The sequence below is a fragment of the Streptococcus suis genome, assembly GCF_002960425.1.
Classification (GTDB): domain Bacteria; phylum Bacillota; class Bacilli; order Lactobacillales; family Streptococcaceae; genus Streptococcus; species Streptococcus suis_S.
In genome coordinates this window covers 1-52,377 of record NZ_POIZ01000020.1, presented here as the reverse complement: position 1 = coordinate 52,377, position 52,377 = coordinate 1, and the positions used below count along the sequence as shown (strand labels likewise).

Below are 52,377 nucleotides of genomic sequence, written 5' to 3'. Positions count from 1 at the left end.
ACAGAGAATACCTGGCGAGCATAGGCGAACAGGGTCATTTTGAGCAACATGGCTGGATGAAAGGCTGGACGACCAGTATGGGAAGTTTCTTCTAATAGAACGGATAAAGGAATAGTATCCACAAACTGACTAATCAGACGAGCCTCATGCGTTGCAGGTAAATCCCAAGCAAGATTTAATTCCAAACTTAACTGATTTGTGTTATACTGTTTATACATTTTCATGCCTTTCTAGTTGTTTTGTCGTTATTATAATTATAAAGCATGAAATGGAAAACGAGCAAATCCTAATTGGAATTGCTCGTTTTTTTATATGTGAGCGGCTAGTTTTTGCCCAGCCTCTTTTTTTGTTATTCCGCTGCTAAACGATAGATGGCTTCAGCGTAGATGTCCATTGTCTTGTACAAATCTTCCAATGGCATGCGTTCATTTTCCTGGTGCTCTGTCTGCTCTGTATCGGGGAAACAAGCTCCAAAGGCCACACAGTTTGGCATGGTACGAGCAAAGGTCGCTCCACCTGATGAAATTGGTTGACTAACCATATCACCAGTCTTATCCTGATAAACCGACATCAGTGTCGATACCAACTGGCTATCCAGTGGAACATACAGTGCTGCCAAGTAGTCATATTCTTCATAGGTCAGACCACATTCCTGAGCCTTGGCTTGTAAGGTTTCCACTAATTTTTCCTTGTCAGCTGTGACTGGTATGCGAATGTCCAAACGAATTTCTGATCTCTTGGCATTGATGGTTAGGCCCGCAATATTGAAACTCAAGGTACCTGACGGCTCATCGGTTACATCACCAAACAGCTTGAAGCCTGTGGCATCTTCTCCGATAGCATTGACAATGAAATCAAGGGCAGGGTGATTTTCAAAATGTTCCAAAGCCTTGGCCAAACGAACAATGGCATTAACACCTTCCGCAGCATCTTTTGCATGACGAGAAATACCGAGGACAGTCACTTGATCATCCTTTGCTTCGTAGTCAAAACCGAGCTGGTCTAACTCCGCAATAATCCCGGCCAACAAATGCCCTGAATAACTAGCCTTGGCAGGAACCACATTATAGGCGGTACCAGCTTCGATATTCAAACAAGGATGACCCGGTCCATGTAATTTTGCCTGGAGCAAGCCTTTTTCCGCATAGGTCAAAGGGAAGGAGGAATCTGGTGCAAAGCCCATAGTTGCTACTTCTTCTAGTTGATTGTAGCGATTCATACACCGCCAAAGCGTTTCTTCATCTGTACCAAAAATAAAGCGAATGCGTTTGGTAAAGGAAACACCTGCATCCATTAAAGCCTTAACAGCAAAGAGGGCTGCCATAGATGGTCCCTTATCATCCTGAACACCTCGACCAATCAGGAAGCCATCTTTAACGACTGCTTCAAAAGGCGGCGTCTTCCATTGCTTGAGATCACCAGCAGGTACGACATCCAAATGGCAGAGAACAGCCAGCAAGTCTTGCCCCTGACCAATTTCTGCATAACCGTAATAGCCTGCAGGGTCTAAATAGGTTTTAAACCCCATTTTCTCCGTCATGGCTAAAGTATGTTCCAGAACATCCTGAATAGCTTGACCAAACGGTGTCTCAGCTTGATGTTCGTGCAGGACAGACGGAAAAGCCACCAAATCTTTAATAGCCTGGACACACTCTTCCTGATGAGTAGTTTGAATAAAACTTGTTTCCATTGTTACTCCTTTCAACAGATTAAACTATTGTTCTTACTAATTCCATTCTATCACAAAAGGAAAAACTGAGCCAGATTTCATCTGCTTCAAAGATAGAAACTGACCCAGATTTTCGATTAGAAGAATGTCGCAATGACAAGGATAGCGATTGAGGCAAGGACGATAGCTGCAATCAATTTACCAACAAACTTGTACCAAGTACCGATTTCCACACGACCAAGAGCCAAGGCACCCATTACGATACCTGATGTAGGAGCAACCAAGTTCAATACACCAGAAGCTGCTTGGAAGGCTGTGATAATCAAATGAGCTGGTACATTGACAAATTCGCCTAGAGGTGCCATGATACCCATTGATGCGCCTGCAAGACCAGATGTGGATGGAATCAAGAAGGACATCGGTAAGTAGAAGAGATAGGTCAAAATAATGAAGACCTGTGAAGATAGACCTTGTAAACCAACTTCGCCCCAATGTAGAATGGTCGCCGTAATCATACCATCATTCATAATCACTTGAATACCACGCGCCACTGCACAGATAAGGGCAACGCTGAGCAAGTCCGCAGCACCATTCATAAAGGCCTTGACAAGACGCGCTTCATCCATGCCATAGACCACACCGACCAAGACACCTGCTACTGCAAAAAGCATAGCTCCTTCAGGGAAGTACCACCAGCCAAATGGATAGGTTGAGCTACCAATGACTTGACCGATACCTGGCAAGCCAAGCAACCAAGTATTGAAATCAGCAAAGACAGAGACACCCAAGTCTTCCCAAGGAATAAAGCTACAAATCATGACAACAAAGGTCAAGACAAATACCCAAAGAACACGTTTTTGAGCAGGGGTTAAGACAGCATTTACTTCTTCTTTTGAAGTATTGACATTGAAGTGGGCCATATCTGCTTCACGTTGTTTGTAAACGAGAGATTTAGTTGGGTCCTTTTGCACTTTTTCAGCATAGTTGGCAACGAACCAAACGCCCAAGCCCAAAATGACGATAAAGAAGATAATCCGCCAAATCATACCATCTGCCAAAGACACACCTGCCGCATCAGAAGCAACACCTGTCGCAAATGGGTTTACAGTAGAAGCCAAACAGCCGATTTGAGAACCAAGTAAGATAATAGCCACACCAGTGATACTGTCAAAACCAACCGCCATCATAACTGGAACTAGCAGTGGGAAGAAGGCCATGGTTTCCTCACCCATACCATAGGTGGAGCCACCCAAGGCAAACAAAGGCATGAGAATGTAAATCAACATTTTTTCACGGCCTTTGAAACGTTTCACGATAGAGGCAATCCCCACATCAAGCGCACCCGTTTCATTGACCACGCCCAAGAAGGAACCAACCATCAGGATGAAGAAGGCAACGTCGATAGCCTTGCTGGTATCACCGTGACCCAACATAGCCCGAACAGGTGCCATCAAAATATCCCAAATCCCTTGTGGATTTTGTGCTACTGCCTGATAGGTGCCTGTGATAAATTTCCCAGCTTCGTCTTTCTCATACTGACCAGCTGGAATAATCCATGTCATAACTGCCATAAAGGCAATAATGAGCATCAAAATAGAATACGACGAAGGCATTTTAAAGCCTTTTTTCACTTTTTCGCTCATCGCAAAAACCTCCTATAATATTTTTAAAGTAATCTTGTATCCGAAATGACCGTATCAAATATCCACCTATCTTCAAGAGATGTCTATCTCCTTCAGTCTATTATCTGAAATCATTGCTTATAGATAGATACTTGATAGGAAATGGATGAGAGGGGAGGGAGCTTAGAAGCCCAGACCTTCATGTTTCGATTAAAGGGAACCCTTGTAGGACTATCAATACTTCCACTCCCCTAACTCCATCAATAAATAACCCGTCTAGTTTAAAAACTATATTTTCATGCAGAGTACATCAACAAATAGAAGCCTCAAAGATACATACAGCTACTTAGCCTTTGACAATGATAGTACCGCTATCGGATTCAATCAAAGCGCCTAAGTTTTCTAATGAGGTAATGACTGCTTTTGATTGCGGCTTATTGTTTACAAAAGCAATAGCTGCTTCAACTTTCGGTAGCATGGAACCAGGTGCGAATTGATTTTGTTTGATGTATTCTTCCAATTCAGCTACGGTAACAGTTTCTAATTTTTCTTGGTCTGGTTCATTGTAGTTAACAAAGACATAGTCTACGCCTGTCAAGACGATAAACAAGTCTGCATCAACCAATTCTGCCAAACATTGAGAAGCAAAGTCCTTATCGATAACAGCTTCCACACCTGTCAATGTGCCATCTGCTTCTTGGACAACTGGGATACCACCTCCACCAGCAGCTACGACCACTTCACCTGCATTGAGAAGGGTACGAATGGTACCAATTTCTTTGATTCCTACAGGTTTTGGCGAAGCAACGACTTTGCGCCAGCCACGTCCGGCATCTTCTTTGAAGGTTGCGCCAGTCTTTTCAGCTTCTGCTTTGGCTTCTTCTTCTGTGTAGAATGGTCCGATCGGTTTGGTCAAATTCTCAAAGGCCGGGTCATTTTTATCAACAATAACCTGGGTAACGACGGAAGCTACATCTTTTTCAATGCCTTCCTTGATCAATTCATTTTCCAAGGCATTTTGCAACCAAAAACCAATGGAGCCCTCTGTCATAGCTACCAAGCTATCCAGTGGAAAAGCTGGGTTCTTTTCTGAATCAGCTGCCAGGTTTTGGAGCAAGAGGTTTCCGACTTGAGGACCATTACCATGCGTGATGATCAAGTCGTCACCATTTTTGATTAGTTTAACAAGGTGCTTGGCAGTTTGTACCAAGGCTTCCTTTTGGGCTTTAGCCGATGGGTCGGAAGATAAAATAGCATTGCCACCCAAGGCTACTACAATTTTACGATTGGTCATATCTTATGTTTTCGCCTCTCTTTCACATCATAGAAATCGCTTTCATTTTTATATCTAAGAAAAGGGGCTGGGTTACAGCCCCAGGAGGTGCGATGACTAGAGAATATACTCAATGAAAATCAAAATCAGACTTGCTCCAAAGGTTCGAGGAACCTTTGGAGGTTAGAAATGGAGCGAGCGAAGTTCGTTTCTACATATGAAGATAGAACTCCGTTCCTTTTATACTTCAAGGGAACAGGCTGAAAACCTCCACTGGAGTTTTTCAGTCATCAAATCGAGGCAACAACGTATGAGTTTGATTTTCGAAGAGTATTACACACGTGGAACAAATGGATCCCCTAAAGTCGCTGCCATAACCGCTTTAATAGTGTGCATACGGTTTTCAGCTTGATCGAAGTGACGAGCATACTTGCTGCGGAAGACTTCGTCTGTTACTTCCATTTCTTCTACGCCGAATTTTTCAGCAACATCTTTACCATAAACCGTGTTGGTATCATGGAAGGCTGGCAAGCAGTGCAAGAAGATAAGATTGTCATTGTCTGCTTTTTTCACCAATTCCATATTGACTTGGTATGGTTTCAAGAGGGCAACGCGTTCTGCAAATTTTGCTTCTTCACCCATGGATACCCAAACGTCTGTATAGAGAACATCTGCGCCTTTGACTGCTTCATCAGCATTGTCAGTAATAAGCACACGCGCTCCAGATTCTTTAGCAAATCCTTCTGCCAATGCTACAACTGTTTCATCAGGGAAGAGTTCTTTTGGTGAGAAGATATGAACATTGACACCAAGGATGGCACCTGTTACCAACAGTGAATTGGCAACGTTGTTACGACCATCACCGCAGTATACCAAGGTCAAACCTTCCAATTTGCCAAAGTTTTCTTTGACGGTCAAGTAGTCAGCCAACATTTGAGTAGGGTGCCATGCATCTGTCAAGCCATTCCATACTGGCACACCAGAGAATTCTGCCAATTCTTCCACCATTTTTTGACTAAAACCACGGAATTCAATACCATCGAACATACGTCCCAAAACCTTAGCCGTATCTTCAGTCGATTCTTTCTTACCAAGCTGGATGTCATTTGCACCAAGATATTCTGGATGGGCACCAAGGTCAATAGAGGCTACTGTGAAGGCAGCACGAGTACGAGTGGATGTTTTTTCAAACAAGAGGGCAATGTTTTTACCTTCCAAGTAGCGATGAGGAATGTTGCGTTTTTTCAAATCTTTCAAATGAGCTGAAAAATCAATCAACCATTCTAACTCTGCACGAGTAAAATCTTTTTCTGCAAGGAAGTGTCTGCCTTTAAAAATGTTTGTCATTGTTTTTCTCCTATGTTTCTTTTTAACTCATTCCTCTTCTTAGAGGTCTTCCCGTTCAAATGGCATAGACATACAACGTGGTCCACCACGACCGCGTACCAATTCGCTTCCGCTGACCTTAATCAAACGAAGACCCTTGGATTCCAAAATGGCATTGGTGATCGTATTGCGTTTGTAAACAACAACCACACCTGGTGCAATGGTCAGAGTATTGGAACCATCATTCCACTGCTCACGACCTGCTGCGACAATGTTGTCCCCACCGCAACGAATCAACTCTACTTTTTCAAGACCAAGGTTCGCTGCCAACAACTCTGCCAAGTCTCCATGTTCTTCTTCGATGTGAAGTGTTTCATCTTCATAAGTCACAGAGAAGACACGAAGATCTCCTTCAATTTCTGGGTGAATAGTGAATTTATCATAGTCAACCATGGTAAAGACAGTATCCAAGTGCATGAACTTACGGTTATTAGCAAATTCGAAGGCTAATACTTTCTTGAAGCCAACATTTTGTTTGAAGATGTTTACTAAGAGTTTCTCAATAGAAGCTGCATCGGTCCGTTGTGAAATACCAACTGCCAAAACATCTTTAGATAGAACGAGCTCGTCACCACCTTCAATACGGGTTGTTTCCTCACGGTTATAAACCAAAGGAACCTTACCTGCATAGTCTGGGTGATAGGTGAAGATATACTTACCATACAAGGTTTCGCGGTTACGGGTTTCCGCATACATATGGTTGAGAGATACCGCGTTACCGATGGTCGCAAATGGATCCCGTGTGAAGTAAAGGTTTGGCATTGGATCAATCGCAAATGGGTAAGAAGATTCAACCAAATCTGTCAACCCTTTTTCTTCAGCAGGGACTTCTGGTAATTCTGCTTTTTGAATACCAGCCATGGTTTTTTCTACCAAGTCCTTGTTATCCTCAATAGCCAACAAGAGTTTGCGAATGGCTTTTTTGGTAGCACGACCACGAATATTGGCTTCGTCAAGATACTCATCAATAAATTGTTCACGAATTTCAGGCGTTATCAATGATTCCGCAGCTAATTGTTCCAGATAGAGAACTTCTACCCCTTCATCACGAAGGGCTTGCGCAAAGGCATCGTGCTCTTTTTGAGCATCTTCTAGGAAAGGAATATCATCAAACAAGAGACGTTCGAGGTAGTCTGGCATCAGGTTTTCGATTTCCTTACCTGGCCTGTGCAACATAACTTTTTTCAGCTTACCAATTTCTGAAAAGACATGGATTGGATGATGTGACATGATTTATCCTCCTATTATATTTATGACTTGATTGGAAATAGTGCAGACCGTACGCTTTCCACATGTATCGTCATTTAGTTTTTCTTTTATTACGTCGTTAACTCGCTTTGCCGTACTTCAGTACAGCCTACAGCTCGTTGCCTAGTACTAAAAGTAAACTAAAAGACTATATTTCCTTGACATCTACAGTCTATCAAAGAAGACAAATAAAAACTTGAAAACGTTCACATTTTTTTGAGAAATTCATCACATTTTTCTCCTTATTTTTGGGTAAATATCGATATTACCCACCACAATATGCATATTTCTATTTGTCTATATCATTATGTGAATTTTTATTTTTTGTAAAAATTAAAAGAAAAAACGAAAACTTCAATAAGTTTCCGTCAAATTCGCTAAAAAATACTCAATATCTAAATAAGTCAAGTTTTTTCGTCGATAGGCAATCCTCTTTTCCTGCTTTAACTCTTTCAAGACATGACTGACCGTTTCCCTCGTCGTCGCAGCAAGTCGAGCAATTTCCTGAATATGAATATCAAATGGCAAGCTAGTCAGCTGATCCCGTTGGCACATATCCCAGTAGAGTAGGGCTAGAGCCTGAACAACCCGTTCCGAAGCCTTAGAGCGCATACTATTACGCAGGCGCAGTTCTTGAAAACCCAGGATTTTAGATAGTTTTTGGCAAATATACACCAATTGTCGAGGGTTGATTTTCGACATGGATTCAAACAAGCCCATGGGCACTATCAAACATTCCAAATCAGTGATGGCAATCGCAGTATAGTGGTAGGGCTTATCTTGGAACATATCAGCCAAAGGAAAAGCACCGCCCTGTCGAATATAGTCTAAGTAAGAAAAACTATCTGTTTCATCATACTGCTCAATCCGAGCATATCCCTTCTGTAAGACAAATAAATAATCCCTCGGATCTTGGGCATAAAAAAATATCTGTCCTTTGGGAACCTTTCGAAAACGGATATGCTTGGCTAGCTGGTCAAAGCTATCTCGTGTCAGGTTTTCAAAGGTCGGATGGCTCCTAAGATAGCTATACTGCTCACGGCTGATCATTTTCAAGCTCCCCCTATCCAAACATTCTATCACAATTATAACATATATTAACTTGATGTACCAATGATTGTAGGCAAGCTTAAAAAGAAAAAACAGCCCAAAAGGAACTTTTTCTATGAAAATTAACCTATTATCAATTATTGTCCGCACTAGACGTTGAGCGTTCAGGCTTCTATTCGCTATTAATCAACTTTACAGTGTTTGACAATGAATGTATCCATTTCCAAGCATTTTATCAACTTCTTATGTTATACTATTTTCATGGAGGATTTCATATGAAAAGAATTGTATTCGTAATACTCGCTCTTTTCTCATTTATTATAAGTGGCTTAACTGTTAAGGCAAATCAAGATCCTATTGACTACAGTAGCTTACATTTGATTAGGTTCAATGGAACTAAACAAATTGTTCTCGGAGAATTTGATCCTTTAGGCAGAGCAACCTCGGCTCATATTCAACTTCAGGATAAGGACGAACCTAAAAAACAGAGAGAACCGCGAATAAAATTTACTCCTGTGGGATGGCATAACTATAAAATGACCTTTGGAAATCAAGGTAAGAAATCCTGGCTTTTCAACAGAGGACATTTAATTGGCTACCAATTTAGTGGACTTACCGATGAAGGCAAAAATCTGGTACCTTTGACCGCTTGGACCAATAGCGGAAATTACAAGGGAACGGATGATAGCAATATTGAAGGTATGCTTTACTATGAAAACCGTCTGGATAGTTGGCTGGCAAATCATCCTCATTATTGGTTAGATTATAAAGTAACTCCGATTTATACTGGAGATGAATTGATACCTAGACAAATCTCGCTTCAGTATGTTGGTTTGGATGAAACAGGAAATCTGATAAACATAACCTTAGGAAGTCCGAAAGAATCAATCGACGGGTATGGCATTACAACTGTCATCTTAGATAATTACTCTAAAAATGCAACAATAGATTATTTGAAAGGTACTGCAGCTCCCTCTCTAGTTCCAACTGAAGAAAGTAGTCAACCTAGTCCCTCTAGCACAACTGCTGAATCACAAGCAAGTGAGAGCCCGCAAACTACTCAACCTGCTACTGAACTTGCACCAATCGTTTATGTCGCTAGGAATGGGAATGCGGATGTTTATTGGTACTCAAAGGAAAATATGCCAGCAAACACTAATTTCTCTAGAGTTATTGAGATGTCAGAAGAGCAAGCACTCAATCTTGGAAAGCGACACACAAGTAAAGAATAAGTTTTAGATGACAAAATATATTTCCATTTTTAAAACAAAAAACTAGGAGTAGGCAAGTGACCTATTCCTAGTTTTTGTTAGATATGTTTTTCTTATATATTAGATAATAGACCTATTTTACCCAAGATTCCACTTCAAATATGGAATAGTGATAATGACTGCCATAGTGTTTCGATTCCCAATTTGAAAATGATAGAAATGCTAGAAACTATAAATCATCCGCAATCTTATTGATTTTCCTTAGACGGTGATTGACGCCACTCTTGGTAATGGGCACCGTCAAACTATCTGCTAACTGCTGAATGGAATAATCTGGATGCTGAATACGGAGTTGGGCAATCTCTTGCAGGTCACCCGATAACTGATCCAAGCCAATGGTATCCATAATTTTGATGATATTGTTGATGGTCTTCATGCTGGCATTGACCGTCTTAGCAATGTTTGCCGTTTCAGCGTTATTGGCACGGTTGAGGTCATTTCGAGCCTCGCGCAAGAGCTTGATATCTTCAAATTCTGTCTTGGCCTCTTCTGCTCCAATCACCAACAGAAAGTCCATAATATCTTCTGCCCGTTGCAGATAGGTGATGGTTCCCTTGCTTCGCTCAATAACTTTGGCATCCAAGAGAAATTTCTGCAACAAATTAGCTAAGTCCTGGGCATGGTCGCTGTAAACCGAGGCAATTTCTAACTGATACCGTCCCTTTTCAGGGTCCTTGACAGAACCTGCTGCCAAGAATGCCCCTCGCAGATAGGCCTGGCTCCAAGAATCATTTTCAAGGACCAGGGGAGAAATCCCTGTTTCCAAGCCAAAAAAACTATCCGCCAGATGCAAATCATGTAAGATGTCGTTGACCCCATCTTCAATGACAACCGCATAGACACGGTTCTTCTTGAGATTGGGCTTTTGATGGTGACGAATTTCTGCTTTTACCTGATAAAAATGCAGGAACAATTCGTAGATATGTCTAGCAATCTTGGCATTCTCTGTCGAGATGGAAAGTGTCAGACCAGTTGAAGCCAACCCCAGACTGCCAGACAATTTGATTATGGCTGCCAGTTCACTCTTATTTTGACTGGACTGGATCAAGAGTTCTTCTTTGACTTTTATGGTAAAACTCATGACCGCACCTGCAAAATCTTGAGCAACTCTTCTACCACCAAATCACCATCATGAAAGGCTCCGCCGTTTTCCAAACGAAGGAAATTGGAAGAAATCACGCGCTTGGTCTGCTCTTGCAAGCCAGCAAAGTCATGCTTGACCTGCACCAAGTATTCGTCAAACTTGTGGGTATTCATGTAGTCGTGTGGTACAGGCTCACTATTGACCAAAACAGTGTCAATAAACTTCTCACCCAGATGCCCATTCAAGACGGTCACATGGTCGGCATCTGAGAAGAACTCGGTTTCACCACGCTGGGTCATGATATTGCAGACATAGGTGACCTCCGCCTTGGTTTCTTTCAGAGCCTTACCAAGGTCCGAAATCATAAGATTGGGCAAGATGGATGTAAAAAGGGAACCTGGTCCTAAGACCACCATATCACTCTCCATAATAGCCTCAACCACCTGACGACTGGCCTTGGGCTCATCATCATTGTAAGAATTGGTCACATAGACATGACCAATCATGCCCTTGTGCTTGGCGATTTTGCTTTCACCAGAAACCTCGGTACCGTCGGTAAAAACGGCATGAAGGGTCAGGGCCTGTTCACTAGAAGGGTAAATCCGACCTGTCGTATGGAAAAAGCGGGTCAAGAGCCGCATAGCATTGTAGGTCGAACCCTGCATCTCGGAAATCCCAGCGATGATGAGATTGCCCAAAGGATGCCCAGCCAGTGGTCCATCCGAATCCGCAAAACGGTACTGGAAAATCTGTTCATACAACTTGGGCATATCTGACATAGCCAAGAGAACATTGCGCAAATCCCCCGGTGGCGTTACCTGCAGGGCCTGACGGATCTCACCCGAAGAACCTCCGTCATCTGCTACGGTCACGATGGCCGTAATGTCCACATCCTTGTCCCGCAGGCTCTTTAGGATAACCGGAATTCCCGTTCCCCCACCAATCACTGTAATCTTTGGCTTTCTCATGAGCGGTTAACCGTCTCCTTCCGTCTGTCCTTATCACGATGGCTACGGTTGACAATCCAGTTTTTCTCCAAATCATCTGCCAAGCGTTTGGCAAAAGCAACGCTTCTATGTTGACCGCCCGTACAACCAACAGCTATAGTCAGGACAGATTTTCCTTCCTTCTGATAGCCGGGCAGAATGGGTTCAATCAAGCCGATAAGATGGCTGTAAAATTCTTCCGATTCCTGGTGGTCCATGACATAGTCAAAAACAGGAGCATCCAGACCAGTCAAATTCCGCAATTCTTTTTGATAATATGGGTTAGGCAAGAAGCGCACATCAAAAACCAAGTCCGCATCCAAGGGCAAACCGTATTTGAAACCAAAAGACATGACTTCCACACGGAAGGATGGTTGGTTGTCTTGACTAGCAAACTGCTCTGAAATGGCCATCCGCAGATTACGAGGCGTCAGCTCTGTCGTATCGATGACATTCTGGCTCATATTTTTCAGGGGAGCCAAGAGTTCACGTTCTAGCTGAATGCCGTCTAAGACCCGACCATCTGCTGCAAGAGGATGAGACCGACGGGTTTCCTTGTAGCGTGCTACCAGTTCATTGTCCGTCGCATCTAAAAACAAGACCTTGAAATCCAAATCTTCTGCCGCCTCAATCTCATCTAAGACTTCTCGAATTTCTGAAAAGAAAGACCGGCTCCGCATATCTACCACCAAGGCAATCTTATTATTGTCTTGGCTGTGGCGAATCAATTCTAAAAATTTTGGCAGAAGGGTCGGCGGCATATTGTCAATGGTAAAATAGCCCAAATCCTCAAAAGACTGGATGGCTACTGTTTTACCTGCACCCGACATCCCTGTCACAATCACTAAATGGAGTTTGTCTGACATGACATTCCCTCCTTTACTTTCTACTCTACTACTGCAATCACTTCAATTTCAACCTTGACATCACGAGGCAAACGCGCCACTTCCACCGCTGATCGAGCTGGAAAATCTGCTGAAAAGGCTGTTTGATAGACTTCATTAAAAGCCACGAAGTCATTCATATCCTTGAGGAAGCAAGTCGTTTTAACCACATGGTCAAAGTCTGTGCCAGCCGCTTCTAAAATCGCTGCGATATTTTTCAAGACCTGCTCAGTCTGTTCTTGAATGGTTTCCCCAACCACTTGGCCCGTTTCAGGTGACAAGGGAACCTGACCAGAAGCGAAGAGGAAATTTCCTACAACCTTACCTTGTACGTATGGACCGATAGCTGCCGGCGCTTTATCTGTATGAATGGTTTTCATCTGTCAATCTCCTTTATTCTTTCTAAGTCTATTATAGCATACTAAAGTGCTAAAAGGAGCCCAGCATAGCTCTCTTGTAAGGCAAAATCTCCCCGACTGTTCCGACAAGCACCTTTCATAAGAAAACAGACCACATTTGTAGTCTGTTTGGCTATTTCTAATCTAGTTTTCTAGAGCTTCACTTTTTATAGATTTCTTTACGATGCCCGATTTCAAGAGCTAGGATGACCATTTTGTTATCAATAATATCGCAAATCACACGGTAATTCCCCACTCTATACCGCCACAGCCCCTTATAGTCTCCAACCAGATCCTTGCCAAACTGTCTTGGATTTTCCAAACCGTCCAAACGTTTTTTCAAATCCTTAGCAAGCATCAGCCCCACATGCCTGTCCATTTTTTTCAACTGCTTCAAGGCATCATCGCTGAAAACAAGTTTATAGGCCATCTTCTAACTCCGCAAGAACATCATCAATCGAGTGTGTAACAGGATTTTCTTGGAATTTCTTCAAGGCCTTGATACCAATTTCATAGTCCAACTGGTCTTCTATCTGTTCAGCAAGTGCAGTTTTGAATAGCTCAGACAGGCTTTTTCCAGTATGAATGGCATAGCTTCTGAAAATTTCCTCTTCTGTTTCATTTAATCGCAAGGATACAATTCCCATCATTCCACCTACTTTCTTCTTGTAATACATTGTAAAACAATTTGTTCATAATGTCAATGGACACTCAAAAAACAGACCACATTTGTAGTCTGTTTGTATATCTATTGATTTGCTTACGGATGCAAGCGGTGCAACATACGTGGGAACGGAATGGCTTCACGGATGTGTTTTGTACCGGCAACGAAGGTTACCATACGCTCGATACCGATACCGAAACCACCGTGTGGCACAGAGCCGTACTTGCGGAGGTCAAGGTAGAATTCGTATTCTGACTTGTCCATGCCGAGCTCGTCCATCTTGGCTACCAAGGCATCGTAATTGTCCTCACGCATAGAACCACCGATGATTTCACCGTAGCCTTCTGGCGCCAAAAGGTCCGCACAGAGCACGCGCTCTGGATTGCCAGGAACTGGTTTCATGTAGAAGGCCTTGAAGCTTGCTGGATAGTTGACAACGAAAGTCGGTACACCAAAGTAGTTTGAAATCCAGGTTTCATGCGGTGAGCCAAAGTCATCTCCATGCTCGATGTGCTCGTAGTCTGTATCTTCATCAGCTTCATGTTCTTGCAGAAGGGTAATGGCATCATCATAAGCCACACGTTTGAATGGTTCTGCAATGTAGCGTTTGAGAGCATCCACATCACGCTCCAGAGTTTCCAAGGCTTGTGGAGCACGGTCGATAACACCTTGGATCAAGGCTTTGACATAAGCTTCTTGCAAATCAAGTGACTCTTCATGGCTGAGGAATGAATACTCGGCATCCATCATCCAGAACTCAGTCAAGTGACGACGAGTTTTTGATTTTTCCGCACGGAAAACAGGACCGAAGTCGAAAACACGACCAAGTGCCATAGCACCAGCTTCAAGATAAAGCTGACCTGATTGACTGAGATATGCTGGTTGACCAAAGTAATCTGTTTCGAACAATTCTGTTGAATCTTCTGCCGCATTTCCAGACAAGATTGGGCTATCAAACTTGATAAAGCCATTCTTTTCAAAGAATTCGTAAGTCGCATAGATGATGGCGTTACGGATTTGCTGGATAGCGACCTGCTTACGCGAACGCAACCAGAGATGACGGTTGTCCATAAGGAAGTCCGTACCGTGTTCTTTCGGTGTGATTGGGTAATCTTGTGACTCACCAATGACTTCAAGGTCTGTCACATCCAACTCATAACCAAACTTAGAACGCTCGTCTTCCTTGACAATCCCTGTCACATAGACAGACGTTTCTTGGCTGAGGCGTTTTGCTACATCGAACTTCTCCGCACCTGCTTCTTCGCCGAATTTTTCAATGAAGTTTGGCTTGAAAGCAACAGCTTGGAAGAAGGCTGTTCCGTCACGCAACTGCAAGAAAGCCAACTTGCCCTTACCTGATTTGTTAGCAACCCAGGCACCAATGGTCACTTCTTGACCGACATAATCTTTTACTTGGTTGATAGTAATCAATTTTCTAGACATTATTTTTCCTCTTTTTATTTTTTCATAAATGTGTGTAGTCGAGCCACTGCTTCTTTAAGCGTGTCCATATCAGTCGCATAGCTGAGGCGGATATTCTCAGGAGCTCCAAAACCTGCACCTGTCACCAAGGCCACTCCCACTTCTTCTAAAATGGCTGTGGTAAATTCAGTCACATCTGTGTAACCCTTGATTTCCATAGCCTTTTTGACATTCGGGAAGAGATAGAAGGCACCTTCTGGCTTGATCACTTCAAAACCTGGGACTTCTGCCAGCAAAGGATAAATGGTATTGAGCCGCTCTTCAAAGGCCTGACGCATGGTTTCTACCGTATCTTGCGGACCTGTAAAGGCTTCAATGGCCGCATACTGAGCAGCAGTTGTTAAGTTCGATGTCGTCTGTCCGACAATCTTGCTCATGGCCGCAATGATCTCAGGATTACCAACGGCAAATCCAACCCGCCAACCTGTCATAGCATAGGCCTTAGCCACACCGTTGACCACAATAGTCTGCTGACGAATGCTTTCTGAAATGCTTGAAATCGGTGTGAAGCTATTTCCATTATAGACCAAACGACCGTAAATATCGTCTGCCAAGATGAGAATATCGTGCTCCACAGCCCAATTTCCAATAGCTTCCAATTCCTCACGACTGTAAATCATGCCAGTCGGATTGGACGGACTATTGAGCAAGAGGACCTTGGTCTTGTCTGTCCGAGCTGCTTCCAGCTGGTCAACTGTTACCTTGAAATTGTGTTCTTCTGTCGCAGTGACAAAGACTGGCACGCCTTCGTTCATCTTGATTTGGTCAGCATAGGATACCCAGTAAGGTGTCGGAATAATCACTTCATCACCAGGATTGATGACTGCCGCAAAGAAGGCATAAAGAACAAACTTAGCACCTGTCGCAAGAACGACTTGATTGCGTTCGATGGAGTAGCCGTAGAAATTCTCAAAGTAGGTATTGACTGCGTCTTTCAACTCTGGAAGACCAGAAGCTACCGTGTAAAAACTCGCCTTACCATTTTCGATAGACTGAATAGCAGCTTCTTGAATATTTTTCGGTGTGACGAAGTCTGGCTCACCCAAGGTCAGCTCTAAAATATCGCGTCCTTCTGCTTTCAAAGCCTTGGCCCGTGCACCTGCTGCTAGCGTGACACTTTCTTCCATTTCTAAGACACGTTTTGATAGCTTGCTCATAAGCCCTCCTTCTTGACAAAACTTCCTGTTTCAAACTCTACTAGATAATAAGCTGTCCCAGATTTGACTTCCCAAATTGGTTTGCCATCCCTAAATCCTAGAATAGTTCGCTCTGCTTGGTCTGCACCATTTTCCTTGGCAATCGCTTGCGCTTCTTCTTGTGAAATCCCCTGAGCCAAAGGATAGACATAGACTGTGCTAGAAGTCTCTGGAACCAGCACTGCAATCTCCTCGCCCTGACTATTGGCACCGAGTACACTAAAATAAGTTTCGGTTCCATTGTAAATAGAGAAGTTGCTTACCGTTTGCAGATCTGCATATTCTGCAGCCACTGCGACTGCTTGACTGCGCGCACTATTGAAAGGGGCCCTAGCAATATCCCAAATAGTAAAAATTGAAAAAGTTACAACACTGAGGAGGATAAAAGAGCCTAGCACCAACTGACCAGCCTTCGATGCCATCCACTCCAACAGTTGAATTATCTTTTTTTCCATAGTAGTCCTATTATACTACAAGTTACAGGAGATTTCCATTTTTTCAGCGATAGAATAAGAATTTTACAGACCCCAACTTCCCATTTCACTTGCTTATCCGACGAATTATTGCTAAAATATTCTCATGAAAACTGTTGAACAATCTTTAAATGAAAATAAACATGCACTACATAGCCTAGTTGTTTTTAGGCGTGCTGCCAATACCATCTCAAAATCAGAATTAGAAACCATCAAAAAATACGGACTGACCGTCTGTCAATTCGGAGTCATGGAAGCCCTCTACAACAAGGGAAACCTCCGCATCCAAGACTTGATTGATAAACTCCTCAGCACATCTGGAAATATGACAGTCGTCATCAAAAATATGATACGAGATGGCTATGTCTATAAAACCAGTGACACAAGCGACCGTCGTGCCTCCCTGATTGCTCTGACAGAAAAAGGACGCCAGACCATCGAAGCCATCCTACCAGAACACTATGATCATGTCGGTCAGATTTTCTCTGTGTTAAGCCCAGAAGAACAAGACATACTTGCTACAATTTTAAAGAAATTTAAACAATAAAGACAAATCCCAAAGCCTACACTTTGGGATTTTAATCTGCTTTGTGTGATGAACAATTGATGCATCACTTAAAAATCGACGATATCAGGCTGTACACTTTACTATATAAGAAATCAGCCAGTGCATACTACCCTGCCAGCTATCCCACTACTTCACTTCATTTCTCACACACTGCAAGGCAGCTCCGATAACCTGGTGCATATCGTAATAGCGATAGTGACCGAGACGACCACCGAAGATAACATTTTCTTCTTGTTCTGCAAGACGTTTGTAGGCAGTATAGAGTTTGTTGTTGCGGTCATTGTTGACTGGATAGTATGGCTCATCTCCACGTTTCCAAGTCTTCGAATACTCGCGTGTAATAATGGTTTTTTCTTGTGTACCAAATTCGAAATGCTTGTGTTCGATGATACGAGTATAAGGTGTTTCGCTATCAGTGTAGTTAACAACCGCATTACCTTGGTAGTTTTCCATATCCAAGACTTCCGTTTCAAAACGGAGACTACGGTACTCTAATTCACCCAGTTCATAATCAAAGAACTCATCAATCATACCTGTAAAGACAACTTTTGGATAGCTTGCCAAGTATTCTTCCTTATTGGCAAAGAAGTCAACGTTTGTCTCCACATCGATATTTTCATGAGCCAACATCTTTTCAACAATCTGTGTGTAACCACCGATTGGAATACCTTGATAGGTATCGTTGAAATAGTTGTTGTCATAAGTCAAACGCACTGGCAGGCGACGAATGATAAAGGCTGGAAGTTCCGTACATGGTTTTTCCCATTGCTTCTCAGTATATGACTTGATCAATTTTTCATAGATGTCTGTACCTACAAGGGAAATAGCTTGCTCTTCCAAGTTCTCAGGTGTTTTTCCACCTAACACAGCACGCTGCTCTGCAATTTTAGCTTCTGCTTCTGCGGGAGTGACCACACCCCAGAGCTTGTTAAAGGTATTCATGTTGAATGGAAGATTGTAAATCTCACCCTTGTAGTTGGCAACTGGTGTGTTGGTGTAGCGGTTGAATTCCGCAAATTGATTGACATAGTCCCAGATTTCCTTTTCAGAAGTATGGAAAATGTGTGCACCATACTCATGAACCTGGATGCCTTCTACTTCTTTGGTGTAGATATTACCTGCGATGTGGTCGCGTTTTTCAATCACCTTGACCTTTTTGCCTTTTTTAGCTGCTTCATGGGCAAAAACTGCACCAAACAAACCAGCACCTACAACTAGATAGTCGTAATGTTTCATATATTTTGTATTTTTCTCCTAAACCTGTTGATTTTGTGACAGTTGATCGATTTGTACAGAAGATAGACCGGTCAACTTTTCAATCATTTCATACGAAAAACCTTCACGCAACATTTGATAGGCGACATCTATACGACCTTTCTCCAAACCTTCTTCTAAACCTTCTTCTAAACCTTCGGCTCTACCCTCTTCCTTACCTCGCCGTCTACCACGTATGTAGGAGCTTTCCAATTCGCCAAAGTGGTTGGAAGCATTACGTAACCATTGATCTACCATTTCGATTTCCTCTTAAACCTGATGATTTTGTGACAGTTGATTGATTTGATCTGAAGATAGACCGGTCAATTTTTCAATCAGTTCATACGAAAAACCTTCACGCAACATTTGATAGGCGACCTCTATACGACCTTTCTCCAAACCCTTCTCCAGGCCTTCTTCTAAACCTTCTGCTCTGCCTTCCTCCTTACCTCGCCGTATACCACGTATGTAGGAGCTTTCCAATTCGCCAAAGTGGTTGGAAGCATTGCGTAACCATTGATTTACCATTTCAATTTCCTCCTCTGTCCATGTGTTTCTATCCAGCAGGTGTTCTGCTTTTTCAATAACATCTGATGTAGATTGACTAAATGCTCGGTTGGCGAAAAATTCTATCCATTGGCGCTGATTTTTCTCTAGCTGACCTTTGCGGAATTTTTTCAGTTCAATAATGACCATTTCAAATGGTTTTCTCAATTCTTCATGTTCGCCAAATGGCAATTCCAAGACTTGACCCCCATCTTTTTCAGTCAGTACAAAACTGTGAATCGGCTGGTCATCATCAAAATACTTACTGGCCACTAAGGCAATCGAATATATCGGAGAAATTTTATCATACATATCATGCGTCTGCGTGACCTTGTCACGAACATTGGGCAAGTCCTTAACCAAATGTTGGCAGGAATAGGTCCATAAGCGCTTGATAAAACTATTTTGATAGGCAACCTGTATCTCAATGATGACTTGTGTTCCATCATCCATACGAGCCAAAATATCCACCGTAGTACTAAAGTGACTAGTCCTTTCTTTTTTCACATCCGCAATGGTTCCATTCAAAATCTGAACAGACTTGGGGCGAAACCCTAGAAAAGTATTGATGAAATCAATGGTGATTTCATGGTCATTGAAAATCTTTTTTGCAATAATGTCAGCCATAGGACTGACTGCCTGACGGCGTTTTGTCATCTACTCTCCTCCGAATAAAGTAATCGAGAAATACTCCCTATCTATTTATTCGGAAAAGTTTCTAGTTATATTATAGCATGATAGCCAAAACTTTTCCATTTTTATAGTACACAAGTAGACGACAAATCGAGAATAAAGAACCTTTTGAGCACATTAAACATAAAGAAAGAGAGGACTTCTTGGTCCTCTCTGGATATACCTGCACACGTATTCCCTTGTAAAATGATAGTAGTCTTTTCCTTATCTCATATCCAATAACATTTCAAGGGTTCAGTATTTGGAAAAATCTTCATAGAAGATAAGTTCTTGACGAATATCAATGTCCTTCAAACTAAAAGCTTAAAATTTTATGTAAACGGTCAATCGCGTTTATCAAAAGAAAGCAAAGTACAAAAATATTATATAAATTTTGCTCAGTCGGCAGCATAGTTTTGAAGATAAATGCTAAAAACAAATATGCAATCGCGAATGTTTCAATAAAAGTATTTTTAATATTATTCGCTCTATTTTCTACGGATTTATCAATTTTTAAACAAAATTTTAGTAGAAAATAGATAAATCCCGAAATTAGTACAAGTTGTTGATGTTTCGGAACCAATTGTATATTCAAACAATTTATTAGTGCAATTAAAAATAAGAAAATAACCACATGACATACAAATGCCAATAGCATCACTACAACTTTTTCAGCACAAAGTCTACATTTTCTTACAAACTCTTTGCTTTTTTACGATTTCAAAAAATCTTTGATGCGTTTCATTACGACTTCTCCTTAAATCTAAAAAATTTTTACAAACTCATTATGCCACAATCAAAAACAAATTTGATGTTTTTTTCAACAAAATGCACGAATTGTAAAAATTTTTTATTACTGTATACTTGAGGAGGGAGGAGTTGGATAGGTCACTTGTTATTGGACAGTTGCTTTTTTATAAAAAAATCGGATTCTAAAAACAAAATTTTCTTGATGTGTTTGTCGTGCAATAACGCGTATATTGAAATATGTTTCAATGATAAAAAAATTTATTTATTAATAATCAAATCCACTCGGCTGTCTCTATTAGACATAGGTACAAGTGTACTTTGAGGGAATGAACCTACTGCCACAAAATTTATTAAATCTTCGGAAATACTTATTTGTAAAATATCTCTGACTTTCTTCTCACTCGTAATTGTCAAATCACAGTGCAATGGACAATTTGCTATATTAGATGACTCTAGTGAATAAAGTAAGCTTGCCGAAAAAATTCCACCATCTATAAAATTTTGATTACGTTCATGATCCCATCGATACAAAGCCTTATCTGATGTAATCAATAGTAAAAATTGAATATTACTAGCATTACCATTTAACCCCCCTTGAATACTCAGCAATTTTTTTATTAATTCTTGTTCCTCTACCAGATATACCTTACAAGGTTGCCGATTACAAGCCGATGGAGCTCGATTAGCTAATTCAATTGCAGCTATCACATCTTCTTTCATAATAACAATATTTCCAAAATCACGTATACTGTGACGAGTTTCTAATAGTTTTTTGAAATTTTTTTGCGAAGATTCCTGATATTCGTACAAAAAAGTTCCAGAATCAACAATTTTGGGCAAAGGATATGTTGAAACTTTGGCTTCAATTTCTGGTATTGAATAATTTTCCTCTCTATGTCGTTCAACGTATTTATTTAAAACGCTCACAGCAGTCAAATATCTATTATCATTTAACGGAAATCCCTTCTTAATATATTCGTCCAATGCATTAAATAAATCTGACATTGCGCTTTGTCCAAATCCTTTACGCATATCATCAACATGAGTTAGCCCTTTCTCTAAGTTATGATAATCTAGAGTAATACGCCCTCTCAAGTTATTGAAAGAATTTTTTTCATCAAAATGTATAGAGTATTTTAAATAATTTTTTTTATCATCATTGTATCTTTTTGAAATTAAATAATAATTTTTCAATTTCCTGTAAAAAATATAAGCAGACTGTGGCATTATTTTTTTTATTTTATTTTTCATTTTTTCTCCTGTTGGGGTAAAATCCTAATCTAAGTAAAGATAACCTTAATTTATCTCTAAGAGTTAAATATCTATTTTTGGGGATATATTTAAAGACTTTATTGTAATTACTACTTATTGACTTATATAGATTCGAATGCCTTGGAACTCCATCTGTGATTGCTTTGATGTATAGATTAGAATAATTAATAATCTTCATATATTGAAATGATTCGAATATATCGTTAAACTTCCATCTTACAATTCTTTCAATCTCATGTATCCTAGGATAAATTATCAAATTTCTCTCATCAATTTTGCTTGACGTTACACTTTCCTCTCTTGATACATAATAGTACTCTGTTGTCCCCGTATGAGAAACTGTCATAGATTTAAAGAAAATTTCTGGAAGTACTGCAATATCTTCAAAAGATCCATCTGTAGGAAATGATATTCCTTCCCATAATGTCCTGTGGAATAATTTGCTATATACGCTATAACCAATATCTTTTTGCAAAAAAACACTCTTTAATGCCTCACTTGCTGAAAAAACAGTTGGACTTTGAGGTGTTAAAATTTTACAAGTCTTACCACTAAATTCATCATATCTATAAATTCCGCAACACGAAAGCTTAGTAGTATTTGTTTGAATAGCCTTCAGCAAATTTTCATACATTGTAGGTTCCACAAAATCATCACTATCAACAAATCCAATAAATTCTCCTTTAGCTAGAAAAAGTCCAACATTACGAGATATTGAAGCCCCTCCATTTTCATTCTGTTCCACTATCTTAACTCTATTATCTCTATGGGCATTATTTTTTAAAATCTCTAGACTCCTATCTGTCGAGCAATCGTCAACGAAAATAAATTCAATATTTGAATAAGTCTGACTAAGTAATGAGTCAATACATCTTTGTAAATATTTTTCTGCATTGTATACAGGTATGATTACTGAAATCAACGGTCTACTCATTTCTTCCTCACTTTTAATAAGTTTAAAAATATATCTTGTATGAAATTTTTATTAATTAAAACTAATATAATAAATTCCAATAAAAGAAACAAATCATAGTATTTATCTGACGTAAGAACTGTTATCATCATAATAACCACAATAGCAGAAATCAAAATAATCTTTCTATTACAAATATCTAATTTCAAATACTTACGTGTATCAAATATTCTATATAGAAGAACCACTATATAACTAACTAATGTTGCTAATGCTGCACCATTCATTCCGTATAGTGGAATAAAAACAAAATTTAATATTAGATTGACAATTGCTCCAACTGTCGCTGAGAGCATACTACCAACGCTATTTTTATATGTAAAATATGGTGTTGCTACAAAAGTCGATATCGATAAAAAATAAAAACTAGAAATTAAATAAGCGCTTGGTTGCCAAGAAATAAAATAATCAGACTGAAAGATATTAGAAACAAGTGGCTTAATAATTAATAGTAAAAATCCTGTTACTAATCCCAAAAATGAAACTAATCTAAGTAGTACTTGGTTATTATATTTTAAATTATCTTCACTACTCATTTCCTTCACAGCAGAATATCCCCAAGCTTGAAAAAAGATATTACTGAACACAGAGAGCATTGAGGGAATTTTGTAAGAGACTCCATAAATTCCAGCCGCAGTTAGTCCAGTAATTCCAGCAACCATTAACCTGTCTGATGAATTAATGACCCACCATAATAAAGAGTTAGGTACTAATGCAATAGAATACCTAAACATTTTCGAAAATAATTCTTTATCAAAGTTAAATTTTTTTATTACACTAAACTGTTTCCCAAGGATAACAGCTAATAGATTTGTAATAGTATATGAAAAGATATATGCCAATAAGTAACCTCTAATTCCCCATTTAAACTGTACTAAAAATAAAATATTTAAAAGTGCAGTCATTAAAGAACCGACTATATTACATATTGTATACTCCGTAAGAAGCTCAGCTCCCCTCAAATACGATGTAAAAAGGATGTTACCTGAATACATAATCAAATATATGATAATTAATAATGAGTATTCATGAAATTTTGAAGAGAAGTGAAATAGCGGTAGCAAAAAGAAAGATATTATTGCTCCACAAAAGAACGTAACCAAACTAATTGATAAAATACTATTTCTATTACTATCCTTATCCATCGAAAATCTCAAAATCGAATCACCTAAATTAAGCATAACGAAGGGCGATAAGATAGTAATATATAGGAAAATTAAGTCTAGAATTCCGTATTGACTAGGAGTTAATACAAAGGTATACATTGGTACCAACAAAAACGAAATTATTTTTGTCGAAAATGTTCCAATAGCAAAAATTGCTGTATTCTTTAGCAAATACTTTGCCCTACTCATTAAAAAACTCCCTGTTTAAAAATCTTGATAAATACTCGTCACTTTCTTTCTGAGATCTATCAATAATGCTATTTGTCTTTGAAAAATCTAAATCATTTAAAAAAATTGTTTCTAAATCTTGCAAATCTGAAACTAGATGTTCTTCTTGAGATAGTCGTTTAAACAGATCTATTAACTTATTCTTGTTACTGTCTCTTAATATGGTAGCATATTTTAAATTATATTTAATTGAAAAGATGCTACCATGGAACGTATCTGTAATAATAAATTTAGAGTTTTTAAAAGCATTTAACAGTTGAAATGGGTTAAGAATCCAGAAATCATCGGCCCACTTTTGGTACCCACCTAAGGCAATTATTTTAAGATTATATTTACGCGCTAATGATTTTATTTTTTCAATTTCCTCTTTCTTATGAATACGATTTTTATACGCATATACGACCAAATAATCTTTTTTATAATTAATCTGATTCTCCGGTAAGTTTATTTCTTCATCAAAATTAGCAATCAAAACAGGATCTAAAGACTGTGTGATTTGTTCTGACTCAAATCCAAATGACTTTACAAATTCTAAGGTATTGTTATCACGTACTGAAATTGATGAAAGTTTCTCTAAACCAATATTTATATCACGTCTCAACTCATCACTTAAATCAGCATAGTTAGTAAATCCACAGGAAGCAGCATAGGTGGCAACATTACTTACTGGTATATTGCCAAAGATTTGGTTTGAATATCCCCAAGGAGATTTTTGCAAGCAATTAAATACCTCATCACTCCCAATAATAACATTATCTGCTGTTGGTGTTGTTTGATAACTTTCATCAAAACCAAGATATTTTTTCCAATATTCTTTATACATTTTAGTCAATAGTGGTTCTTTTATTTTGGAAATAACATTATTAAAAATATACTTATCAAGCTTCTTATTGCTACTATACTCATGCAATGTACTTTTTAGTAAACTATCTGGGAGTTGCTCCCCTTGCTCAATATCTAGAAAAGAAACTTCTGCTTTCTTTTCTGACAATAATTTTTTTAACCCGTAAGATTGCAAGAAAGAACCATAATTTTCTACTCTATGCATCGTCAAAATATTAACTTTCATTATTTTCTCCTTTTGTATGAAAATTTAAAGTTCCAAAGGCTAGTACAAAGACAAATAAATATCCTATTTCTATTCTAAGTGAAATGTTATAAATAAATAGAACAAAAGCCATAATTGATAATTGAAGACTAATTAACGTCTTGTATTGCTTATTATTATTGAATACCATCTCTCTAAAAATATAAATATATGGAAACAAATACAGCATGACACCTATAAGACCTGTTTCAATCATTACGAAAGGAAAACTAAACCAATTATAATGTGTTGTATTTCCATATGCTAAATAAAATGGGCTAGTTAAAATATTACTTTGTGATAGTTCTGCATTTCCAAGACCAATTCCTATTAATGTTTTACTATTATCATAATTAAACATTCTTTCCCTGACGTAGTTTATAGCACTTAATCGACCAATATCCCCTTTTCCAGTATATGAACCTGTGGATATCGATAATAATGATTCAACGTTCAAAAAACCTTTAAAAAACGGAGAAACGCTCTCTAATATTGGAATTGCAATAATAAACACAACTATACTTGGAACAACAATTAACAACATTCTAGCTAATCGTTTAATATCAAATCCAATTATTAAATACGAAATCAAATAAATAATAATAATTTCTATAAAAACGATTTTCAACTCTGATAATGCTGCAACTAATAGAATACTAATAATATAAATTAAAAATTTAATAATCGATATATTACTTGTAATGTATTTAGAAATAGATATACAAATAAAAATCAGCAACAAGATGTGTAAGTAAGTATTGGCGGTTCCAATTTCATTTCCAAAAATTCCTCCCAGAAAATCTTGTTTAAAACCTAAATAATAATACTGAATCCAAATAAAAATAATATTAAAAAAATAGGCAATTGTAAATAAGGACTCTGACTTTCTAATTAGGTATGGAGATAGGTAATGGATTGAAAAGATGAAGAAAAGAAATATACGAGCATTATTTCGAACCGCCCACATATATCTTATAGGTGAAAATCCCTGCAAAATATTCCCCAAAAAACCCAAAGTTACAAAGCATAATAAACAAATCATTATAGAGAACTCCAATTTATGAGTTTTCCTATTCAAAAACAAGATTTCATAAATATAATTTATTAAAATAATGATAGTTATAATATCCGTTAGAAAACTCATACCTGTTGGCATATACAAATAGCTTATATAAAACTGATATTGAAATATATATAGTAATTGTAGTATCAGTAGTTCTGCTGGTTTATTAATATTCCGTACAATTTGTCCTACAGTCAACACCAAAGCTATCCATCCAATTATTTGTGAATTAATAATATAAGAAGAAAGCATCAGTAAAAAGACAAAAATATAATATAACTGATAATAGTGTAGTCTCAAAATCTACCTCCTAATAAATTCTTCATACTATATATACAACCAAGAATAGCTTTTTTATTTAGAAGGAATTAAAAAATGTTCTTGTTAAATGAGATATTTTTTAAACTCCTCCAAAATAACTATTTTGTATTTCAAAGTATATACTTCTTTTTAAACTCGTAATATATGCAAATAGATAAATTAATCCACCAATATTGTAAGTTAGCATTGCTTGATTAATACCATATCTACAACTTATTTAGAAACACAATAGAAATATATGCTTATATATTAACTCTGCATATCGTAGTATTTTCACTGTTCTATTTGTGTATAGTATAATGATTACCTATCAATAATTATGCCCGTAGTGCTAGTTGAATTCAATTTAGCTCAGATCATTGTGCTCAATCATTAAGTATAGCCGGCTAATTATATCCAATTACTACACTTAGCCCCCCTCCTCCGGCACAACGGTATCCATAAGTGACACACTCCCTTTTCCAAGTTATCTTTATACTCCTTATTGAAACAGCGTACATTTTCTAAAATTACGGATTGTTGCTTCCTCAAACAGGAGGTCCTCTATCACTTTGATATCAGAAAAGGAGCCATGAAAAATATAGCCTGATAGGGGAACCCACATGTGAACTTTGAACGTAAACCTATGAGCGGTTCGACACATTTTAGTTAATGTCTCACTACCTTCAGAAACACTGTCTATATGAAATTGGAAACAGAGTGTGGCAAAGTGTTAAAGGAAAGCTAGATATGAGTAATGTGGTACTAGGAGATAGTTAGCTATTCATAACTTGACGAATTATCTGCACTAGTCAAATAAATTGTCTATACCATCGATCAAAGCAATTTCTTTTAATATCTTCCGCATGGAAAAGTTGGTTGATTATTTAAAAATGGTAGTGGGATTTGATGCCTGGTTCAGATTTGTAACATCATTAAAACAAGAATGGTTTCAGCTGATACCTTAGATAAGGCAACATTGTAGCGTTACTTGATGATACTTGGGGAATAGACAGAATATAACTTATAACAAATGTTTGATAACTGTCACAAATTCCATGGTGACGAAATTTTACAACATACTGTAAGTGCCTCATCCTATTACTTTGTCAATTATAGTTCACTTGAGTTTTTTAATATATTCTGACATTAACCAACACTACTGTAAAAAAATTTTTTTATTATTTCTTTAATCAGTGGGATAACTCTAAGTAACCCTAAACGAAATAGGATATATTTATAATAGTTAGGTTGTCCTTTCAAAAGATAGAACGAAACTCTATTATTATTCAATTCTTCACTAACTTGTTTAGCAATAGTACTATTACAATGATTTTCATAAATCTTCAACAAGAGATCTACGAGTCCATTATTATAATATATTTTAACTAATTGTTCATCAATTTTATCTATCTGCAAGGACACTGAGTATATTTCTGAATAAAATCGAAACATATCTTGAATTTTTTTTTCAGACCATGATTTAGTGATAGAATTTTCGTTCCCAAGGAAATAACAGTAATAGACTTTGTCAATATAATATACAGATTTGGAAGCAATAAATAATTTATAAATTGTTCCTAAATCTTCATAATATGCACCTACAGGAAAAAATATGTTATTCTTTAAAAATAAACTTCTACGATATATTTTGTCCGTCGAATAAGAAGAAATAGTTCCCTGCCTTAACATTTGATTCAATGCTTCAATTCCAGAATACTCCTCCTCATTTGATTGACGCTCTTCGAACACATCACTTTCTCTATTATAAAACTTCAAACGAAAATGAATAATATCATACTTTTTTATGCAGATAATGTCTTTCAAGTTCTCAAACATTGTTGTAAGCACCCAGTCATCTGAATCTAGAAAAAAAATATAATCTCCTTGAGCATATTGTATACCAGTGTTTCTAGCTTCTGATAGTCCACCATTTTTTTTGTGAATAACAGAGATATGATGATACTTCTCAGCGTAGTCATCACAAATTTGAGAGGAGTTATCTATACTTCCATCATCGATTAATATAATTTCATAATTTTTCCAATTTTGAATCAAAACACTGTCAATACATCGCTCTAAATATTTTTCAACATTATAAACTGGTATAATGACACTTAACACTGGCTTCATTATTTATCCTCTTTTCATCTATAGCTTATAAAGAATATATGGTATACTCCATTTTTTTACGATAAAATCTTTTTAAAAAAGAATATTTTTGTACTCCCAATAAAACATACAGTTTTTGGGGGGAAACGCTATATTTAGATAATTTTTCCCCATGAATCACTTGATTAGGTACGACTAGGTACGACATATAAAGAAGAGGAAATTTCAAAACTAGGAAAAATTGATTTTCGTTTCTGAAAATGTATATAAATAGGCTTTTTGACGACTATCATATCATCTTGAATTTCAAGAGATTTGAGCCCCTATTTATCAGATGAATACCTAAAGGCTCATCAAAGATAAAATTTTGACTACTCGTGAAGACATTTTTATAGTTTAATCTATAAATTAGATTGTTACCGCTTTTAAATAAATTATTAACCTTCTCAGTATTTTTATAAATCTGTAAATGCCTTAAGAGACCATACCTATCTTAATCTAGGTTGAAAAAATCATGTAGCAAAAAAAATTGATAACCATCCCCAATAAAATATCTGTGTCACAGAATCCCCAATAATCACACCCCTCACATTAATCTGGTAATTTATAACCGTAGGCGAGGTTGAAATCAAAAAGTTTGTATACTGTATCTAGCTAGATTTCAAAATCAAGTTTGTGCTGAATTCTTTCCTTCAATTCATTAAATTTGGTCTTTTAAAAAGCAATATCGTTAATATTAAAAGTTTTTTATACAATTAATTCTTGAACTGTAACAATAAGAAAATCAATTTTACTAGTCCATTTTACTGTCATTAAAAAATATGGAAAACATAGGAAATTTACTGAAATAGGGAATGAGGATTTTTATCTTCTTCACTTACTTAAATCCTCTCCACCTTTATTCAACCAGTTAACCACATTAAAGTATCGATGATAAATTTTCAGATCAATACCAACATACCCCTCTTTTTCTCTAGATTTAAAATGAACTAATGAAGCTAAATCTTCATAATTTTTCGATGAAAAAATCACTTTACTCTTGAAAGGTAAATTATCGAATATTTTCATTAATTCATAACTACATTGATCATTATCATTAAATTTAATATAAATATTATCCCAATGAACACGTGCTAAACGACGCTGCCACTTTTCTTGTGCTTCGCTCTCGCTTTTATAATGTAGAAAATGGATTTCAATATCATCTAGAAGAGCGAGTGGATAACTATTGTTAAATTCCTCAATATATTTAGATTCTCTAACAAATCTAAGAGGCTGTCCTCCTGATTTCAAATAATATTCTAAATTATTAAGTAACTTAATGTAATCCGGTGAGAAAATAAACAATCCTACAAATGGAGTCTGATAGGGTATTCCCAATTCTTGATAAACTTTTCCCGCCCAGCAATTATCACAAATAATGGTAAATTTTTTATTTTTTAATCGTCTTCTAGGAATAAAGTTAATAATAGGGTAGATAATAGGTTTTAGCCTATTTTTTATGTTTTCGATATTCATATTACATACCTTTATAGAGCTTGGAAAAATTATCAATATAACTATCTAATGAAAAAAGCTTCATCTGACGCTCCACAGAATTCTTTCCAAAGGTCATGCGTAAATCTTTAGACACAACTAGAGCTTCAATTATTTTTGAGAGTGCTTCAGGCCTATTCGCTTCTGCTAAAAGACCATTTTGACCTTCTTTTACCATTTCACAAACACCCCCTTGTCGGTAACCTACAACAGGTTTACCACATGCCATTGCCTCTAATACAACTGTAGGTAGGGGATCAGGATTAGTACTGGGAAGCACAAAAATATCAAACATATTATAGAGTTCTGCCGTATTAGTATAGTAATCAATCCGTCTAACTTGAGAAGCAACGCTCAGTTTCGTAATACTTTCTTCAAGTTCCTGTACACGCCATTCTTCTCCCTCAAAAGCACTACCGGCCATAAAGGCAATAGCTTTTGGTTCTTGCTCTAATATCGGAACCATTGCTTCTAGAAAATCTCCTTGTCCTTTCCATGCATTGACACGACCAATCATACCAATGACCAGAGCATCCTCTTCAATGTCGAATTTTTGTCGGATAGACTGCGCATCCGATTGATGAAATACCCTAGTATCTACTCCGTTGTAAATGACATGGACTTGATCATCCTTAATATGAGGTGACTGACTGATATGATTAGCCACAGCCCGCGATACTGTTACAATCTTATCAGCAAATCTCCCCATCAATAAATTGATGAAATTTGAAATAAATCGAGGTTTTACAATAATTTCATGAACGTGCCAAATCAAAGGAATATGCAATTTCTTTTTAACATAAATTCCTTCAAGTACAGCTGTTGTATTGTTATGGATAATCTCAATATTATGTAGCCTAGCATAGTTACAAATCAATTGCGAATACTTTCTGTACTTAAAGATATACTCAATAATACCTTTTGGGTTAAAATATTTTCGTCTTAAAATCGGGTACTCAATTACCGAGACTTTTGCTCCAGCTTTTCTTAGTTTTTCAACAAGAATACCATCACTAGGTAAAATGACATGGACTTCAAATTCTCTCTTATCTAATCCTTTTATAAGTTCCAAGAGAACTTTATCTGCCCCATATAGTTCTGCTCCAGCATGGAGATATAGAATTTTTTTCATCGTTTATCCTTTAAACAGCTTCTCATACTCATCAACAATATGATCCCAAGAAAATTTTTCTTGAACTTGTTTTGTTGACAAACTACCCATTTCGCCAATTTTTTTTCGCGACAATTGTTCACTTTCTTCAATAACTTTGTGTAAATTATCTTTATCCCAGTAAAGTGCACTATCTTCCCCTACTTCTCTGTTAAAGCAAACATTTAATAAGAGGTTCAAGCTTGTAGATGATAGTGCTTCTAATAGTGATGGATTTGTTCCTCCTACCTCGTGACCATGGAAGTAAGCAAAAGCATTTTCACGAATATATTTCAATAATTCTTGATCATAGACCGTTCCAACAAACTTTATACGCTTGTCTTTATCAAAACCGGTCTCTTTTTTGAGCTTTTCAAAAAAAGCATTTTGTTCAACATTAGTAATTAAGACAAAATCCTTTTGAGAGTTTGACTTCATAAACTCTCTAATCATTGATTCATAGTTATTCTCAGGAACAAATCGTCCAACAACTAAATAATAATTGTTCTCAAAAACTTGCTTATCGTTATACCACTCTCGTACTGTACTATCAATTGAAGTTAATTTTGATTTATTCAAATCGGTTCCGTATGCAATATAAGTGGTTTTTGGTAAGTATTTTTGATAATCATTTTGGATGTACTTTTCAATATTTTTACTATCACAAATCAATAAATCAGCGTATTTTACCATCAACCTCTCAGAAAGTTTCCAATACTGTCGAACAGGATAACTCCATTTTTCACGTAACCATTCATGACCATCTGGATTGACATATAGTTTCCCTCCCAATTGATGAATAATTTTACGGTATTTTGAAATAAATGGACCGATACGACAAGCTAGAATATAAAAAATAGGTTCTTTATCCTTATTTTCTTTAGAGATAGAGATAGCTTTTTTCAATGCAGCAATATCATAAGCAATAGCTTTAGCTGGACCAATATTTGGGACATCAATGATAAAACATGATGCACCATTATATTCAAAAACATCTCCATTAATACCAGATTTAACAGAATTTTCTCTCGTACAAGCAACATAATACTTAATATCTTTATTTTTTTGATTCTCTGTTAATTTCTCAACAAACGTTTCAAAACCACCGTATTTTGCTGGTATTCCTTTAGAACCAATAATATATATATTTTTTGTCATGTTTCCACCTTTATTTTCTTCACTAAATTTATCATCAATTACTATAAATTTAGTGAAGAAAGTAAATTATTTTACTTACTTCCTTCACCTTTTACAACAACTTTCACCGTCTTTAGCAAAATTTTGACATCCGACCAAATCGTCCAATTATCTATATACTCGACATCAAGTTTGACAACATCATCAAAATCTGTAATATTACTACGGCCACTAACTTGCCAGAGACCAGTGATACCTGGTTTAAAGCTTAGACGACGTTTCTGACTTGGTGTATATTTTTCGAACTCATCTACTGTTGGCGGACGTGTTCCCACTAAACTCATATCTCCAACTAAAACATTGTAAAACTGTGGTAGTTCATCCAAGCTAGTCTTTCTAATGAAATGACCAATTGGCGTAATGCGTGGATCATTATCCATTTTAAACATACCACCTTGCATTTGATTCTGCGCCATTAATTCTTTTTTGCGCTCTTCAGCATCAATATACATTGAACGGAATTTATAGAACTTAAATATACGCCCATTTTTTCCAACACGTTTCTGTACAAAAATTGCTGGCCCACCATCACGTCTGATTATTGGAACTAAGACTATAGAAGCTATTCCACAGATAAACAATCCCACTATTGCTCCAAATATGTCTAACAGACGTTTCATCATAATATGACTTGGTTTATAAAAATTTGTTGAAAATGTAACGATACTATGGTCACCAAACTGGTGAATCTTCTTATTCTTTAACGCTTTGAAACCAAAAGAATTAATATCGATACTAACGTCAATTCCTAATAATTCAAACTCTGAAACTAAGTGCTTTAAATCATAATGCTCATTTGGTAAATTAATAAAAATTTGATCTACAACTTCCCTAGTTGAAAATTCGATTGCTTCTTCTACTGAAAAATATACTGGTATCGAAACTCCAAATTCATTTTCTTGTATATCTAGTATGGTAAGGGCGACAAGATTTTTTTGAAAAAGTTTTTCTGTTTCTAATAACTTTTTCATTCCTTGCCAACGTTTCATAGTTGTAATCAAAACTGTTTTCCGTTGATAATCTGAATTTAGGAAAAAGTTACCCTTAAAGTATCGAGCAGTACAGTTTATAAAATAGACAAATAATGAGTTCAACAGAGTAAAATAAATAAGACCTCTCCTAGAAAACTCAAAACCACTCTCTAAAATAAAAGAAACAGTTGTTAATAGAATTGCAAAAACAAGACTATACCAAAATATTTTTTCAAATTCCTTTAGAAAACCTCGACTTTCAAAGTCTTTATACAAATTTGATACATAGAAAGCAAAAAAGTGAACCATTATGATGATAAAAACACCAGAACGACTTAAATCTGCATTTGGAATTTGACTTGTAAGACTTGCTGCAAAGACTACACCCATCAAATCAAGTAATAATAGCCGGATTTGGTGGTATCTAACATCAATAAACATAACTCACCCCTTTATTTATACTTCTATCATAATGTCTGATTTTTTAATAACATTAGCGGATTTTTCTTAAACAAGGCTTTTGCTTTATCTTGGCCATATTCTTCGGCAACCAGCTGATAAGCCTCCTTCATAAATGGAGGACGTGTTGTGGTATTATGCATATCACTTGCAACGCAGTGAACAAGGTCTCTTTCTAAGAAGTACTGAACACGTTTCTTAAACTCTTTAGACTTATCACCAATTAGTCCTGGTTTTAAAACATGGCTACTATTAACTTGCATGTAACATCCCTTGTCGATCAGTTCCTCTACACGCTCAGCCTTGTAGGCCAAAGCATCGTAGCGTTCAATATGGGCGAGTAAGGGCGTTACTCCTAATAACATCACCTCATGAACGGCCTCTTGAATGTCCTTCCAAGGAGTTTTCATGCTAAATTCTAGTAAGACATAGCGTGATCCATTCATCGTTGGTAGTTTTTTCTTTTCTAACTTTTCTAAAACATCACGGCTATAGTAGATTTCAGCCCCATAACACAGCCGAACCTCTGGATAAGCTGCCTTTACAGCCTCTTTCAGTTCAAGAAAATTAGCCATGATCACTTTTTCAGGTGTTTCAAACATGCCTTTGCGTCTATGGGAGGTTGCTACGATAAAGCGCACTCCTTGTCGGTGAGCATGACCAATCAAGGCCAAGCTCTCCTCTATACTCTTTGGACCATCATCCACACCAAAGATTACATGCGAATGAATATCAATCATCTCTCAAGTCCCTCTCTTATTGATGATATCCCTTTACTGCCTTTAGGCTTTCTTCCCGTAATTACCATAATTTCCGTAATTACCATAATCACCATATTTTTCAGTTGTTACATCATATTTGTTCAAAATGACACCAAGGAATGATGTCCCGGTTTGTTCCAACTGTTCTTTTACCTTTTTGACAGCTGAACGCTTGATATTACCAGATTCCACGACAACCGCCATAGCATCACAGCGTTGCGCAATAATAGCCGCATCGATAACCATTCCTAAAGGTGGACAATCAACGATAACGTAGTCGTAATAGCGACGTAGGGTCGCAACCAAGTTCTCAAAATGCTTACTCTGCAAGAGGGCGGTCGGGTTTGGAGAAATTTTTCCAGACTCAATAACCGTCAAATTTTGGATATCAGTATCACACAAGCCCTGTGATAAATCTGTCGTTCCGGCCAGATAGTCTGTCAAACCTGTAATTTTTGTCGTTGGTTTGAAGAAACCAGACATTACGGAGTTGCGAATATCCGCATCAACTAGAACCGTTTTATAGCCTGAGCGAGCATAGGCAATTGCCAAACTAGCTGCTGTCGTACTTTTTCCTTCATTGGATTGTACTGAAGTAATACCAACTACCTTGATGTCTGAACCGCTTAATTGAATATTGGTTCGAATGGCATTGAAATATTCTTCTGTTTTTTTAACAAGTTCTTTTTTCGTACGCGCAATTTCTAAAGTTGCCATATTGTTCTCCTATTTCAATTTCTTAGAATCTGGTACCACACCCAGGAGTGGCATGCCTAATACTTCTTCAATATCTTGAGGTCTCTTCACACGATCATCTAAAACTTCAACGACAAGGACCAGGGCAATGGCAAGAAAGGCACCTGCTACTAGACCAATCGCAATGTTACGCTTGGTACGGGGAACAGAAGGCTCTTCTGCTGGCACTGCTTCTTCTAAGGTTGTAACATCACTAACCTTTGTAACATCTATAATCTTTTGCGCTGCAACAGCTCTCAAACTATTAGCAATACGAGTAGCCTTATTAGGATCAGCATCGCGAACAGTAATCGACACTATACGAGTATCAACTGGGATAGAGACAGTTACCTTTTCCTTCAAATTTTCTGAAAGATCCAGATCAGATGACACGAGTGCTAAAACATCTTGTGAAAGAATAATTTCTTTATAGTCTTTTACCAGGTAGGTCCCTGCTTGGAGGTCTTGGTTGGTTAATCCAACACCAGCCTCCACATTTTTACTAACTACATAGATTCGTGTTGTAGAATCATATTGAGGGGTAACCAAAAATGCACTATAGACGAAGGCAGCTCCTGCCCCAATCATTGCGGTTAGGAAGATGAGGATTTTCTTTCTCCAAATTGTTTTTAACAAAAACAGCACATCAATTTCAATTGCATTTACTTCTTGATTATTCATAACTTCTCCTATTGTTTTTTTATTGCCCATCCAAAACAGTTTGAATAGCTGATTTTACTTGGTTCAAACTATCTTGGTTAATTTCCATCATATAGAGTTGGGAACCTGGCATAGCATAAGATGGTAAATCCATACGTCCTGAACCAGTCAAGGCTTGAGACTCAACTGTAAACTGTGTCCCAGATTCCAATTGTCTATTGACCAAATCCATAACTGTTTCTAAGCTGAGGTCTGTCTGAATAGAACCTTCCAAACCTTTTAGAATAGCCTGATAGTTACCTAAATTCTCTGGCGAACTAAGTTTCTTGATCAAAGCAGCGATAACCTTCTCCTGGTTCTTACCGCGATCGTTATCTCCATTGGCTAAAGAATAGCGTTCACGAACAAAAATTAAGGCGCGCTCGGCATCCAAATGAACCGTTCCTAGAGGAAAGTGATGTCCACCACTTGTAAATTCTTGTTCATTTTGGACATCTACCCCACCAACCAAGTCTATCAGTTGGAGGAAGGAGGTGAAGTTAAGGCGGATATAGTTGCTAATATCAATGCCATAGAGATTTTCTAAGGTGTGGACAGAAGCATTTACCCCGTAAATTCCCGCATGGGTCAATTTATCATACTGGTTTTGTCCTCCGTCAGCAATTGCAACATAGGAATCGCGTGGTGTCGTTGTCAAGAGTATCTTATGTGTTGCCCGATTGATGGTCATGATAATATTAACATCCGAACGAGATACCGACGAAATCGGCCCATAAGTATCTATACCGCTAATGTAGATGTTGAAGCTATCACCACTAGCTTGTTCTACCGCTGTTTCAACTGGTTTAGACATTTTGAAATTGTAGATTTTCTTCACTTTGGAAGAAAAATCTGGGTCTTCACTCTCCAAAATATTGGTGAAAACTCCGTTTAATACCATGGCTTGGCTTTCACCATTTATCATAGATTGATAAGCCGTCAGATAGGAACTTGTTGGACTGGTTGTCAGCTGAACTGACTTGCTAGTAGATACATCATTTAGGAGACTGGCAATATTTTCTTGATCATACTCTGATGGAGCCAGTAAACTAGATACCTGACTAACATCTGTAATATCGCTGTTAGCTGGCACCAGAATGCTCATTTCGTATTCTGAAAATGAGGCACTGGAATTCAATTTGCTAGAAAAATCAACAATCTCACGTAAACCATAAGTACCTGCAGCCGTAACAATAGCAGATATGATTAAAAAAACGGTCGTAAAAACATGGAGTTTTTTTCGCCAAATGAACCATGCTGTCACCAAGGCCAAACCGATTAAGACACTTGCTACAATATGATTCAGGTATCGGAAATTCAATATATTGTATCTATAGATAGTCAATAACAAGATAATGAGAACACTGACATACAAAACCCATATGGCCCCGTTAAACCAATTAAATCCGTGCAGTTTTTTCTTACTATTTCTGTTTCTCATAATAGACCTTCCTTATGCTTATAACCCTTCCATTATAACACATAAAAGCTTTCTTCATATAGTAGAATCTGTTCTTGAAATCGCTATTATTCTATATTTATTGCAAAAAATTAGCATTTTCTCAAGAAAACCAATAAATTGTTCTCGGACTCTATAGGATAAAATTGAAATCCATCGACATCAAATCTTTTTATATCTTCAATATCTTGAATGGCATGTTTAGCCAGCCATGAAAGCATCCGACCACGACCTTTTTTGGAAATGGTGGAATGGACTTTTAGCTGACCATTTTTCTCTTCCTTGAAAATAACCTTGACCAATTTTTCCTGCACTTTTGGTGAAAAGACTTGTTCAAACTCTGACGAAGCAAGTGAGAGCAGGACATCCTCATCAGCCACCTCTGCATCATAATGGGAACGCCAGTATTGTTTTAAAGATTGTTTACCAATCTTTAAATTTCCCTGAAAGTCAAGACGATGGGGTGAAATTAGTTCAAATGGAGAAATGAGACCATATAAGGCTGTTGCCACCCGTACATGCTTCTTGTGATAGTTCTCCTCTTCTGCTGTCAGGTCCCTTCTAGTCATGTAACGATACATAAGGCCATCATATAGTTGCCAGGCCGGGTAAGACTTGGCTTGACCGTGCCTAATCCTCTGCCATCGATCCAGTTCTAACTGAGCCTTGTCCTCGGATAATTTATATAAACTAGCCAGCTCTTCAAGGCTATATTGACCAATAGCCTCTAGGACCGATATGCTAGTATCAGACAGGGTTTGAAAGGCTTGATTATCCAGATTGGTATTTAGTTCTTTGGCGTTAGGAATAATGATTTTCATTCCCTCATTATACCATATAACTACTTGACTTCTCAAAGTAAACAATCTGGCTCGTCCTTGTTTTTCCAAAAAAATTACCTTATACTAGTCTTAATCATTTCTGTAAGGGGACAGTTACAATGGATAAGTACCAGCGAATTATTCAGGATATCTTAGAGGGGATTGAAAACAATCAGTTTAAACGTGGTGAAAAACTACCCTCTATTCGACAACTCAGTCAGAACTACCAGTGCAGTAAGGACACTGTTCAGAAGGCCATGTTGGAACTAAAATACCAAAACAAGATTTACGCAGTAGAAAAGAGCGGCTACTATATATTGGAAGACAAAGATTCTAAAAACCAAATGGTTGAACTTGACCCTGCGGATTTTCAGGAGCTACCCTACGAGGATTTTCGTGTGTGCCTACATGAAAGTCTGATTGGGCGGGAGAACTATCTGTTTAACTACTACCATCAGCAAGAAGGGCTGGCAGAGTTACTCTCCTCTGTCCAACATCTCTTTATGAACTATCATGTCTACACAAAAAAAGACCAACTGGTTATTACAGCTGGTAGTCAACAGGCCCTCTATATCTTGACCCAGATGGATTTCGGACCTGAGAAAACTGAAATATTGCTAGAAAATCCAACTTATTCCAGGATGGTTGAGTTGATGCAACACCAAGCTATCCCCTATCAGACAATTGAACGAGATTTTGATGGCATTGACCTGGTCAAGTTGGAAAAAATCTTTCAAACTGGAAAAATTAAATTCTTCTACACCATTCCCCGTCTGCACAATCCGCTGGGAAGCACCTATGATACAGCAAGTAAGACTGCTATTCTGAAGCTAGCTAAGAAATACGGGGTCTACATTATCGAAGATGATTATCTGGCAGATTTTGATTCTAGCAGAAGCCTGCCCCTCCACTATCTAGACACCGATAATCTGGTCATCTATATCAAATCCTTTACCCCTACACTCTTTCCAGCCCTGCGGATTGGTGCCATCAGTCTGCCCCAACAGTTGAAGCCTGCTTTTATTAAACATAAGAGTTTGATTGACTACGATACCAACCTCATCATGCAAAAGGCTCTTTCCCTCTATATCGACAATGGAATGTTTGCCCGCAATACCCAAAATCTCCATCAGATTCATCATGCCCAGTGGTTAGATATACAGACCAACATGGACGAAACTAAACTAAATATTCCCTATCGCATTTCCAAAGGAAGCGTGACCTTCCAGCTGAAAAAAGGGCAGGTCAGTCCATTTATAGAGAAACAACTTGAAGGAGCCGCCTTCTTTTCTGGAGAGGACCACGATTTTCTACAAATCCAGTACACTAGTGAGTTTAAGACAAGATTGGAAACATTCTTAGAGAAAATGACAATGTGAGGACAACATTTGAAATAGATCCCCTACTAGCTATACCGTATTGCGAAACAAAGGTCCTCAAACCTATAGCTTGAGGACCTTTCTTGTACCTAAGTCATTTTCAAAATGAACTCTTATTTTGAATTTATTTCATAACCCATCAAAAGACCGCCTTCTTCTGCATAAAAAGAGCAAAGGCCTGATGTCGGTACCTCTTCGATGATTGCACTAGCAAATTCAGCCTTGACCAGGTCTGAAAACTGTTGGAAGAACTTAGCATTGTTACGGTGGGCCATGACAATACGACCGCCCTTATAGCCAGCCTTCTTCATCTCATCAAAGGCAGCTGTGACAGATTTCTTATGACCACGCGCTTTCTGGAGCAATTCTAGCTTCCCTTCGCTACTTGCTTCCCCAACCATACGGATATTGAGAAGGCCAACGACTGTTCCAAGCAATTTGCTGAGACGACCATTTTTCACCAAATTATCAACCTTGGCAAGGACAAAGAGCAATTTACTATTTTCTTGGTAGGCGGTGATGGCTTGTACAAGCTCATCAAATTCCAAACCAGTCGCAATCAGTCGATTGATTTCATCCACAATCAAATCCATTTCTCCGCCAGCTGAAAGGCTATCAATGAGATGGATATTGACTTCAGGATGTTCCTCGACAAACATATCGCGCGCCACACGAGCAGCATTGAAACTACCTGACAAACCACCTGTCAAGGTTATAACAACAACATTTTCCGCTCCCTCAAATGCTGTCTGATAGGCCTGTGGGCTTGGACAGGCAGAACTAGCAGCTTCAGAAGAGGCATACATCACCTCCATCATCTTGTCGATGTCCAAGTCAGCCTGGTCAACAAAGGTGTCTGCACCAATCTGAATGGTCAAGGGCACACTGACAAATTCTGTATCAGGGGCAAGGTTATTTAATTGACGATAATCACAGCCTGAATCTGCAACGATTTTCCATTTTTTCATGTTCTACTCATTTCTAGTGTTACTTTTTTATTTGACAATAGCAGACTATTTCCTTACAATTATATCATTAAACTAGTCCTTCTGAAAGCATTTTCTTTCAGATGTAACAGTCAGGAAAGGAAAGCTATGGCAGAACGTAAGATTTCACCAACTTCTTTAAAAAATCTCTATCAATCCAATAAAGAAACCAATCAACTGACCAAAGAATCCATCGAAACAGCTCTGCTATTTCTCCTAGAAAAAAAGGACATCAAACAGATTTCGGTATCCGAGTTGGTCAGAAAGGCTGGTGTGTCACGCAATGCCTTCTACCGCAATTACAAGTCCAAAGAAGAGATTTTGGAAACCTACTACGAACGGACTTCTAGCAACCTTAAGAAGAAATGGCAAGACTTGCAGGACAAGGTTCAAAAAGATGGCGTCAAGCAGAGTTTTGCAGAGTTTGTCCAGGAACAAAAACGCAAGGCAGAGCAAAGCAAAACCTTTTCCAATGTCAGTCAATGGATCAAAGAAAAAACAAAACGGGATTAAAAGTCCTGTTTTTTTGTACTTTCTCACCAAAAAAACTTGACCAAAATAGCCAAGTTTTTAAGGAGATTATGAAAATATTTAGGATTGACTATAGTATATCGTAACCGCCAACCGTTTCCATCGGTCTTATCGTCATTTAGTTTTTCTTTTATTACGTCGTTAACTCGCTTTGCCGTACTTCAGTACAGCCTACAGCTCGTTGCCTAGTACTAAAAGTAAACTAAAAGACTGAAAAATACGTTGCAACCAAAAATTTTCTATATCAAATCTATTTTTTACCCAATTTTCTAGTCTTTTTGAGGGCGGCGGCGACTGCCTTGATAATGGCATAGCGGAAACCTTCTTTTTCAAGAGCCACAACTCCTGCGATGGTCGAGCCTCCTGGCGAGGTCACTTCCTGTCGGAGCTGGGCTGGGTGCTTGTCACTATTCAAGACCATCTGGGCGGTGCCTGCCAGAGTTTGGGCCGCCAAAACCTTGGCATCCTGAGCCGTCAGCCCGTTCTGCACACCGGCATCTGTCAAAGCCTCAATCATCTGATAGACAAAGGCCGGTCCGCAGCCTGCGATAGCCGTCGCTGCGTCGATCAGACTCTCTGGCACCTGCTGTACCTTGCCTGATTTTTCAAGGATTTGTTCCAATAGCGGAGCGAGCTCTGGATTGACCAAGCTATAGGTAGTCATGCCTTGGCCGATAGCGACCGGTGTATTGGGCATGATCCGAATGAGGTTGTCTGCCGACACATATTCTGCCAGGCTGTCAATAGTCACTCCCGCTGCCATGGAAATCCAGATAGCCGACGGATTCTGGCTAATCTGGTCCTGTAAGCCTGACAAGACTGTCTGAATCAGGTGAGGTTTGACCCCAAGGAAAATCACCTCGGCCTGCTCTGCTATTTCCCCATTAGAAAAAAGCTGGCCGCCCACCTTCTCTTGAAGTGCCTGGGCTTTTGCTGGGTTGTGGTTACTGAGAAGGAGCTGGGTATCTGCTTGCTGGCTGACCGCTTGGGCCAGAGCCGCTCCCATGTTGCCCAGTCCGATAAATCCAATCTTCATCTTGTCCTCCTAACGAATGTGGCCGTCGCCTGTGATGATGTACTTGTAGGTGGTCATCTCACGCAGACCCATAGGACCACGGGCGTGCATCTTCTGGGTGGAAATGCCCAGCTCGCAGCCCAGACCGAACTCGCCTCCGTCTGTGAAGCGGGTCGAGGCATTGACATAGACTGCTGCCGAGTCCACATGGAGTGTGAAGAGGTCGGCCGTCTGGCTATTTTCCGTCACGATGGCCTCGCTGTGCCCTGTCGAGTGTTGAGCAATGTGGCTGATAGCCTCTTCTGCATTTGAAACGACTTTGACGGCCAAGATATAGTCCAAAAATTCTGTGTCAAAATCCTGGTCGCCTGCTGGTGTGGCTTGGTTGAGAATAGCCTGGGCCTGACCGTCTACACGTAATTCCACCTGACCAAAAAGAACTTCTTCCAAGCGAGGTAGGAATTGGCTGGCAATGGCTTCGTGAACTAGCAAAACTTCCGCTGCATTGCAGACTGAGGGACGACTGGTTTTGGCGTTGACCACAATCTGAAGGGCCTTATCCAAATCCGCATCCTTGTCCACATAGACATGGCAGATGCCTGTGCCTGTTTCGATAACTGGTACAGTCGCATGTTCTACAATGGCTTGAATAAGCCCTGCACCGCCACGTGGCACCAAGAGGTCAATCTTGCCTTTGGCAGTCATCAACTCCGTCGCAGAGGCCCGGCTGGTGTCTTGAACTAACTCAATGACCTTTGGCGAAAGACCAGCCTGTTCCAAGCCAGCCTTGAGGGCTGTAACAATGGCCTGAGCCGAATGAAAGGCTTCCTTGCCTCCACGCAAGATGACTGCATTTCCGCTCTTGATTGCCAAGGCTGCGGCGTCTGAAGTCACATTTGGACGGCTTTCGTAAATCATTCCCACCAAGCCAAAGGGAATGGATTTCTTGCGAATGTTCAAGCCGTCTGCCCGAGTGGATTCTTCCAATACCAGTCCAACAGGATCTGGTAAGTCAATCAAGGACCGAATGCCATCTGCCATGGCTTCAATCCGCTCAGCTGTCAGAAGCAAACGGTCCTGCATGACTTGGCTGATTTTTCCTTGGGCATTTTCCATGTCGATGGCATTGCCAGCTAAAATTGCCTCCGTTTGAGCAACCAACTGGTCTGCCATAGCTGACAAGGCCTGGTTTTTCTGTTCGGTTGTTGCAAGGTTGATAGAAGCCTTGTGGGCCAATAAACTATCTAATAATGCTTGTGTTGTTGTCATATATTTCTCCTATTTAGTCTTTCAGTTTGCTCGTTCGTCAACATAATCAAGACAAACTGAACGACTATAAGCTCACCCAATCGTTGCGGTGAATAAGCACGCCCTCCGCTCTGCCATGTGCCAACTGGTCCTGCAAGTCCTTGGAGGACAGTTTGACCCGCCCTTTACCAATCAAACGGTGGTCTGCCTGACTATAAACTTCCACGACCTGCCCCACTTCAAAGTCGCCTTCAAGGGCTTTGACACCGGCAGCTAACAAACTGCGGCCTTGGTGCAACATGGCCTCAACCGCACCAGCATCCACTTCAACCGCTGCATCTGTCCGAGCGTAGAAGGCCATCCACTGCTTGCGCTGGTTCATGGCATGGTCATCTGCTAAAAAGAGAGTGCCACGGTTGGCTTGGGTAACTGCCTGTAAGAGAGCAGTGTCCTCTTTTGAAGAGCAGATAAAGACGGGCACGCCTGACTTGGTCGCAATCTGTGCCGCCTGCAATTTGGTGGTCATGCCACCCGTTCCGTTGGACGAGCCTGCTCCTGCTGCCATGGCAAACAAATCTTCCGTAATTTCCTTAATTTCAGGCAAATGCTGGGCAGTCGGATCGCTGTTGGGATTGGCCGTGTAAAGCCCGTCCACATCCGTCAAAAGCACCAAGAGGTCTGCTTTCAAGAGAGAAGCCACCTGGGCGGACAGGGTATCGTTGTCTCCCACCTTAATTTCCTCAATGGCAATGGTATCATTTTCGTTGATAATGGGAATGGCCCGCTGCTTGAGCAAGACCTGCAAGGCCTGAGAAGCATTCTGATAACGTCTGGCATCCGCAAAATCATCCTGGGTCAGCAAAATCTGAGCCGATACGATGCCGTCTTTCATCAGATTCTGCGTATATTCCTCAATCAAGAGTCCCTGACCAACAGCCGCAGATGCCTGCTTCTCCGCAATCTTGGTCGGCCGCTTGTCAAATCCTAATCTCCGAAAACCAGCAGCAATGGACCCCGAAGTCACCAGCACAATCTGGTAGCCCTTCTGGTGCAACTGAGCCAACTGATTGGTAATCCGAGCAATCTTAATCCGGTCCAGACTGCCATTTTCTTGGGTTAGAGAGCTGGTGCCCACCTTAAATACGATTGTTTTTTCTGTCATAATCTCTTCTCACAAAAACTAATATTTGGAAAATTATACCATATTTTAGGTATAAAGAAAATCAATGTTATTCAGCAGAGAATGAGGGAAAATTCCTAGAAATAAGTAAGCTTATACTCAAAACTAAAAGGAGGACTTGCCGCCTCCCTTTAATCTATTCAAAAAATTCCTGTACGATTGCTACCATATCCCTTTCGCTAGGCTGCAATACTTGATAATCTTTCTCAAAGAAGGAGAGGACTTGCTGTCCATAGCGTTTGGTATGGATGCGAGAATCTAATACCAAAACTAGAGAATCTTGGTTGTCGTGCCGATTGGTTCGACCAATGGCTTGACGCAACTTAATCATCATCATAGGCAGGCTGTAATCGTAAAATGGATTCTTCCCTTCCTTACGTAGATGGTGATTGATTTTCTGGACAAAACGGTCCTTGGGATTGTCGAAGGGCAGTCTTGTAATGACCTGAATCAGTTGGTCATGACTGGCAAAGTCAACTCCCTCCCAGAAGACACCTGTGCCCAGTAAAATCTGGCATTCACCCCGTTCAAATTTGCGTTTGAGAGTTATTTCCTGTCCATGCTTGTGTTGGGCCAGGTGGGAAATATTACTGTCTTCTAAGAAATCCGACACCTGCAAGAGCAGAGAAATCGATGTGAACAAGACCAAAATCGGTCGTCCCAGCTCTGCTATTTCTCCTAAAGTGGTAGCCAAATAGGCAGCGTGCTCCTCCTTGGTCCAAGCGAGGATATCAGGGAGGAGGGTCGGAAAGAGTAGCTGCTGGTTGGGCACTGCTTGCGTGGGAAGCAAGTCCATGGTGACCTGCTCAAAGCCCAGCAAATCCGCTAGATTGACTTTTTTACTGATGGTCAAGGTAGCGCTGATGCAGAAAATCTTGGTGTCTGGCAGGTAGTTGGTCACATTCATGAGGCTGTCCTTGGCGCCCCGCAAATAAGCAGTCCGCTTGTCCTCAAAATTCTTCTCCTCCAACCAAAAGGTGTCGTAATAGTCTATGAGCTCATGCAAGTCGCTCAAATCAATATCTCCAAGCTCCACCAGGTTCTGAGCAAGTTGATGAAGCTCAACCTTTTGAACTTCCCGCTGCCCATGCTGGCGAAAACGGGTCAAGAGGTGGTTAAGCTCAAACTGGCAGGATTCATAGAGGCGTTGGTCTAGGAGTTTATCGGCCCTATCTTTTTTAATCTGCAATACCTGTAAGAGAGCAGTCAAATCTTGAGAATCCGTCGCGAGATTTTCAGCAGCCAAGAGAAATTTCTGGGCCTCGTCGATGACCACCAAGCGATTGTCCATCAGTGGATCTTGGTCCTTGAGATGACTAAGGAAATAGGCATGGTTGGTGATGAGCAACTTGCTGGATAAGGCTTGCTGGTTCAAACGTTGCCAAAAATCCCAGCCCCAGAAAAGACTTTCTGGCTCCAAATGGCCATCATGGGCAATCTCATCAAAATAGGCTTGATAGCGTTGTTTCTGCTTGAGTTCGTCCAAATCGCCTGTTTGAGTTTCTGTCAGCCAGACAAGGATCTGCATCTTGAATTGATTGACTAGGCGATTGTCATCCTGTCTTTGCAGAGTTTTCCAATACTTATCCAATTTGATAAAATGCTTGGGCGACTTGAGGGAAGCCATGGAAATATGGAAAATCTCTCGCAGTTTGCTTCCCTCTTTGTCCATAATTTGCTCTTGAAGGAGCTTGGTCGGTACCGTCACCAAGAGGGGCTGGTCCGACTTGGCAAGCAGGGGTAGTAGATAACCGTAGGTCTTGCCCAAGCCTGCCTGTGCCTGTATAAAATGCACTTTTTCTGCTTCTGCCAAGCGTTTTTCGACCACATGAGCGAAGGCTGTTTGTTTTTTGCGTTCGTGCAGACCGAGTAGGGCAAGATTTGTCACAAAATCTTCCGATAAATGGTAGGCTGGCTGGTCTTTTACTGGCTTTTTCAAGACCAATCCATGAATACTTTCCAGACTGGTCGACAAGGTTTCAGATAGATAGGGCACCAGCTCATCAATAACTAGACGGGATTCAAAGAGTAGATTGTCCGCTAGCTCTTGCAGGTTTTCTACAAGCGACAGAGGCAGGGACTTGATTTTCTCTTGGATTTTGATAAGGAGACGAGCCGTTGCCATGGCGTCCGAAATAGCTGTGTGGGCCTGGTCTAAGCCCAAGTCTAAATGCTCTGCTAGATTTCCCAAGCTGTATTTTTCAAAAGTCGGGAAAAATAGCTGTGCTAATTCCACAGTATCCACGCGCGGAGTCAGCAATTCAAAGCCTTCAAAAAAGAGAGCTTCCGCCAAGAGATTGGCATCAAACTTGACATTATGGGCGACGAAAATAGCATCTCCAATCATGTCGTAAATGGTACTTGCGACCTGACCAAAGTCAGGCGCTTGCTCCAACTGCTTGTCTGTGATACCTGTCAGATTCTTAATATGGTCATCAAGTGGTTCATAGGGATTGATGTCTGTTGCGTAACTGTCAATGATTTCTCCGTTTTCAACCAGAACAATCCCAATTTGAATGATTTTTGCATCGGCACCTGTACCAGTTGCTTCCAAATCCACAACGGCATACCGATTGCTTGTTCTTGTGTCTTTCATACTGTTCATTATAGCACATTCGCTCCCACTGAAAAAGCCTCAAACAAAATCCATGAATTCACTGGATTTTTTTGTTAGACTACTAATATAAAAACTGTTTCTGTGAGGAGAAATACCATGTTTATCCACAAATCTGTCAACCCTGTTGCCTTTCAAAATACCTACTACATTGAAAACGATAGCCACCTGCTTGTCGTTGACCCAGGAAGTGACTGGACCAAAATCCAAGCTATGATTGAAAAAATTGGCAAACCGATTTCAGCGATTCTCTTGACCCATACCCACTATGACCATATTATGAGTTTGGACATCCTGCGTGAGACCTACAATTTCCCGCCTGTCTATGTGGCTGAAAGCGAGGCTAGCTGGCTCTACAAGCCAGAGATGAATCTATCAGGTCTGCCTCGTCACGATGATATGGACAATGTGGTCTGCCGACCAGCTGAAAAAATCTTCCAATACCAAGAAGACTATCAGTTTGACGGTTTTCATTTCAAGGTTGTGCCAACACCTGGCCACTCTATCGGCGGTGTATCCTTTATCTTCCCAGAAGCTGAAGCGGTCATTACAGGTGATGCTCTTTTCCGTGAAACGATTGGGCGTACAGACCTGCCTACCAGCAATTTTGACGACTTGATTGCGGGTATCAGAGAACACATTTTTACCCTGCCAAACCACTACACTGTCCATCCAGGTCATGGTCAAAATACCAGCGTTGGACACGAGAAAAATTTCAATCCATTTTTTAGAATGTAAAAGAAGTACTGCCCAGTTCTGATTGAACCAGGCAGTTTTTTATTATGATTCATCCAATGCAAATTCAGCTATGACAATCATTTTTCCAGCCAACTCTTTGACCTCGCCTGTTGGACAAAATCCGACCTTGGACCAAAAATGACTGGACTGAGGATTGCTTTCTACATAGCCAAGACGCACCTTTTTGAAGCGGGTTGCTAACTGGGGCAGAAGCTCCGCAATGATACTTGTACCAAGACCTTGTCCAGAAAAATGAGCATCTACCATAAAAAGTCCGATATAGCAGCTATCTTCTGTCGGATAACCGTCAATTAGGTCTAAGATGGCAACTAATCGCTCTTTGTCCCAAAATCCTAGAAAATACTTATCTGATAGATCCTTACCTGGTGGACAATCGACAAGGTCATTGGCCAAACTTTCCAGACTAGGTAGGGGCGGAAAATGTTCAAAATAGAGGGGATTGGTCTGGTAGAGGGCCAATACCTGCTCCAAGTCGGCATCTGTTAACTTTCGCACTTGAAAGCGCCTGGATAAATTGGAAATTATCATAAAATCATCCTGCAGTATCAACATTCATTTTGGAATAGGTAAGCCCATCATAGATTGCTACCTTTCCTTTACCAAATAACCATTCTCTCTTCGGGTGCCCTATACATGGGGTCTCCCTTTTGAATAGTGTAGACTTCATAAAAATCATCCATCTGCTGCAACTGAATATTGACCCGAAACTCCTCTGGAGAATGTGTATCTACCTGAAGTTGATAACGGCCATAATCAACCGCAACCATTTCTCGACGGCTACGGGCATAATTCTCAAAAAATTCTTTTAGGTTAGCTGACGGTTCTTCTTTTTTGAGCGTAGCCAAAGCAATCTGTATTCCTCCCAAATCCGCAAGATTTTCAGACAAGGTTAGGTGACCATCTACTCTACCACCATAGACTTCTAGACCATCAAACAAGTCTACTAGGGCTTTATTTTTTTCTTCAAATGCTAGTCTATCTTGCTCTGTCCACCAGTCTTTTAGACTACCAGTCTCATCAAAATTTGCTCCTGTGGCATCAAAAGCATGAATAAACTCATGAGCAATAATTTTGCCAATCCCGCCATAATTCTCGGCTACAGATTGATTTTTGTCATAATAAGGAGCTTGTAAAATAGCCGCCGGAATATAAATAGCATTCTGACTAGGAGCGTAGGCTGCTGTTACTTCACTTGCCGATACATTGCTAGCCCAAGTTTGTCTATCTATTGGCTGACTATAACGCTCGAAAACTCCTGTTCTAGCTTGAATCGTAATTGCCAAAATATTTTCAATATAAGACAAGTCTTCACGAATCTTTAATGACTTGGTCCAGTCGGTCAACTCCCTTGGATAGCCGATATGATAAGTGATATTTTCTAATTTTTTTATTGCAGCTTGCTTGGTGGTTTGACTGAGCCAATCATTGGCTATAATCCTTTCCTGATAGGTCCTAGAGATTGCCTTAGCCATTTCCTGAATGGCAAGTAAGTCCGTTTCATCGGCATAGTTACGACCATAATAAACACCCAAACTTTCCTTGAAAATTCCAGTCACATCCAGATAAGTCATGTAATCATTCGGATAGGAGGCTGAAAATCCTTGGACTTCTGCATGAAATCTCCCTGCTGTCTGCATGATTTCCCCAGTCAAATAGGGGGCTAACTTCATTGCTTGACTAACTAAAGCCCATGACCGATATTCTGAAAAATTTTCTTCCTTGATAAATTGGGATAATTGTTCAAAATAGCTTGGATTAGAAACATAAACTTCCTCCGGTTCCAAGCCCACCAATCCTACTAATTGTTCTCCAATTGATAAAGTTGGTGAGTAGTTTTTGACCTCTGAGAATGTTCTAAGTTCTTCTGCGTTCACAGGTCCCCAATCACTATGCACATTCTCACTAGCTGGTAGAGTATCAACGAGCTGATTGTCAAAAGTAATGGCTCCTTCAACCAAAGCAATGGCCTCCTCGTCTGAGTAGCCACATTTTTCCAAAATATGTCTCGCAGATATACGGTATGAATCCATGAGTTTCTCACGAACAGTCCTGTCTTCATAGTAGGACTTATCTGGTAGAATCGTCTGAGGTGGTAGTAAGATCAACATTCTTTCAGATGTATTTCGTGGATTCGCAATCACATCAAGACCATAGGGCAATGGATAGTCGTTACGAATCCAATCTTGACTTAGCGATTTCAGCTCAGAAAACGAAGCAATTCCCATCATTTCATCCAGTATCATTCTAGCTACTCTGACACCATCTTCTTCCCTTTTGGTAAAATCAAGACCCTGCTGATACAACTTGATAAATTCTACTAAATCCTCAGACTGAGGCTCTAGCTGACCAGCTACCATTTTGTCAAAATCCGATTTTAATTGCTCATCTACTTCCATTTGCAATCTTGTAAACTCATTGTAGAATGGTGTACTACTTGATAACCAGCCACCATTTAACCAGTCCCTATTTATAGCTTGATAAAAATTAGTTTGAATAGTCGGTTCTGCTTTTTCAACTTGTGTTTGGTCATCTCCTATTTTCTGACCACCACAGGCAGCTAAGAGACAGACAAAACCAAGTAAAACCAATCTAAGTAGACCTTGTTTTATCACGCGTCACTCCCTCACTTGTTTTCTACAAACTATTTCGACAGGCAAAGAAGCAGAAAAGAATTACTCCTCCGCATCTTGCTCTTTCTTCAGCTCCCCAATCGTCTCAAAACTTGCTCGGCTATCAGCTGCCAGAGCCTCCTGCTCGTAGGCATTGATAATCTGGGCAACGACTGGGTGGCGAACCACATCCTTGGCCGAAAAATGCACGAAATCAATCTGTGGAATGCTACTCAGCTTCTCTGTCGCATCAATCAAACCTGATTTGACCTTGCGCGGCAGGTCAATCTGGCTAATGTCCCCATTGACAATCATCTTGGAATTAAAGCCAAGACGGGTCAGGAACATCTTCATCTGCATAATGGTGGTATTTTGCGCCTCATCCAAGATGACAAAGGCGTCTTCCAAGGTCCGACCACGCATATAGGCCAGGGGTGCAATCTCGATGATTTCCCGCTCCATCAGGCGCGTGGTCTGCTCCTTGCCCAAAATCTGGTAGAGGGCATCATAGACAGGACGCAAATAGGGGTCTACTTTTTCTTTCAAGTCTCCTGGCAAAAAGCCTAAACTTTCGCCTGCCTCGACCGCAGGACGTGTCAGGACAATCCGCTTGACCTGTCCACGCTTGAGGGCTGTTACCGCAAGAGTAACCGCCAAGAAGGTCTTCCCTGTACCAGCTGGTCCAATTCCAAACACGATGTCATGACGCTTTACGCTGTCCACATAGAGTTTTTGACCAAGGTTCTTTACGCGAATAGGTTTTCCGTAGTTGTCCTTGATAATCTCTTCTTCATAGAGGGCAACGAATTTCTCAATCTCATCATTTTTGACCATGGAAATAGCCGTGACCACATCTGGCGTATTGATGACCAGGCCCCGATTGACCAAGACCAAGAGAGATTGAATAACCAGGCGAGCCTGTTCTACTTGTGCTTCCTGCCCGATGACTTGCACAACTTCCGTCCGTGCATGGATGACCACGCCCAGTTCTTGCTCCATCAGCCGTAAGTGGCGCTCATTGGACCCAAAAAGGCTAAACAAATCATCTGGATGTTTTAAATGAATATCAATCGAATGCTCTTGCAAAAAAAATTCTCCTTTGGTGCTTTTCTATTATTATACCAAAATTTTCTACCAACTTATGCTACTAGGAAAAAGAAAACAGTGAATATATCAAACATTCACTGTTTTTAGAAACCAAACTTTAATTTCTATATGGTGGGGGGAGAATGATTAAAGAAAAGTAGGAAAGCTTGGTTTCCAGTAACCTAACTGTTTCTTTTTGTAGAAGTAATACTCTTCGAAAATCAACCACTACGCTGAGATGTTGATACGAACTATAAGAAGCGAGGTTTGTCTTTTGCCATTCCTGTTACCTTGAACCAAGAAAGCAACCGAGCTCTATCGTCAGATTAAAGATGCAAACAATATTCGCTATATTTCCAACCTTCAACTATCTCTCAGATAGCTTTGATTTTCATGGTGTATAAGACAAAATTACCCCGTCCAAAAATCTAAACAGTTATACTAGGATGAAATCCATCCTGTACATTTATTTCCCCCCCCCCCCCAGAAAATCAAGTATTATAAG

The 52,377-nt window shown here is 39.5% G+C and carries 47 protein-coding genes and 1 pseudogene; 5 read left to right on the top strand and 43 right to left on the bottom strand.

Features of this window, described 5'->3' with window-relative positions; translation table 11 throughout:
- The 7 genes and pseudogenes from C1G57_RS01565 to C1G57_RS01530 form a co-directional block, all read right to left on the bottom strand.
- Positions 1–218, bottom strand: a pseudogene (locus tag C1G57_RS01565) (IS5/IS1182 family transposase); the annotation flags it as partial.
- A gap of 131 nt (positions 219–349) precedes the next feature.
- Complete coding sequence (locus C1G57_RS01560) at positions 350–1,690, bottom strand: dipeptidase (RefSeq protein ID WP_105113464.1); 1,341 nt, start codon at positions 1,688–1,690, stop codon at positions 350–352.
- A gap of 116 nt (positions 1,691–1,806) precedes the next feature.
- Positions 1,807–3,312: a YfcC family protein gene (locus tag C1G57_RS01555; RefSeq protein ID WP_105113463.1), complete on the bottom strand. Its 1,506-nt coding sequence runs from the start codon at positions 3,310–3,312 to the stop codon at positions 1,807–1,809.
- 325 nt (positions 3,313–3,637) lie between these two features.
- Positions 3,638–4,585, bottom strand: a complete 948-nt coding sequence (gene arcC, locus C1G57_RS01550; RefSeq protein WP_105113462.1) for a carbamate kinase — start codon at positions 4,583–4,585, stop codon at positions 3,638–3,640.
- 312 nt (positions 4,586–4,897) lie between these two features.
- Entirely contained in the window at positions 4,898–5,911 is a 1,014-nt protein-coding gene (gene argF, locus C1G57_RS01540; protein WP_105113460.1) for an ornithine carbamoyltransferase, read from the bottom strand.
- A gap of 39 nt (positions 5,912–5,950) precedes the next feature.
- Positions 5,951–7,180, bottom strand: a complete 1,230-nt coding sequence (gene arcA, locus C1G57_RS01535) for an arginine deiminase (protein ID WP_105113459.1) — start codon at positions 7,178–7,180, stop codon at positions 5,951–5,953.
- Positions 7,181–7,552: 372 nt separating this feature from the next.
- Positions 7,553–8,248, bottom strand: coding sequence for a Crp/Fnr family transcriptional regulator (locus C1G57_RS01530; protein ID WP_105113458.1), 696 nt, complete (start codon positions 8,246–8,248; stop codon positions 7,553–7,555).
- A gap of 275 nt (positions 8,249–8,523) precedes the next feature.
- Here C1G57_RS01530 and C1G57_RS01525 point away from each other — a divergent pair, with 275 nt between their 5' ends.
- Positions 8,524–9,480 carry a DNA/RNA non-specific endonuclease gene (locus C1G57_RS01525; RefSeq protein WP_105113457.1) on the top strand — a complete coding sequence of 319 codons (957 nt, stop codon included), beginning with the start codon at positions 8,524–8,526 and terminating at the stop codon, positions 9,478–9,480.
- A gap of 208 nt (positions 9,481–9,688) precedes the next feature.
- Here C1G57_RS01525 and whiA read toward each other — a convergent pair whose 3' ends face one another.
- The 9 genes from whiA to C1G57_RS01480 all read right to left on the bottom strand — a co-directional run bounded on the left by whiA (position 9,689) and on the right by C1G57_RS01480 (position 16,668).
- Positions 9,689–10,600: a DNA-binding protein WhiA gene (gene whiA, locus C1G57_RS01520; protein ID WP_105113456.1), complete on the bottom strand. Its 912-nt coding sequence runs from the start codon at positions 10,598–10,600 to the stop codon at positions 9,689–9,691.
- Complete coding sequence (locus C1G57_RS01515) at positions 10,597–11,571, bottom strand: YvcK family protein (protein ID WP_105113455.1); 975 nt, start codon at positions 11,569–11,571, stop codon at positions 10,597–10,599. Before C1G57_RS01515 ends, whiA begins: the two co-directional genes overlap by 4 nt.
- Positions 11,568–12,455 carry an RNase adapter RapZ gene (gene rapZ, locus C1G57_RS01510; RefSeq protein ID WP_105113454.1) on the bottom strand — a complete coding sequence of 296 codons (888 nt, stop codon included), beginning with the start codon at positions 12,453–12,455 and terminating at the stop codon, positions 11,568–11,570. Before rapZ ends, C1G57_RS01515 begins: the two co-directional genes overlap by 4 nt.
- 20 nt (positions 12,456–12,475) lie before the next feature.
- Positions 12,476–12,853, bottom strand: a complete 378-nt coding sequence (locus tag C1G57_RS01505; protein WP_105113453.1) for a RidA family protein — start codon at positions 12,851–12,853, stop codon at positions 12,476–12,478.
- Between the two features lie 178 nt (positions 12,854–13,031).
- Complete coding sequence (locus C1G57_RS01500; protein WP_105113452.1) at positions 13,032–13,301, bottom strand: type II toxin-antitoxin system RelE family toxin; 270 nt, start codon at positions 13,299–13,301, stop codon at positions 13,032–13,034.
- On the bottom strand, positions 13,291–13,518 hold the full coding sequence (relB, locus tag C1G57_RS01495) for a type II toxin-antitoxin system RelB family antitoxin (protein ID WP_105113451.1): 228 nt from the start codon (positions 13,516–13,518) through the stop codon (positions 13,291–13,293). Before relB ends, C1G57_RS01500 begins: the two co-directional genes overlap by 11 nt.
- 113 nt (positions 13,519–13,631) lie before the next feature.
- Positions 13,632–14,978 (bottom strand): asparagine--tRNA ligase, encoded by a 1,347-nt coding sequence (gene asnS / locus C1G57_RS01490; RefSeq protein ID WP_014638198.1) that lies wholly within the window; start codon positions 14,976–14,978, stop codon positions 13,632–13,634.
- 14 nt (positions 14,979–14,992) lie between these two features.
- Positions 14,993–16,174: a pyridoxal phosphate-dependent aminotransferase gene (locus C1G57_RS01485; RefSeq protein WP_105113450.1), complete on the bottom strand. Its 1,182-nt coding sequence runs from the start codon at positions 16,172–16,174 to the stop codon at positions 14,993–14,995.
- Positions 16,171–16,668: a DUF5590 domain-containing protein gene (locus C1G57_RS01480; RefSeq protein WP_105113449.1), complete on the bottom strand. Its 498-nt coding sequence runs from the start codon at positions 16,666–16,668 to the stop codon at positions 16,171–16,173. The genes C1G57_RS01485 and C1G57_RS01480 overlap by 4 nt, the downstream gene beginning before the upstream one ends.
- A 124-nt stretch (positions 16,669–16,792) precedes the next feature.
- Between C1G57_RS01480 and C1G57_RS01475 the strand changes: the two genes are divergently transcribed.
- Entirely contained in the window at positions 16,793–17,233 is a 441-nt protein-coding gene (locus tag C1G57_RS01475; protein WP_105113448.1) for a MarR family winged helix-turn-helix transcriptional regulator, read from the top strand.
- Between the two features lie 147 nt (positions 17,234–17,380).
- Here C1G57_RS01475 and glf read toward each other — a convergent pair whose 3' ends face one another.
- The 19 genes from glf to yaaA all read right to left on the bottom strand — a co-directional run bounded on the left by glf (position 17,381) and on the right by yaaA (position 38,465).
- Complete coding sequence (gene glf, locus C1G57_RS01470; RefSeq protein WP_105113447.1) at positions 17,381–18,490, bottom strand: UDP-galactopyranose mutase; 1,110 nt, start codon at positions 18,488–18,490, stop codon at positions 17,381–17,383.
- Positions 18,491–18,508: 18 nt separating this feature from the next.
- Positions 18,509–18,766 (bottom strand): hypothetical protein, encoded by a 258-nt coding sequence (locus C1G57_RS01465; protein WP_105113446.1) that lies wholly within the window; start codon positions 18,764–18,766, stop codon positions 18,509–18,511.
- Between the two features lie 12 nt (positions 18,767–18,778).
- Positions 18,779–19,711 (bottom strand): Rpn family recombination-promoting nuclease/putative transposase, encoded by a 933-nt coding sequence (locus C1G57_RS01460; RefSeq protein WP_105113445.1) that lies wholly within the window; start codon positions 19,709–19,711, stop codon positions 18,779–18,781.
- 1,023 nt (positions 19,712–20,734) lie between these two features.
- Positions 20,735–21,727: a nitroreductase family protein gene (locus C1G57_RS01450; RefSeq protein WP_105113443.1), complete on the bottom strand. Its 993-nt coding sequence runs from the start codon at positions 21,725–21,727 to the stop codon at positions 20,735–20,737.
- Positions 21,717–22,682 carry a glycosyltransferase family 2 protein gene (locus C1G57_RS01445; RefSeq protein WP_105113442.1) on the bottom strand — a complete coding sequence of 322 codons (966 nt, stop codon included), beginning with the start codon at positions 22,680–22,682 and terminating at the stop codon, positions 21,717–21,719. The genes C1G57_RS01450 and C1G57_RS01445 overlap by 11 nt, the downstream gene beginning before the upstream one ends.
- Complete coding sequence (locus C1G57_RS01440; RefSeq protein ID WP_105113441.1) at positions 22,679–24,076, bottom strand: oligosaccharide flippase family protein; 1,398 nt, start codon at positions 24,074–24,076, stop codon at positions 22,679–22,681. The genes C1G57_RS01445 and C1G57_RS01440 overlap by 4 nt, the downstream gene beginning before the upstream one ends.
- Positions 24,069–25,184: a polysaccharide pyruvyl transferase family protein gene (locus tag C1G57_RS01435; protein WP_105113440.1), complete on the bottom strand. Its 1,116-nt coding sequence runs from the start codon at positions 25,182–25,184 to the stop codon at positions 24,069–24,071. The genes C1G57_RS01440 and C1G57_RS01435 overlap by 8 nt, the downstream gene beginning before the upstream one ends.
- A complete protein-coding gene (locus C1G57_RS01430) occupies positions 25,174–26,565 on the bottom strand; it encodes a polymerase (protein ID WP_105113439.1) in 1,392 nt (463 codons plus the stop codon). The genes C1G57_RS01435 and C1G57_RS01430 overlap by 11 nt, the downstream gene beginning before the upstream one ends.
- A 1,149-nt stretch (positions 26,566–27,714) precedes the next feature.
- Positions 27,715–28,698: a glycosyltransferase gene (locus C1G57_RS01425; RefSeq protein WP_105113438.1), complete on the bottom strand. Its 984-nt coding sequence runs from the start codon at positions 28,696–28,698 to the stop codon at positions 27,715–27,717.
- Positions 28,699–28,966: 268 nt separating this feature from the next.
- Positions 28,967–29,140 carry a DUF6625 family protein gene (locus tag C1G57_RS11565; protein WP_330846648.1) on the bottom strand — a complete coding sequence of 58 codons (174 nt, stop codon included), beginning with the start codon at positions 29,138–29,140 and terminating at the stop codon, positions 28,967–28,969.
- 410 nt (positions 29,141–29,550) lie between these two features.
- Positions 29,551–30,195, bottom strand: a complete 645-nt coding sequence (locus C1G57_RS01415; RefSeq protein WP_105113437.1) for a DUF1919 domain-containing protein — start codon at positions 30,193–30,195, stop codon at positions 29,551–29,553.
- A gap of 1 nt (position 30,196) precedes the next feature.
- Positions 30,197–31,345: a glycosyltransferase family 4 protein gene (locus C1G57_RS01410; RefSeq protein WP_105113436.1), complete on the bottom strand. Its 1,149-nt coding sequence runs from the start codon at positions 31,343–31,345 to the stop codon at positions 30,197–30,199.
- 3 nt (positions 31,346–31,348) lie between these two features.
- Complete coding sequence (gene cps2T / locus C1G57_RS01405; RefSeq protein WP_105113435.1) at positions 31,349–32,521, bottom strand: beta 1-4 rhamnosyltransferase Cps2T; 1,173 nt, start codon at positions 32,519–32,521, stop codon at positions 31,349–31,351.
- Positions 32,522–32,592: 71 nt separating this feature from the next.
- Positions 32,593–33,972 carry a sugar transferase gene (locus C1G57_RS01400; protein ID WP_105113434.1) on the bottom strand — a complete coding sequence of 460 codons (1,380 nt, stop codon included), beginning with the start codon at positions 33,970–33,972 and terminating at the stop codon, positions 32,593–32,595.
- Positions 33,973–33,998: 26 nt separating this feature from the next.
- The gene (gene cps4B / locus C1G57_RS01395) at positions 33,999–34,730 is read right to left on the bottom strand and encodes a capsular polysaccharide biosynthesis protein Cps4B (RefSeq protein WP_105113433.1); all 732 of its coding nucleotides are present in this window, start codon (positions 34,728–34,730) and stop codon (positions 33,999–34,001) included.
- Between the two features lie 42 nt (positions 34,731–34,772).
- The gene (locus C1G57_RS01390) at positions 34,773–35,468 is read right to left on the bottom strand and encodes a tyrosine-protein kinase (protein ID WP_105113432.1); all 696 of its coding nucleotides are present in this window, start codon (positions 35,466–35,468) and stop codon (positions 34,773–34,775) included.
- Between the two features lie 9 nt (positions 35,469–35,477).
- Positions 35,478–36,167: a YveK family protein gene (locus C1G57_RS01385; protein ID WP_105113431.1), complete on the bottom strand. Its 690-nt coding sequence runs from the start codon at positions 36,165–36,167 to the stop codon at positions 35,478–35,480.
- 19 nt (positions 36,168–36,186) lie between these two features.
- The gene (locus tag C1G57_RS01380) at positions 36,187–37,626 is read right to left on the bottom strand and encodes an LCP family protein (protein ID WP_105113430.1); all 1,440 of its coding nucleotides are present in this window, start codon (positions 37,624–37,626) and stop codon (positions 36,187–36,189) included.
- Positions 37,627–37,736: 110 nt separating this feature from the next.
- The gene (gene yaaA, locus C1G57_RS01375; RefSeq protein WP_105113429.1) at positions 37,737–38,465 is read right to left on the bottom strand and encodes a peroxide stress protein YaaA; all 729 of its coding nucleotides are present in this window, start codon (positions 38,463–38,465) and stop codon (positions 37,737–37,739) included.
- Between the two features lie 119 nt (positions 38,466–38,584).
- Here yaaA and C1G57_RS01370 point away from each other — a divergent pair, with 119 nt between their 5' ends.
- Complete coding sequence (locus C1G57_RS01370; RefSeq protein WP_105113428.1) at positions 38,585–39,844, top strand: PLP-dependent aminotransferase family protein; 1,260 nt, start codon at positions 38,585–38,587, stop codon at positions 39,842–39,844.
- Positions 39,845–39,957: 113 nt separating this feature from the next.
- On the opposite strand, the gene C1G57_RS01365 is transcribed toward C1G57_RS01370, so the two are convergent.
- The gene (locus C1G57_RS01365) at positions 39,958–40,812 is read right to left on the bottom strand and encodes a DegV family protein (RefSeq protein ID WP_105113427.1); all 855 of its coding nucleotides are present in this window, start codon (positions 40,810–40,812) and stop codon (positions 39,958–39,960) included.
- A gap of 126 nt (positions 40,813–40,938) precedes the next feature.
- Between C1G57_RS01365 and C1G57_RS11630 the strand changes: the two genes are divergently transcribed.
- Positions 40,939–41,343, top strand: coding sequence for a TetR/AcrR family transcriptional regulator (locus tag C1G57_RS11630; protein WP_105113426.1), 405 nt, complete (start codon positions 40,939–40,941; stop codon positions 41,341–41,343).
- A gap of 268 nt (positions 41,344–41,611) precedes the next feature.
- Here C1G57_RS11630 and proC read toward each other — a convergent pair whose 3' ends face one another.
- From proC to C1G57_RS01340, 4 genes are all read right to left on the bottom strand, one after another.
- Positions 41,612–42,397: a pyrroline-5-carboxylate reductase gene (gene proC / locus C1G57_RS01355; protein WP_105113425.1), complete on the bottom strand. Its 786-nt coding sequence runs from the start codon at positions 42,395–42,397 to the stop codon at positions 41,612–41,614.
- Between the two features lie 9 nt (positions 42,398–42,406).
- Positions 42,407–43,645 carry a glutamate-5-semialdehyde dehydrogenase gene (locus C1G57_RS01350; RefSeq protein WP_105113424.1) on the bottom strand — a complete coding sequence of 413 codons (1,239 nt, stop codon included), beginning with the start codon at positions 43,643–43,645 and terminating at the stop codon, positions 42,407–42,409.
- A 64-nt stretch (positions 43,646–43,709) separates the two neighbouring features.
- Positions 43,710–44,786, bottom strand: coding sequence for a glutamate 5-kinase (gene proB, locus C1G57_RS01345; protein ID WP_105113423.1), 1,077 nt, complete (start codon positions 44,784–44,786; stop codon positions 43,710–43,712).
- Between the two features lie 154 nt (positions 44,787–44,940).
- On the bottom strand, positions 44,941–47,409 hold the full coding sequence (locus C1G57_RS01340) for a bifunctional DnaQ family exonuclease/ATP-dependent helicase (RefSeq protein ID WP_105113422.1): 2,469 nt from the start codon (positions 47,407–47,409) through the stop codon (positions 44,941–44,943).
- Positions 47,410–47,517: 108 nt separating this feature from the next.
- On the opposite strand from C1G57_RS01340, the gene C1G57_RS01335 reads away from it, so the two are divergent.
- Positions 47,518–48,156 (top strand): MBL fold metallo-hydrolase, encoded by a 639-nt coding sequence (locus C1G57_RS01335; protein ID WP_105113421.1) that lies wholly within the window; start codon positions 47,518–47,520, stop codon positions 48,154–48,156.
- Between the two features lie 42 nt (positions 48,157–48,198).
- On the opposite strand, the gene C1G57_RS01330 is transcribed toward C1G57_RS01335, so the two are convergent.
- The 3 genes from C1G57_RS01330 to C1G57_RS01320 form a co-directional block, all read right to left on the bottom strand.
- Entirely contained in the window at positions 48,199–48,672 is a 474-nt protein-coding gene (locus C1G57_RS01330) for a GNAT family N-acetyltransferase (RefSeq protein ID WP_238597124.1), read from the bottom strand.
- Positions 48,673–48,773: 101 nt separating this feature from the next.
- Positions 48,774–50,789, bottom strand: a complete 2,016-nt coding sequence (locus tag C1G57_RS01325; protein WP_105113420.1) for a M13 family metallopeptidase — start codon at positions 50,787–50,789, stop codon at positions 48,774–48,776.
- 60 nt (positions 50,790–50,849) lie between these two features.
- Entirely contained in the window at positions 50,850–51,872 is a 1,023-nt protein-coding gene (locus tag C1G57_RS01320) for a PhoH family protein (RefSeq protein ID WP_105113419.1), read from the bottom strand.
- Between the last annotated feature and the right edge of the window lie 505 nt (positions 51,873–52,377).

What these genes read in the sequence shown, in the direction of transcription:
- C1G57_RS01560 (WP_105113464.1), bottom strand. Translation starts at nt 1,690, where the DNA reads ATGGAAACAAGTTTTATTCAAACTACTCATCAGGAAGAGTGTGTCCAG.
- C1G57_RS01555 (WP_105113463.1), bottom strand. Translation starts at nt 3,312, where the DNA reads ATGAGCGAAAAAGTGAAAAAAGGCTTTAAAATGCCTTCGTCGTATTCT.
- arcC (WP_105113462.1), bottom strand. Translation starts at nt 4,585, where the DNA reads ATGACCAATCGTAAAATTGTAGTAGCCTTGGGTGGCAATGCTATTTTA.
- argF (WP_105113460.1), bottom strand. Translation starts at nt 5,911, where the DNA reads ATGACAAACATTTTTAAAGGCAGACACTTCCTTGCAGAAAAAGATTTT.
- arcA (WP_105113459.1), bottom strand. Translation starts at nt 7,180, where the DNA reads ATGTCACATCATCCAATCCATGTCTTTTCAGAAATTGGTAAGCTGAAA.
- C1G57_RS01530 (WP_105113458.1), bottom strand. Translation starts at nt 8,248, where the DNA reads ATGATCAGCCGTGAGCAGTATAGCTATCTTAGGAGCCATCCGACCTTT.
- C1G57_RS01525 (WP_105113457.1), top strand. Translation starts at nt 8,524, where the DNA reads ATGAAAAGAATTGTATTCGTAATACTCGCTCTTTTCTCATTTATTATA.
- whiA (WP_105113456.1), bottom strand. Translation starts at nt 10,600, where the DNA reads ATGAGTTTTACCATAAAAGTCAAAGAAGAACTCTTGATCCAGTCCAGT.
- C1G57_RS01515 (WP_105113455.1), bottom strand. Translation starts at nt 11,571, where the DNA reads ATGAGAAAGCCAAAGATTACAGTGATTGGTGGGGGAACGGGAATTCCG.
- rapZ (WP_105113454.1), bottom strand. Translation starts at nt 12,455, where the DNA reads ATGTCAGACAAACTCCATTTAGTGATTGTGACAGGGATGTCGGGTGCA.
- C1G57_RS01505 (WP_105113453.1), bottom strand. Translation starts at nt 12,853, where the DNA reads ATGAAAACCATTCATACAGATAAAGCGCCGGCAGCTATCGGTCCATAC.
- C1G57_RS01500 (WP_105113452.1), bottom strand. Translation starts at nt 13,301, where the DNA reads ATGGCCTATAAACTTGTTTTCAGCGATGATGCCTTGAAGCAGTTGAAA.
- relB (WP_105113451.1), bottom strand. Translation starts at nt 13,518, where the DNA reads ATGGGAATTGTATCCTTGCGATTAAATGAAACAGAAGAGGAAATTTTC.
- asnS (WP_014638198.1), bottom strand. Translation starts at nt 14,978, where the DNA reads ATGTCTAGAAAATTGATTACTATCAACCAAGTAAAAGATTATGTCGGT.
- C1G57_RS01485 (WP_105113450.1), bottom strand. Translation starts at nt 16,174, where the DNA reads ATGAGCAAGCTATCAAAACGTGTCTTAGAAATGGAAGAAAGTGTCACG.
- C1G57_RS01480 (WP_105113449.1), bottom strand. Translation starts at nt 16,668, where the DNA reads ATGGAAAAAAAGATAATTCAACTGTTGGAGTGGATGGCATCGAAGGCT.
- C1G57_RS01475 (WP_105113448.1), top strand. Translation starts at nt 16,793, where the DNA reads ATGAAAACTGTTGAACAATCTTTAAATGAAAATAAACATGCACTACAT.
- glf (WP_105113447.1), bottom strand. Translation starts at nt 18,490, where the DNA reads ATGAAACATTACGACTATCTAGTTGTAGGTGCTGGTTTGTTTGGTGCA.
- C1G57_RS01465 (WP_105113446.1), bottom strand. Translation starts at nt 18,766, where the DNA reads ATGGTAGATCAATGGTTACGTAATGCTTCCAACCACTTTGGCGAATTG.
- C1G57_RS01460 (WP_105113445.1), bottom strand. Translation starts at nt 19,711, where the DNA reads ATGACAAAACGCCGTCAGGCAGTCAGTCCTATGGCTGACATTATTGCA.
- C1G57_RS01450 (WP_105113443.1), bottom strand. Translation starts at nt 21,727, where the DNA reads ATGAAAAATAAAATAAAAAAAATAATGCCACAGTCTGCTTATATTTTT.
- C1G57_RS01445 (WP_105113442.1), bottom strand. Translation starts at nt 22,682, where the DNA reads ATGAGTAGACCGTTGATTTCAGTAATCATACCTGTATACAATGCAGAA.
- C1G57_RS01440 (WP_105113441.1), bottom strand. Translation starts at nt 24,076, where the DNA reads ATGAGTAGGGCAAAGTATTTGCTAAAGAATACAGCAATTTTTGCTATT.
- C1G57_RS01435 (WP_105113440.1), bottom strand. Translation starts at nt 25,184, where the DNA reads ATGAAAGTTAATATTTTGACGATGCATAGAGTAGAAAATTATGGTTCT.
- C1G57_RS01425 (WP_105113438.1), bottom strand. Translation starts at nt 28,698, where the DNA reads ATGAAGCCAGTGTTAAGTGTCATTATACCAGTTTATAATGTTGAAAAA.
- C1G57_RS01415 (WP_105113437.1), bottom strand. Translation starts at nt 30,195, where the DNA reads ATGAATATCGAAAACATAAAAAATAGGCTAAAACCTATTATCTACCCT.
- C1G57_RS01410 (WP_105113436.1), bottom strand. Translation starts at nt 31,345, where the DNA reads ATGAAAAAAATTCTATATCTCCATGCTGGAGCAGAACTATATGGGGCA.
- cps2T (WP_105113435.1), bottom strand. Translation starts at nt 32,521, where the DNA reads ATGACAAAAAATATATATATTATTGGTTCTAAAGGAATACCAGCAAAA.
- C1G57_RS01400 (WP_105113434.1), bottom strand. Translation starts at nt 33,972, where the DNA reads ATGTTTATTGATGTTAGATACCACCAAATCCGGCTATTATTACTTGAT.
- cps4B (WP_105113433.1), bottom strand. Translation starts at nt 34,730, where the DNA reads ATGATTGATATTCATTCGCATGTAATCTTTGGTGTGGATGATGGTCCA.
- C1G57_RS01390 (WP_105113432.1), bottom strand. Translation starts at nt 35,468, where the DNA reads ATGGCAACTTTAGAAATTGCGCGTACGAAAAAAGAACTTGTTAAAAAA.
- C1G57_RS01385 (WP_105113431.1), bottom strand. Translation starts at nt 36,167, where the DNA reads ATGAATAATCAAGAAGTAAATGCAATTGAAATTGATGTGCTGTTTTTG.
- C1G57_RS01380 (WP_105113430.1), bottom strand. Translation starts at nt 37,626, where the DNA reads ATGAGAAACAGAAATAGTAAGAAAAAACTGCACGGATTTAATTGGTTT.
- yaaA (WP_105113429.1), bottom strand. Translation starts at nt 38,465, where the DNA reads ATGAAAATCATTATTCCTAACGCCAAAGAACTAAATACCAATCTGGAT.
- C1G57_RS01370 (WP_105113428.1), top strand. Translation starts at nt 38,585, where the DNA reads ATGGATAAGTACCAGCGAATTATTCAGGATATCTTAGAGGGGATTGAA.
- C1G57_RS01365 (WP_105113427.1), bottom strand. Translation starts at nt 40,812, where the DNA reads ATGAAAAAATGGAAAATCGTTGCAGATTCAGGCTGTGATTATCGTCAA.
- C1G57_RS11630 (WP_105113426.1), top strand. Translation starts at nt 40,939, where the DNA reads ATGGCAGAACGTAAGATTTCACCAACTTCTTTAAAAAATCTCTATCAA.
- proC (WP_105113425.1), bottom strand. Translation starts at nt 42,397, where the DNA reads ATGAAGATTGGATTTATCGGACTGGGCAACATGGGAGCGGCTCTGGCC.
- C1G57_RS01350 (WP_105113424.1), bottom strand. Translation starts at nt 43,645, where the DNA reads ATGACAACAACACAAGCATTATTAGATAGTTTATTGGCCCACAAGGCT.
- proB (WP_105113423.1), bottom strand. Translation starts at nt 44,786, where the DNA reads ATGACAGAAAAAACAATCGTATTTAAGGTGGGCACCAGCTCTCTAACC.
- C1G57_RS01340 (WP_105113422.1), bottom strand. Translation starts at nt 47,409, where the DNA reads ATGAACAGTATGAAAGACACAAGAACAAGCAATCGGTATGCCGTTGTG.
- C1G57_RS01335 (WP_105113421.1), top strand. Translation starts at nt 47,518, where the DNA reads ATGTTTATCCACAAATCTGTCAACCCTGTTGCCTTTCAAAATACCTAC.